This window comes from Plastoroseomonas arctica, assembly GCF_018128965.1.
Lineage (GTDB): Bacteria > Pseudomonadota > Alphaproteobacteria > Acetobacterales > Acetobacteraceae > Plastoroseomonas > Plastoroseomonas arctica.
Genome location: NZ_JAAEDH010000019.1, coordinates 55818 through 98246, shown reverse-complemented (window position 1 = coordinate 98246; position 42429 = coordinate 55818). Strand labels below are relative to the sequence as shown.

At 69.6% G+C, this 42429-nt stretch carries 42 protein-coding genes and 1 pseudogene (1 of these 43 cut by a window edge); 11 read left to right on the top strand and 32 right to left on the bottom strand.

The window, feature by feature from the left end; translation table 11 throughout:
* The 8 genes and pseudogenes from GXW79_RS16015 to GXW79_RS15980 form a co-directional block, all read right to left on the bottom strand.
* Positions 1-299, bottom strand: a pseudogene (locus GXW79_RS16015) (hypothetical protein); the annotation flags it as partial.
* Between the two features lie 12 nt (positions 300-311).
* Positions 312-821, bottom strand: coding sequence for a protein TolR (gene tolR / locus GXW79_RS16010; RefSeq protein ID WP_211875441.1), 510 nt, complete (start codon positions 819-821; stop codon positions 312-314).
* 4 nt (positions 822-825) lie between these two features.
* Complete coding sequence (tolQ, locus tag GXW79_RS16005) at positions 826-1572, bottom strand: protein TolQ (RefSeq protein ID WP_211875440.1); 747 nt, start codon at positions 1570-1572, stop codon at positions 826-828.
* A gap of 22 nt (positions 1573-1594) precedes the next feature.
* Positions 1595-2050, bottom strand: coding sequence for a YbgC/FadM family acyl-CoA thioesterase (locus tag GXW79_RS16000; protein ID WP_246504047.1), 456 nt, complete (start codon positions 2048-2050; stop codon positions 1595-1597).
* A complete protein-coding gene (gene ruvB, locus GXW79_RS15995; protein WP_211875439.1) occupies positions 2047-3078 on the bottom strand; it encodes a Holliday junction branch migration DNA helicase RuvB in 1032 nt (343 codons plus the stop codon). Before ruvB ends, GXW79_RS16000 begins: the two co-directional genes overlap by 4 nt.
* Positions 3075-3683, bottom strand: coding sequence for a Holliday junction branch migration protein RuvA (gene ruvA / locus GXW79_RS15990; RefSeq protein WP_211875438.1), 609 nt, complete (start codon positions 3681-3683; stop codon positions 3075-3077). The genes ruvB and ruvA overlap by 4 nt, the downstream gene beginning before the upstream one ends.
* A gap of 193 nt (positions 3684-3876) precedes the next feature.
* Positions 3877-4383, bottom strand: coding sequence for a crossover junction endodeoxyribonuclease RuvC (gene ruvC, locus GXW79_RS15985; protein ID WP_211875437.1), 507 nt, complete (start codon positions 4381-4383; stop codon positions 3877-3879).
* The gene (locus tag GXW79_RS15980; RefSeq protein WP_211875436.1) at positions 4380-5111 is read right to left on the bottom strand and encodes a YebC/PmpR family DNA-binding transcriptional regulator; all 732 of its coding nucleotides are present in this window, start codon (positions 5109-5111) and stop codon (positions 4380-4382) included. The genes ruvC and GXW79_RS15980 overlap by 4 nt, the downstream gene beginning before the upstream one ends.
* A gap of 113 nt (positions 5112-5224) precedes the next feature.
* Between GXW79_RS15980 and GXW79_RS15975 the strand changes: the two genes are divergently transcribed.
* Positions 5225-5854, top strand: a complete 630-nt coding sequence (locus GXW79_RS15975; protein ID WP_211875435.1) for an MSMEG_1061 family FMN-dependent PPOX-type flavoprotein — start codon at positions 5225-5227, stop codon at positions 5852-5854.
* On the opposite strand, the gene GXW79_RS15970 is transcribed toward GXW79_RS15975, so the two are convergent.
* Complete coding sequence (locus GXW79_RS15970) at positions 5851-6831, bottom strand: Bug family tripartite tricarboxylate transporter substrate binding protein (RefSeq protein ID WP_211875434.1); 981 nt, start codon at positions 6829-6831, stop codon at positions 5851-5853. The two genes, GXW79_RS15975 and GXW79_RS15970, sit on opposite strands and share 4 nt — an antisense overlap.
* A 54-nt stretch (positions 6832-6885) precedes the next feature.
* Positions 6886-8343, bottom strand: a complete 1458-nt coding sequence (gene hydA / locus GXW79_RS15965) for a dihydropyrimidinase (RefSeq protein WP_211875433.1) — start codon at positions 8341-8343, stop codon at positions 6886-6888.
* 51 nt (positions 8344-8394) lie between these two features.
* On the opposite strand from hydA, the gene GXW79_RS15960 reads away from it, so the two are divergent.
* Complete coding sequence (locus tag GXW79_RS15960) at positions 8395-9249, top strand: NHL repeat-containing protein (RefSeq protein WP_211875432.1); 855 nt, start codon at positions 8395-8397, stop codon at positions 9247-9249.
* Between the two features lie 122 nt (positions 9250-9371).
* On the opposite strand, the gene GXW79_RS15955 is transcribed toward GXW79_RS15960, so the two are convergent.
* The 8 genes from GXW79_RS15955 to GXW79_RS15920 all read right to left on the bottom strand — a co-directional run bounded on the left by GXW79_RS15955 (position 9372) and on the right by GXW79_RS15920 (position 20058).
* Positions 9372-10712: an LLM class flavin-dependent oxidoreductase gene (locus GXW79_RS15955; RefSeq protein WP_246504046.1), complete on the bottom strand. Its 1341-nt coding sequence runs from the start codon at positions 10710-10712 to the stop codon at positions 9372-9374.
* Between the two features lie 14 nt (positions 10713-10726).
* Positions 10727-11701, bottom strand: coding sequence for an ABC transporter ATP-binding protein (locus GXW79_RS15950; RefSeq protein WP_211875430.1), 975 nt, complete (start codon positions 11699-11701; stop codon positions 10727-10729).
* Positions 11698-12666, bottom strand: a complete 969-nt coding sequence (locus tag GXW79_RS15945; protein WP_211875429.1) for an ABC transporter ATP-binding protein — start codon at positions 12664-12666, stop codon at positions 11698-11700. The genes GXW79_RS15950 and GXW79_RS15945 overlap by 4 nt, the downstream gene beginning before the upstream one ends.
* A 286-nt stretch (positions 12667-12952) precedes the next feature.
* Positions 12953-13885: an ABC transporter permease gene (locus GXW79_RS15940; protein WP_211875428.1), complete on the bottom strand. Its 933-nt coding sequence runs from the start codon at positions 13883-13885 to the stop codon at positions 12953-12955.
* Positions 13851-14810, bottom strand: coding sequence for an ABC transporter permease (locus tag GXW79_RS15935; RefSeq protein ID WP_211875427.1), 960 nt, complete (start codon positions 14808-14810; stop codon positions 13851-13853). Before GXW79_RS15935 ends, GXW79_RS15940 begins: the two co-directional genes overlap by 35 nt.
* Positions 14811-14817: 7 nt before the next feature.
* Positions 14818-16614: a peptide ABC transporter substrate-binding protein gene (locus GXW79_RS15930; protein ID WP_211875426.1), complete on the bottom strand. Its 1797-nt coding sequence runs from the start codon at positions 16612-16614 to the stop codon at positions 14818-14820.
* A 451-nt stretch (positions 16615-17065) separates the two neighbouring features.
* Positions 17066-18859 (bottom strand): peptide ABC transporter substrate-binding protein, encoded by a 1794-nt coding sequence (locus tag GXW79_RS15925; protein WP_211875425.1) that lies wholly within the window; start codon positions 18857-18859, stop codon positions 17066-17068.
* A complete protein-coding gene (locus GXW79_RS15920) occupies positions 18859-20058 on the bottom strand; it encodes a M20 aminoacylase family protein (protein WP_211875424.1) in 1200 nt (399 codons plus the stop codon). Before GXW79_RS15920 ends, GXW79_RS15925 begins: the two co-directional genes overlap by 1 nt.
* Positions 20059-20297: 239 nt before the next feature.
* On the opposite strand from GXW79_RS15920, the gene GXW79_RS15915 reads away from it, so the two are divergent.
* Positions 20298-21041: an SDR family NAD(P)-dependent oxidoreductase gene (locus GXW79_RS15915; RefSeq protein WP_211875423.1), complete on the top strand. Its 744-nt coding sequence runs from the start codon at positions 20298-20300 to the stop codon at positions 21039-21041.
* A 61-nt stretch (positions 21042-21102) separates the two neighbouring features.
* Here the strand turns inward: GXW79_RS15915 and GXW79_RS15910 are convergent, their stop codons facing one another.
* A complete protein-coding gene (locus GXW79_RS15910; RefSeq protein ID WP_211875422.1) occupies positions 21103-22056 on the bottom strand; it encodes a Gfo/Idh/MocA family protein in 954 nt (317 codons plus the stop codon).
* A 129-nt stretch (positions 22057-22185) separates the two neighbouring features.
* On the opposite strand from GXW79_RS15910, the gene GXW79_RS15905 reads away from it, so the two are divergent.
* The gene (locus GXW79_RS15905) at positions 22186-23061 is read left to right on the top strand and encodes a class I SAM-dependent methyltransferase (RefSeq protein ID WP_211875421.1); all 876 of its coding nucleotides are present in this window, start codon (positions 22186-22188) and stop codon (positions 23059-23061) included.
* On the opposite strand, the gene GXW79_RS15900 is transcribed toward GXW79_RS15905, so the two are convergent.
* Genes GXW79_RS15900 through GXW79_RS15880 form a run of 5 tightly spaced genes read right to left on the bottom strand, consistent with a single transcriptional unit; the run spans position 23058 to position 26104 of the window.
* Entirely contained in the window at positions 23058-23714 is a 657-nt protein-coding gene (locus tag GXW79_RS15900) for an SDR family NAD(P)-dependent oxidoreductase (RefSeq protein ID WP_367614933.1), read from the bottom strand. The two genes, GXW79_RS15905 and GXW79_RS15900, sit on opposite strands and share 4 nt — an antisense overlap.
* A gap of 8 nt (positions 23715-23722) precedes the next feature.
* Positions 23723-24061 carry a thiol-disulfide oxidoreductase DCC family protein gene (locus GXW79_RS15895; protein WP_211875420.1) on the bottom strand — a complete coding sequence of 113 codons (339 nt, stop codon included), beginning with the start codon at positions 24059-24061 and terminating at the stop codon, positions 23723-23725.
* Positions 24058-24621, bottom strand: a complete 564-nt coding sequence (locus GXW79_RS15890) for a demethoxyubiquinone hydroxylase family protein (RefSeq protein ID WP_211875419.1) — start codon at positions 24619-24621, stop codon at positions 24058-24060. The genes GXW79_RS15895 and GXW79_RS15890 overlap by 4 nt, the downstream gene beginning before the upstream one ends.
* A 42-nt stretch (positions 24622-24663) precedes the next feature.
* Entirely contained in the window at positions 24664-24849 is a 186-nt protein-coding gene (locus tag GXW79_RS15885; RefSeq protein ID WP_211875418.1) for a DUF1289 domain-containing protein, read from the bottom strand.
* Positions 24836-26104: a hydantoinase/carbamoylase family amidase gene (locus tag GXW79_RS15880; RefSeq protein WP_211875417.1), complete on the bottom strand. Its 1269-nt coding sequence runs from the start codon at positions 26102-26104 to the stop codon at positions 24836-24838. Before GXW79_RS15880 ends, GXW79_RS15885 begins: the two co-directional genes overlap by 14 nt.
* A gap of 137 nt (positions 26105-26241) precedes the next feature.
* Here GXW79_RS15880 and GXW79_RS15875 point away from each other — a divergent pair, with 137 nt between their 5' ends.
* A complete protein-coding gene (locus tag GXW79_RS15875; RefSeq protein WP_211875416.1) occupies positions 26242-27231 on the top strand; it encodes a Bug family tripartite tricarboxylate transporter substrate binding protein in 990 nt (329 codons plus the stop codon).
* A gap of 80 nt (positions 27232-27311) precedes the next feature.
* On the top strand, positions 27312-27812 hold the full coding sequence (locus tag GXW79_RS15870) for a hypothetical protein (protein WP_211875415.1): 501 nt from the start codon (positions 27312-27314) through the stop codon (positions 27810-27812).
* A gap of 9 nt (positions 27813-27821) precedes the next feature.
* Here GXW79_RS15870 and GXW79_RS15865 read toward each other — a convergent pair whose 3' ends face one another.
* From GXW79_RS15865 to GXW79_RS15850, 4 genes are all read right to left on the bottom strand, one after another.
* Positions 27822-28781 (bottom strand): tripartite tricarboxylate transporter substrate binding protein, encoded by a 960-nt coding sequence (locus tag GXW79_RS15865; protein ID WP_211875414.1) that lies wholly within the window; start codon positions 28779-28781, stop codon positions 27822-27824.
* 30 nt (positions 28782-28811) lie between these two features.
* Positions 28812-29717, bottom strand: a complete 906-nt coding sequence (locus tag GXW79_RS15860; protein ID WP_211875413.1) for a dioxygenase family protein — start codon at positions 29715-29717, stop codon at positions 28812-28814.
* 79 nt (positions 29718-29796) lie between these two features.
* Complete coding sequence (locus GXW79_RS15855; RefSeq protein WP_211875412.1) at positions 29797-30777, bottom strand: Bug family tripartite tricarboxylate transporter substrate binding protein; 981 nt, start codon at positions 30775-30777, stop codon at positions 29797-29799.
* Positions 30762-31451, bottom strand: a complete 690-nt coding sequence (locus GXW79_RS15850) for a polysaccharide deacetylase family protein (protein WP_246504045.1) — start codon at positions 31449-31451, stop codon at positions 30762-30764. The genes GXW79_RS15855 and GXW79_RS15850 overlap by 16 nt, the downstream gene beginning before the upstream one ends.
* Before the next feature lie 115 nt (positions 31452-31566).
* On the opposite strand from GXW79_RS15850, the gene GXW79_RS15845 reads away from it, so the two are divergent.
* From GXW79_RS15845 to GXW79_RS15835, 3 genes are all read left to right on the top strand, one after another.
* Entirely contained in the window at positions 31567-32610 is a 1044-nt protein-coding gene (locus GXW79_RS15845; RefSeq protein WP_211875411.1) for a 5-methyltetrahydropteroyltriglutamate--homocysteine methyltransferase, read from the top strand.
* Between the two features lie 10 nt (positions 32611-32620).
* A complete protein-coding gene (locus GXW79_RS15840) occupies positions 32621-33751 on the top strand; it encodes an iron-containing alcohol dehydrogenase (protein WP_211875410.1) in 1131 nt (376 codons plus the stop codon).
* A gap of 62 nt (positions 33752-33813) precedes the next feature.
* Positions 33814-34785 carry a Bug family tripartite tricarboxylate transporter substrate binding protein gene (locus GXW79_RS15835; protein WP_211875409.1) on the top strand — a complete coding sequence of 324 codons (972 nt, stop codon included), beginning with the start codon at positions 33814-33816 and terminating at the stop codon, positions 34783-34785.
* A 6-nt stretch (positions 34786-34791) separates the two neighbouring features.
* Here GXW79_RS15835 and GXW79_RS15830 read toward each other — a convergent pair whose 3' ends face one another.
* Complete coding sequence (locus GXW79_RS15830; RefSeq protein ID WP_211875408.1) at positions 34792-35613, bottom strand: amidohydrolase family protein; 822 nt, start codon at positions 35611-35613, stop codon at positions 34792-34794.
* A 97-nt stretch (positions 35614-35710) separates the two neighbouring features.
* On the opposite strand from GXW79_RS15830, the gene GXW79_RS15825 reads away from it, so the two are divergent.
* On the top strand, positions 35711-36508 hold the full coding sequence (locus GXW79_RS15825) for an enoyl-CoA hydratase/isomerase family protein (RefSeq protein WP_211875407.1): 798 nt from the start codon (positions 35711-35713) through the stop codon (positions 36506-36508).
* 3 nt (positions 36509-36511) lie between these two features.
* Here the strand turns inward: GXW79_RS15825 and GXW79_RS15820 are convergent, their stop codons facing one another.
* A complete protein-coding gene (locus GXW79_RS15820; protein WP_211875406.1) occupies positions 36512-38083 on the bottom strand; it encodes an ABC transporter substrate-binding protein in 1572 nt (523 codons plus the stop codon).
* Between the two features lie 130 nt (positions 38084-38213).
* Between GXW79_RS15820 and GXW79_RS15815 the strand changes: the two genes are divergently transcribed.
* Positions 38214-39650, top strand: a complete 1437-nt coding sequence (locus GXW79_RS15815) for an amidase (protein ID WP_211875405.1) — start codon at positions 38214-38216, stop codon at positions 39648-39650.
* A gap of 306 nt (positions 39651-39956) precedes the next feature.
* On the opposite strand, the gene GXW79_RS15810 is transcribed toward GXW79_RS15815, so the two are convergent.
* Together GXW79_RS15810 and GXW79_RS15805 are read right to left on the bottom strand one after the other, a co-directional pair.
* Positions 39957-41183: an aminotransferase class III-fold pyridoxal phosphate-dependent enzyme gene (locus GXW79_RS15810; protein WP_211875404.1), complete on the bottom strand. Its 1227-nt coding sequence runs from the start codon at positions 41181-41183 to the stop codon at positions 39957-39959.
* 107 nt (positions 41184-41290) lie between these two features.
* Positions 41291-42429 carry the 3' portion of a hypothetical protein gene (locus GXW79_RS15805; RefSeq protein ID WP_211875403.1) on the bottom strand. The gene runs 370 nt beyond the window's last position, so the window shows 1139 of its 1509 coding nt (coding positions 371-1509); the start codon falls outside the window, past its right edge; its stop codon occupies positions 41291-41293.

Genomic DNA, 42429 nt, shown 5'->3' with positions numbered 1-42429 from the left:
GGCGGCGCGGTCACCTGGTTGGGCCGCTGCTCCGGCGCCTCGGGGCGCGGCGGCGCGGTGACCGGGTTGGGGGCGGGCACCGGGGCCGGGCGCTCGCCCTGGGCTTCCTGCGGCGCCTCTGTGGAAATCACCTCAACCGAAATGCCGGTCTCCTGCGGTTCGGGGATGGGGCGCGCCAGGGCGAAGAGCGCGCCAATCGCCAGCACCAGCATGTGCAGCCCAAGCGAGACGGCACCCCAGCGCGGCAGCCTGTCGCGCTGGTCCGGTCCGGCGCCGAAGCCAAAGGTGCTCGCGGACACGGCGGGGCCCGGTCAGCGCGCCGGGCGCGGCCGCGCCGGGGGGGCGGCGGGAGCTGCGGGTGGCGCGGCGGGACGGCCGGCGGGTTGCTCGGTCAGCAGGGCCACGCGGGTGAAGCCGGCGGTGGCGATGGTGCCCATGACCTCCATCACCCGGCCGTAGTTGATGCCGCGGTCACCGCGCACGAAGATGCGCCGTTCGGGCTGCCCCGCGGCCTGGGCCGGCTGGTTCGCCAGGATGGCACGCAGTTGCTCCACCAGCCCCTCCAGCGGCACCTCGGTTTCCTGCAGGAAGATCTTGCCCTCGGTGTTGACCGAGATGGTCAGCGGCTCGGTCTCCTGGGCCATCGGCTGGGCGGCGGTGCGCGGCAGGTCGATCGGCACGCCCACCGTCATCAGCGGTGCGGCGACCATGAAGATGATCAGCAGCACCAGCATCACGTCGACCAGCGGCGTGACGTTGATCTCCGACATGGGCCGGTAGCGCGAGCGGCCGCCGGGGCGGTTTCCGAGGGAGACGGCCATGGCCCTACTCCGCCGCCTGCGTGGCGCGGGCCGGCGCGGCCGAGGCCTGCTGGTCCGCCTGGCGTGAGACGATGGCGGCGAATTCCGTCGCGAAGCTTTCCAGCCGTGCCGCGAAGCGTGCGAGGTCTGTGTTGATCTTGTTGTAGGCGAGCACCGCCGGGATCGCCGCGACCAGGCCGATGGCAGTCGCGAACAGCGCCTCCGCGATGCCCGGGGCGACGACCGCGAGGTTGGTGTTCTGCATGCCCGCGATGGCCGCGAAGCTGTTCATGATGCCCCACACCGTGCCGAACAGGCCGATGAAGGGCCCTACCGAGCCGACCGACGCCAGGAACACCATCCAGCGCTCCATCCGCTCCAGCTCGCGCCCGATGGTGACGGACATCGCCCGCTCCACCCGCTCCTTGGCACCGGCCACAGCGGCGCCGGTGAGATTGGCGCTGCGCCGCCACTCGCGCATCGCGGCGCCGAACACGGCGGCCATGGGATGCGTCGGCGCCTCGCCCTCCCGCGCGAACAGCTCGTCGAGGCTGCCGCCGGACCAGAACTTGTCCTCGAACGCGTCGGCCGCGCGATTGGCGCGGCGGAGCGAGGTCACCTTCTCGAACACGATCGCCCAGACCCAGACGCTGGCCAGCAGCAGCCCGATCATCACGCCCTTCACCACCCAGTCGGCCTGCAGGAACAGGCCCCAGAGCGAGAGGTCGTGGGCGATCTGCGGCAAGCCGGCGGCATTCACAGTGCGGTCCAAGCGGAACCCTCCTTCAACGACATCAAGATGGAGCGGTCTGTGCCGCTTTGGGTGTTTCGTGCACGCCTTGCCGGAACAGGGTCCGCCAGGGCTCCGGGATGGGTCTCGGGGACAGCTTGTCGCGGTCCACGCAGACCAGTCCGACCACCAGCGCCGCGAGGCGCTCGCCATCGCGCAGAACGCGTTGGTCGAGAACCAGTTGCACGGGGGTCACCCGGCGAATCCTCGTCTCCACCACCAAGCTGTCATCCAGCCGGGCGGGCCGCCAATACTCCACTTCAACGCGTCGCACCACGAGTAACGCGTTGTGACCATCGATCATGCCCTGGTGCGGGTGGCCCGCATCGCGCAATGATTCCGTCCGCGCCCGCTCCGCCCAGCGCAGATGGGACGCGTGATAGGCCATGCCGCCGGCATCGGTGTCCTCGAAATAGACGCGAATGGGAAACTGGTGCGGTGGCGATTCCATGACCGTCATGGGGCATCATCGGGCCCGAGCAGGTCCAGTTGGGCCGCAACCATGACGGGTGGGGCGAGGCCCAAGTGCCGCCAGCCCGGCTCGCCGAGCATGCGCCCACGGGGCGTGCGCAGGACCAGGCCCTCCTGGATGAGGAAGGGCTCGATCACCTCCTCCAGCGTGTCGCGCGATTCGGCCAGAGCCGCGGCCAGCGTCTCCACCCCAACAGGGCCGCCATTGTGATGTTCGGCAATGCGGCGGAGATAGCGCCGGTCCATGGCATCGAGGCCGAGATGGTCCACCTCCAGCCGTAGCAGCGCGGCATCGGCCATGGCGCGGTCGGCGGGGATGCCGGCGACTGCGGCGAAATCGCGCACCCGGCGCAGCAGCCGCCCCGCGACGCGAGGTGTCCCGCGCGATCGCCGCGCGATCTCGAGCGCGCCATCATGCGCGAGGGCGAAGCGCAGTTTTTCCGCACCGCGCTTCACGATGAGCAGCAGGTCATCGATGTCGTAGAATTGCAGGCGCAGCGGAATGCCAAAGCGGTCGCGCAGCGGTTGTGTCAGCAGGCCTGCGCGGGTGGTCGCGCCCACCAACGTGAAGGGCGGGAGGTCGATGCGCACGGTACGCGCGGCGGGGCCTTCGCCGATGATGAGGTCGAGGCAGTAATCCTCCATCGCGGGATACAGCGTCTCCTCGATGGCGGGTTGCAGGCGGTGAATTTCGTCGATGAACAGCACGTCGCGTGGCTGAAGATTCGTCAGGATGGCGGCGAGGTCGCCGGCGCGTTGCAGAATGGGCCCGGAGGTGGCGCGGAAGCCCACGCCCATCTCGCGCGCGACGATCTGCGCGAGCGTGGTCTTGCCCAATCCAGGCGGGCCGAAGAACAGCGCGTGGTCCATCGCCTCGCCGCGCGCGCCGGCGGCGGCGATGAATACCTTGAGATTCTCGCGCAGTGCCTTCTGGCCGATGAACTCGTCGAGCATGCGCGGGCGCAGGCTGCCCTCCGCGCCATCCTCCTCCTGCCGCTCGCCATCGGTGACCCTCATCGCGGCGCGAGCTCCTTGAGCCCTTCGCGAATAAGGACGCCGAGCGCCGCATCATCACCCAACCGCGCCCGCACGCGCGAGACGGCACCCACCGCCTCGATCCGCTTCCACCCCAGATTGATCAGCGCGGAAACCGCATCATCCGGAGGCGCCACAGTGTCAGCGACGCCCGCGCCATCAGCCTCCGGCGTCGCGCGGCCGACGGCCCATTTCTGCATCGCAGGCTCGTCGATGATGCGGTTCGCCGTCGCGGCACCCAAACCCTTCACCTCCGACAGCCGCTTGCGCTCCTTCGCCGCGATCGCCGCCGCCAAGGCATTCGGCGTAAGGCCCGAAAGCACCAGCAGCGCCTTCTGCGGACCGACCGTCTTCACTTCGATCAACGCACGAAACGCCTCGCGCTCGGCGGCATCGCAAAAGCCGTAAAGAGTGATGGCATCCTGGCGCAGATGCGTCTCCACCAGCACACGCTGAGCGCCGTCCGCGCGCGTCATCGCGTCTAGCGTCTTGCGCGAGCAGGAGAGAAGGTAGCCGACGCCCTGGACGTCGAGGACGCAGGTGGTTTCGGCGGTCTCCACGAGGCGTCCCGTGAGCATGCCGATCATGGAGAAAGACCGGGGAAAAGAATTTCCCCAGACCCCATTCTTTTACTTTTATTTACTGGTGCTCGCTGCCAACGCGGATCGCGCTTAAAGGTCCCGGTGCCACCTGCCAGCCCGTGCCAATAATTCAAACAAGAAAGAATGGGGCGCGACGCAGTGCGTCGCGGGGGGAAATTCATTTCCCCCATGCTTACTGTCATGCCGGCACATACCCCCGCGCCAACGCTAGGCGCGTCGCCCGATGATGCGTATGGCAGATCGCAATCGCCAGCGCGTCCGCCGCATCGGCCCGCGCCAGCCGCGCTCCCGGCAGCAGACGCCGCACCATATCCGCCACCTGTTCCTTCGCCGCCGCGCCCGTGCCGACGACGGCGCGTTTCACCTCCATCGCCTGGTACTCCGCGACGGGGATGCCGACCAGCGCGGGTGCGAGCAGCGCGATGCCGCGCGCCTGACCCAGCTTCAGCGCCGCGGCGGGGTTGCGGTTGACGTAGGTGTTTTCGATGGCGGCCTCATCGGGCTGCCATTCCGCGAGCAAGGCGGCGAGGCCGCGGTGCAGCGCCATCAGCCGTTCGGCCATGGGCAGGGTATCGTCCGGCGAGATGATGCCGCAGCCGAGGTGGCGCAGCGTGCTGCCCTCGCTGTGCACCATGCCCCAGCCGGTGTGGCGCAGCCCGGGATCGATGCCTAGGATGCGTGTCACGCGGGATCGCTCACATCGACATTGGCGTAGACGTGCTGGACGTCGTCATTGTCTTCCAGCGCGTCGAGCAGCTTGATGACCCCGGCCGCGCGCTCTTCGTCGAGCTCGACGGTGACGTTGGGCCACCATTCCAGGCGGGCGGATTCCGCCAGGCCGAAGCGTGCTTCCAGCGCATCGCGCACCGGGCCGAGATCTTCTACGGCGCATTCGATCTCGTGGCCGTCTTCGCTGCTGGCGACGTCATCGGCGCCGGCCTCGATTGCGGCTTCCAGCATGGCGTCGGCGGTGGCGGCGGAGGCGGGGTAGCGGATGGCGCCGTGGCGGGAGAACTGGAAGGCCACGGTGTTGCTCTCACCGAGCTGGCCGCCATGCTTGGCAAACGCGCTGCGCAGGTCGCCGGCGGTGCGGTTGCGGTTGTCGGTCAGGCCCTCGACGATGATGGCGACGCCGTGCGGGCCATAGCCTTCGTAGCGGACCTCGACGTAATCCTCGCCCTGGCCAGCGGTCACGGCTCGCTTGATGGCGCGGTCGATGGTGTCGCGCGTCATGTTCGCGACGAGTGCGGCCTTCACCGCGGCGCGCAGGCGCGGATTCATCGCGGGGTCGGGCACGCCCTGCTTGGCCGAGACGCTGATTTCGCGGATCAGCTTGCCGAAGGCGCGGGCTTTCTTGGCGCCCTGGGCCGCCTTGCGGTGCATGATGTTCTTGGCGTGGGAATGCCCGGCCATGGCCGATGTCCATCTTCAGATACAGGATGAGGAAGAGCTTATAGGGCGCCCAAGGCCCTGGCGCCACCGGAACCCATTGCGGGGCGGCTCGCGGCCAGGCACCTTGTCATCCCATGGACACGCACAGCCACCCCGACCCCTTCGCCGTCACCTCGCTCGAGGCGCTGTCCGCGCTGTACGGGGAGGTTGCGGAGCGCAGCAACAAGAAGGTGACGACCGCGCTCGACGACACCGCGCGCCGCTTCATCGCAGGGTCGCCCTTCTGCATCCTGGCGACGACCAGCAGCCGCGGCCTGCGCGCGACGCCACGCGGCGATGCGCCGGGTTTCGTCGCAACGCTCGAAGACGGCACGCTCGCGCTGCCCGATCGGCGCGGCAACAACCGCATCGAAGCGCTGCGCGACATCGTGGAGACCGGCGGCATCGCGTTGCTGTTCCTCGTGCCCGGTTCGAACGAGACGCTGCGCATCAACGGCACCGCGCGGCTGACGACGGACCCGACACTGCGCGCGCAGCTGGCCTACAAGGGCGTGGAGCCGGCGACGGTGATCCTGGTGACGGTGGCAGAGGTCTACATGCAATGCGGCCGCGCCCTGCTGCGATCGGGCATCTGGGCGGGGCGGGAAAAGCCCGCGGGCGTGCCGAGCGCGGGCGAGATGATCGCCGCGCATACCGGTGGCCTGGTAGACCCCGTCGAATATGATGCCGAGCTTTATGCGCGGGCGATGAAGTCCCTCTACTAGCCGAGCGCGGCACCCGAGGCGCGGATCACCGGCGTCCAGCGTGTCTTCTCCGCGGCCACCCAGGCCGCGATGTCTGCCGGTGCCGTGCGCGGCAGGGCCACGATGCCGGCAGCCTCCAGCCGCTCCTTGATGGTGGCGTCGGCGAGGATGGTCTGCACCGCCTCATCCATGCGCGCGATGATCGCGGAGTCCGTGCCCACAGGAGCCGCAAGCAAAAACCAGTTGGTGGAGACCACGCCCGGGAAACCCGCCTCGATGGCAGTCGGCACGTCCGGCAGCGCCGCGGCGCGTGTCGCCGAGGACACTGCGAGCCCACGCATGTTGCCCGCGCGGATAGCCGCGACATTCGCCCCCGCCGTGTCCCACAGCGAGGTGGTGCTGCCGCCGAGCACGGCCTGCTGCGCCTCGGGCGCGCCGCGGAAGGGGGCGTGCAGAAGCCGCGCGCCTGTTTCCATGCCGAACAGCACGCCGGTGAGGTGGCCAACAGAGCCGATGCCGGAGGAGCCGTAGCTCACCGCCTCCTCGCGCGCCTTCGCGGCAGTGGCGTATTCGGCCAGCGTGCGCATCGGGCTGTCGCCCTTCACGGCGCAGACGATCGGCGCGCCGCCGAGCAGGCTGACATAGCTGAAGGCGCGGTCGGGGTTGTAGGTCAGTCCGGTCATGATCTGCGGCAGCAGGATCAGCGGCGCCGGGGTGGAGACCAGGAAGGTGTAGCCGTCCGGTCGGTCCGCAGCGACCGCGCCCGCGCCGATCGCGCCGCCGCCGCCGGCGCGGTTCTCGATGACGAAACTGCGGCCGAGCATCTGTTCCAGCCGCGCCGCCACCGGGCGGATGATGATGTCGCTGGCACCACCGGGGGTAAACGGCACGACGATGCGCACGTTGCGGTTCGGCCAGGCGCCCTGCGCCGAGGCGATGGCGGGGGCGGCAAGGCCCGAGACCCCGAGGCTGGCGGCGAGGAGAGAGCGGCGGCGCATGGCAAGAGCTCCGAATGTGTCCGGATGAAGCCCAAGCAATGCGCGGGCCATCCGCTACCGATCCACGAGCACACCGTCCACTGGGTTGAACGGTGTCGGGAAGACCCCGCGCGGCGCGATCAGCGGATAGGGCGCGCGTGGCAGGAAGGCGCCGTAGCCCTCGGGTGCGACGACCTTGCCGCCCACCACCACGGGCTTGCCGCGCACATAGGTCGCCTCCGGCCAGCCGGTGATGGCCATGCCCTCATAGGGGGAGTGGTCATTGTCGTGCAGCAGCATGTCGTTGGTGATGGTGACCGGCTTGCCCGCATCCCAGATGGCGAAGTCGGCGTCGTACCCGATTGCGATGGTGCCCTTGGTGGTCAGGCCGAACAGCTTCGCCGGATTGGTGGCGGTGATGGCAACAAATGTTTGCAGGTCGATGCGCCCCTTCACCACGCCCTCGCTGAACAGGATGGGCATGCGCGTCGCGAGGCCGGGGATGCCGTTGGGCACCTTGGTGAAGGGCGCGTCGGGGCCGAAGGCGAGCTTGCCGTCCGCACCCTCATAGCGCGTCGGCGCATGGTCCGAACTGACGTTGAAGATGATGCCGCGCCGGATCGCGTCCCAAAGCACGTCCTGGTCCGCGCCCGTGCGGGCGGCGGGGGAGAAGATGAACTTGGCACCCTCGAACCCCGGGCGGTCGAGATCGTCCGTGGTGAGGACCAGGTATTGCGGGCACGTTTCCGCCCAGACTTTCAGACCCTTTTTTTGTGCGCGCTCGATCTCCTCGGCGGCTTCGGCGCCGCTGACGTGGAAGACCTGGATGGGGGTGTCCAGCGCCTCGGCCATCTTGCACACGCGGTGGACGCATTCGCTTTCGACCAGCATGGGCTTCGACCAGGCGTGGTGCTTGGGCAGTGTCAGCCCGGCTTCGACAAGCGCGGTCTTGTAGAAGTCGATGAGCTCGTGGTGCTCGGCGTGGATGCAGACCAGCGCGCCGAGCTTGCGGCCGGCGGCGAGCACCCGCAGCGCCTCGGTGTCGGTGATCCGCGCGCCGTCATAGGTGAGGAAGATCTTCAGGCTGCGATGCCCGGCTTCCACAAGCGCCGGGACTTCCTCCGCCAGCATCTTCGCGGTCGGATCCGTCAGGATCATGTGGAAGCTGTAGTCGATGCGGCTTCGCCGCGCGCGTTCATGGTGCTCCGCCACGCGCTGCGTCAGGCTCTCGCCGCGGCCCTGGCGGGCGAAGCCGATCACGGTGGTGGTGCCGCCGGCTGCCGCCGAGGCGCTGCCGGATGCAAAGCTGTCGGCATTGACCGTTGGGCCCGGGCGCGGCTCGTCGATGTGGGTGTGGCTGTCCACGCCGCCGGGCAGCACGAGGCGCCCCGTCGCGTCGATCTCCTCATCCCCGCCGCCGAGCTTCTCGCCGATCGCGACAATGCGACCGTCCTTCACGCCGATATCGGCCGCAAAGACGGCGCTTGCGGTGCCAATGGTGCCGTTGCGGATGACGAGGTCGAATTCGGCCATGGGCAGGGTCCTCGGGGTTGCGCATGATGGGCGCGGACAGGAGATGATCGGATGCCGCGCCATAGTCTCTTCGTGCGCCTCGGCGCGCAACGGTATCGGGTCGAGCGCCCCTGGGGCGATGTCCCGCAGGGGGTTGGATCGCCCAGCGACGTGGCGTGCGATGCGAAGGGCAACGTCTACTGCCAGCTGCGCCAGGACCCCTATACGGCAAAGGACGGGCCGGCGGTGGTGGTGCTGAACCCCGATGGCAGCCGGCGTGCCGCCTGGGGAGGCGATGACGTTGCCGATGGGCATATGCTCAGCGTGCATCCGGATGGCCGGGTCTTCGTGGTGGACCGCGACGCGCAGGAGATCATCATCTTCTCGCCCGACGGCAGGCGCCTCGGCGGCATCGGTCGCCGCGACCGTCCCGGCGAGCCGTTCAATGCGCCCTGCGACGTGGCCTTCGCGCCCGGTGGGACGATCTACGTGGCCGATGGATATGCGGCGTCGCGGGTGCACCGCTTCAGCGCCGACGGCACGCCGATGGGCGGCTGGGGCACGCCGGGAGAGGGGAAGGGCGAATTCTCCACGCCACATGGGATCTGGGTTTTGCCCGATGGGCGCGTCACCGTCGCGGACCGGGAGAACAACCGCATCTGCGTCTTCACGCCCGAAGGCGAGTGGCTTGCCGATTGGCGCAAGGTGCACAAGCCGATGTCGGTGCATGGCGCGCCCGATGGCGGGCTGTACGTGACCGACCAGGTGCCCAGCCTGTCGCTGTTCGGCGCGGATGGCACGCTGGAGGCGAAGTGCCGCCCAATCCTGAACGGCGCCCATGGCATGTGGCGCGGGCCGGATGGCGCGATCTTCCTGAGCGAGCAGAACCCGCCACGGCTGACGAAGCTGGTACCAGCGGTCGACTAGAATGTCGCGAATTGTGGCCGAGCTACAAAGTCCAAGCCGTTGATTGATCTGTACCCTAGGGTGCGCAAAGGCAAATGTACCAGTGGCGCGGGCCGGATTCCTAAGCTGGCAGGCGATTACGATTAAGCTTGGCGATGCCGGGCTGCGGCGTGCTCCGCTGGCAATCGCGGCCCCGCGCCGAAGAGTTTTTCGCGGTATGTGCCCGGCGCGTAGGCCGTCTTGTACACCCCGCGCCGCTGCAACTCCGGCACCACCAGGTCGATAAAGGCGTCCAGGCACTCGGGCATCACCGTGCGCGACAGGTTGAAACCATCCACATCCGCCGCAGCCATCCAGCCCAGCAATGTATCCGCGACCTGCACCGCATCTCCCACGATCGGCGGCTGCCGGCTGCCCAGCACGGACTGCTCCAGCAACTGCCGCTTGGTCCAGGACGGGCCCGCGACCTTCGCCATCGCCTCCGCATTCGAACGGATCGCGTTCGACGGCGCGGCGGCCACCACCGGCTCATCCATCCCGAACCGCGCGAGGTCGATCCCCAGCGACGCCGAGGCATGCGCCAGCGCTCCCTCCGCATCTGCATGGCGCGCATATTCGGTCAGCAGGTCGCGCGCCTCCGCCTCGGTGCGGCCGACCACCACGGTCGCGCCCGCGAAGACCAGGATGGGACGCGGAGCGGCCTCCGCGCGCAGCTGCGCGACGAGGGCCGCCACCACCGCTGCGTTGGTGCCGTTCACGAAGACGCATTCCGCGTGGCGGCCGGCGAATTGGCGGCCGCGTTCGCTCGCACCCGCCTGGTAGAGAACCGGCGTGCGCTGCGGCGAGGGCTCGCACAGGTGGATGGCGTCGATGCTGTATTGCGGACCGCAGTGGGTGATGCGGCGCACCCGCGCGGGGTTGGTGAAGACTCGGTTCGCGGCGTCGCGCTGGACGGCGTCGTCGGCCCAGCTGCCCTCCCACAGGGCGTAGACGGCGTCCATGTATTCATCGGCCAAGTCGTAGCGGTCGTCATGGCGCATCTGCTCGGCATACCCCAGCGCGCGCGCCGCGCTGTCGAGATAGCCGGTGACGATATTCCACCCGATGCGGCCGCGCGTGAGATGGTCGAGCGTGCTCATCCGCCGCGCCATCAGGTAGGGCGCCTCGTAGGCCAGGTTGCAGGTGACGCCGAAGCCGAGATGCGTGGTCACCGCGGCCATCGCTGGGATGGTCAGAACCGGGTCGATCAACGGCACCTGCACGGCACCGCGGAGAGCGGCATCGGGGCTGGCGCCGTAGACATCGTAGATGCCCAGCACATCGGCAAGGAACAGGCCGTCGAACAGGCCGCGTTCGAGCAGGCGGGCGAGGTCCATCCAGCGGTCGAGGCTGGTGTAGTGCGCGCCGGTGTCGCGCGGATGCGTCCACATCCCCTGCTGGATATGGCCAGGCGAGGCCATGTCGAAGGCGTTCAGCCGCATCATGCGCGGAGCGGGATTCATCCGCGCAGGTGGCACGCCACCCAGTGGCCGGGGCGCGCCTCGCGAAGCGGCGGCACCTCGGTCCTGCACGGGTCGGGCTTCGCGATCGGGCAGCGCGTGTTGAAATGGCACCCCGAGGGCGGGTTGATCGGATTCGGAACATCGCCCTTGAGCATGATGCGCGTGCGCTTCAGCGTCGGGTCCGGGATCGGTACCGCGGAGAGCAGCGCCTCGGTATAGGGGTGCAGCGGCGTGGTGTAGAGCTCGCGCGCGGTCGCGATCTCCACGATGCGGCCGAGATACATGACCGCGACGCGGTCGGAGATGTGTTCCACCACCGAGAGGTCGTGGGCGATGAAGAGGAAGGTGAGGCCGAATTTTTCCTGCAGATCCTCGAGCAGGTTCACCACCTGCGCCTGAATGGAGACATCGAGCGCGCTCACCGGCTCGTCGCACACCACCAACTTTGGTGAGACGGCGAGCGCGCGCGCGATGCCGATGCGCTGGCGCTGGCCGCCGGAAAATTCATGCGGGAAACGGCGCATGTGGTCGGCGTTCAGGCCCACGGTTTCGAGCAGCTCCACGACGCGGTCCTCGCGCGCCTGGCGCGTCTTGGCCAGGCCATGGATGATCAGCGCCTCGGCGATGATCGAGCCCACGGTCATGCGCGGGTTGAGCGAGGCGAAGGGGTCCTGGAAGATGATCTGCATGTCGCGCCGCAGCGTGCCGAGCGCGTTGTGGTCGAGTGCGGTGACGTCCTTGCCCTCGAACCAGACCGTGCCGCCGGAGGGTTCGATCAGCCGCAGGATCAACCGCCCCGTGGTCGATTTGCCACAGCCGGATTCGCCAACCAGGCCGAGGGTTTCGCCGGCGGCGATGTCGAAGCTGACGCCGCTGACGGCATGCACCTCATCCACCTTGCGGCGGAACAAGCCACCGCGGACGGCGAAGCGCTTTTGCAGGTCGCGGACGCTGAGGAGCGGTTCGGTCATAGGATGCAGGCCGCCTTGTGGCCGGGGGCTTTCTCAACGAGCAGGGGCTCGGCCGTGCGGCATTCCGGCATCACGTAGCGGCAGCGCGCGGCGAAGCGGCAACCCACCGGCGGGTTGAGCAGGCTCGGCACCGAGCCGGGAATTGCCTCTAGCCGCACATGCTGCGTGGCCGCGAGATCGATGCGCGGGATCGAGCGGATCAGCCCCTGCGTGTAGGGGTGCCGCGGCGTGGCGAAAAGCGCCTCCACGGTCGCTTCCTCCACCACCTTGCCCGCATACATCACGATCACCCGCTGCGCCGTCTCGGCCACAACGCCCATCGCGTGCGTGATGAGCAGCACGGCCATGCCCAGGCGCTGCTTCATCTCATTCAGCAGCTCCAGGATCTGCGCCTGGATCGTCACGTCGAGCGCCGTCGTCGGCTCATCCGCGATCAGCAGCTTCGGGTTGCACGACAGCGCCATCGCGATCATCACGCGCTGGCGCATGCCGCCCGAAAACTGGTGCGGATAATCCGAGACGCGCTTGTGCGCGTTGGGGATCTGCACGAGTGCGAGCATCTCCGCCGCGCGGGTCATCGCCGCACGCTTGGACATGCCCTCATGCTGCCGGATGGTCTCGGCGATCTGCTCCCCCACGGTGTAGACCGGGTTAAGCGAGGTCATCGGCTCCTGGAACACTATGGCGATCTGCTTGGAGCGGATGGCGCGCATGTCCTCGGCCGGCAGCGGCACCAGGTCGTGGCCCTCGAACAGCACCTGTCCCGCGACGATGCGCCCCGGCGGCATGGCGATGAGCTTGAGCACGGTCATGGCCGTGACCGTCTTGCCGCAGCCGGATTCGCCAACGATGGAGACGGTCTCACCGCGGTTGATGGCGATGTCGACGCCGTCGACGGCGCGGACCATGCCGTCATCGGTCTGGAAGTGGACCTTAAGGCCTTTGATGTCGAGAAGAGGGGTCATTGGCGACAGACCGGGGGAAAAGAAGTTCCCCCACGCAACGCACTGCGTTGCGCCCATTTTTTTATTCTTGGCTTTCTGGTGCTGGGTGTGAGGTCAGCGCTGATCTGCCGGCGGAGTGTTGGTTGGCAGCCCGCGGCAATATACATCCGGGTTCTGGTCGTGAGGCCAGCACGACCTTTTCGACGGGGCATTACCTCGCGACTCGCACCCTTGGATAAATACGAAAGAATGGGCGCAACGCAGTGCGTTGGGTGGGGGAAATCTTCCCCCAAGCTTGCTTGCTCTCTCAAACGACGCGCCTCGGATCCAATGCGTCTCTGAGTCCGTCCCCGACGAAATTGATCGTCAGCACGGTCAGGAAGATCATCAGCCCCGGAAAGATCGCCCAGTGCGGTGCGAAGTCGAGGTTGTCCTTCGCGTCGAACAGCAGCCGCCCCCAGGTGGGCGTGTCCGGTGGAAAGCCCAGGCCGAGGAAGGAGAGGGTCGACTCCGCGATGATGGCGGCGGCCACGTCGATGGTGCCGGCGACGATCACGGGGCCAAGCGAGTTGGGCAGGATGTGTTGCATGACGATGCGCGTGCGCGAGGCGCCCAGAGCGCGCGCAGCCTCGACGAACTCCTTTTCGCGCAGGGAGAAGAATTGCGCGCGGACCAGACGCGCGACGGGCATCCATCGGAAGCCGCCGATGACGGCGACAATAAGGATAAAGACGCCCATCTCCACGCCGACGACTTTCGTGAGCGCGTCGCGGAACAGATAGATGATGAGCAGCAGCAGCGGCAGTTGCGGTAGCGACAGGAACAGGTCGGTGAGCCACATCAGCGCCGTGTCCACGAAGCCGCGAGACATGCCCGCGATGGAGCCGACCGTCACGCCCACCAGCACCGCGACGGCCATGGCCGCGAACCCGACCGCAAGCGAGATGCGCCCGCCGTAGAGCACGCGGGCGAGGATGTCCTGGCCGAGGTCGTCGGTGCCGAAGGGGTGCGCCCAGCTCGGGTGCTGCAGGCGGGCGGAGAAGTCGATGTCGTCGATCGCGAGCGTCCAGAAGAAGTGGCCGAACAGCACGGCGAGGATCATCAGGCTGAGGACCACCGCGCTCGCGACCGCCATGCGGTGCTTGCGGAAGCGCCGCCATGCCTCGCGCCCCGGCGTCACGGGGGCGCGACGGACGGCGGCGATCTCAGCTGTAGGAGATGCGAGGGTCGAGCCAGCCATACAGCACATCCGCGAGCAGGTTGAAGAAGATGACGAGGCAGGCGAAGACGAAGGTGACCGCCATGATCACCGGGGTGTCGTTGGCGAGGATCGCGGAGATCAGCAGTGACCCGATGCCCGGGATGCGGAAGATCTGCTCGGTGACAATCGCGCCGCCGAAAACCGCCGGCATCTGCAGGGCGACGAGAGTGACCACCGGGATCAGCGCGTTGCGAACCACGTGGCGCATCGTGACGCGGCTTTCGGGCAGGCCCTTCGAGCGCGCGGTGGTCACGTGGTCCAGGCGGATCACGTCGAGCACGGCGGAGCGCACGAAGCGCGTCCAGGACGCGCCCTGGAACAGGCCCAGCACGAGGACCGGCATGATGGTCTGGCGCAGATGCTCCCACCACCATCGCCAGCCAGTCGCGTCGATGTCCGTCCGATAGACAAAGGGCAGCCAGCCGAGGGTGACCGAGAACAGCAGGATCATCAGCAGTCCGGTGAAGAAGGTAGGCAGCGAGAAGCCGATGAAGGCCAGCGTGTTCGCCACCTGGTCGAACACCGAATAGGGCCGCGTCGCCGCAAAGACGCCGACCGGAAGCGCGATCGCCAGGGCAAGGATCTGCGAGGTGCCGATCACCAGCAGCGTCGCCGGCAGCCGCTGCAGGATCAGCTGGTCCACGTCCACGCGGCTGACGAAGGAGAATCCCCAGTTGCCCTGCAGCATCGCGGTGAGCCAGCGGAAATAACGGATGTGCACAGGGTCATCGATGCCAAGGCTTGCGCGCAACGCAGCGCGCACATCGGGCGGAATGGCGGGGTTGGTCGCCAGTTCCTCGAACGGGTCGCCGGGTGCGAGGGCCAGCACCGTGAACAGGATGACGCTGATCCCGAGCAAGCTCGGGATCGCGATCAGCAGGCGGCGGAGTATGTATTGCGCCACGCGCGGCTCAGGCCTCGCGATACCAGTCGGAGAGCAGCCAGAAGGTGTTGTCCCAACCGCTCAGCACATGCTTGAGCGTGTTGAGGCTGCCGCTGACCGTCGGCCGCGAGACCAGCGGGATGACGTAGTTGCTGCCCACCACCAGGTCGTTCATCCGGATGAACAGCGCCGCGCGCTTGACCGGGTCCAGCTCGCCCTCCGCCTCGCGGAACGTGGCGTCGTAGGCGTCGGACCGCCAGCGCACGATGTTGCGGCCCTGCCAGCTGTTGGCCCGGGTCGAGACCTCCCACGAGCAGTACTGGTTCATGAACAGCTGCGGGTCTGCCTGGGGCATCGTCGTCGTGTACATCTGCACGTCGGCGTAGAACTTCGTGTAGGTGTCGGGGTTCGCGACGTCGGAGGAGAAGAACACCGAGGGCGTCACCGATTTCAGGTCGAGGTTGATGCCGGCCCGCTGCGCGGCCTGCTTCATCACCGCCTGGGTGCGCTGGCGCGGCGTGTTGACCGAGGTCTGGAACACGAAGTTCAACCGCACGTTGTTCTTCGCGCGAATGCCGTCACGGCCGCGCGCCCAGCCGGCGCCGTCTAGGATCTCGTTCGCGCGGGCGACGTTGAATTCCCAGCGCATATTGGTCGATCGGTAACGCGGCGGATTGTTGAGGAAATTCGCCGTCGCTGGGCCGCCGCGCCCGTAGATGAACTGCTCGAGGGCGTTGCGGTCCACCAGCAGCGCCATCGCCTGGCGCACCACCGGGTCGGAAAAGGCCGGGTGGGTGGTGGAGATGTGGCAGCGCTCGCCCTCGACCTCGCGGTTCGGGTCGGTGACGTTGAGCTGCACGAACTCGATCCCGCCGCCGTCCACGATGTTGACCTTGCCGCGCCCCACCGCCTCCAGCCGCTTCAGGATCTCGTCCTCGACCGCGAGGTTCCACGCGTAGTCGTAGTCACCCGTCTGCAGCACCGCGCGCGCGGCGGAGGTGGCGTCGCCGCCGCCCTTGACCTCAAGCGTGTCGAAATGCGGGCGGTTCGGCAGGTGGTAGTTCGGGTTGAGCTCGGCGCGCAGCGTGTCGCCGGGGGTGAAGCTCACGAACTTGTACGGACCGGTGCCGATGGGGCGGAGGTTGGTCGGCGCGTCGCGCGAATTGGCTCCAGCATAATCCTGGAACAGGTGCTTGGGGATCAGCATGCCGCGCGAGGCGACGAAGGCATCCGCCCAGAACGGCGTCGGCTGGGCGAACTCCACCCGAACGGTCAGGTCGTCAATCTTCACCACGTTGATGTCGCGATAGCTGCCGCTGGTCACCGCCGCAGTCGCCGGGTTCTTCCCGTATTCCCAGTTGAACACAACGTCGTCGGCGGTGAACGGCCGGCCGTCATGCCACTGCACGCCAGGCTTCAACTTCCACGTCACCGACTTCCCGTCGGCACTCAGCCCGCCATTCTCGATCGAGGGGATCTCGGCCGCGAGGATGGGGTGCAACGAGCCATCCTGCGCCCAGCCGGCCAACGGCTCATAAAAGACGCGGCTCGCCTCCTGGTTGGTCGTGCCCACCGCGAAATGCGGGTTCAACAACGTCGCCGCCTGCCAGTACAGGATCTTCAGCGCACCCCCACCGCCGCGCCGCGTCGGCGCATAGCGCGGCACCGACTGCGCCGCCGCCGGCGACACGCCCGCGATCGCCAGCAGCTGCGTCGCCATCGGCGCCGTCAGCCCCACGGCCGCCACACGCCGGATGAAGCCACGCCGCGACAGCCTGCCTTCCTTCACACGCCCGATCATCTTGCGGAGCTGGTCTTCGGTCATCCCGGTTCTCCCATGGCGCGTCGCCCGGCCGTGCTGGCGCTTTTCTGACGCAGAAACCATCCCAACACATAGCAGCCTCGTGGGGCAAATCGCGCCTCCCCACACCAACCCTGCCCGCGGATTGCCCAGCCGCGCGGCCGGTTGCCGCGGGGCTGAGCAAGGCCGGGGGCGTTGCCCCCTGGACCCCCGCCGGGGATCGCGCCGATCCCCGGACCCCTGCATGTCTTGGTCATGGATTTGGGAGGGCTGTGTTTCATCGAAGGCGCCGGGTTGGGGAGAGGGCGCATCGAGGGAGTTCGTGTGATCACGGGAGTTCCATGCGCCCCCCTTCCGAACGCGGCTCGCCTCCGGCGAGCCTCAAACCCATCTCCAAAATCAAGAACCAACAACTGGAGGTCCAGGATCGACACGATCCTGGCGGGGTCCAGGGGCAGCGCCCCTGGCCTTGCTTTCACCCCGCGCGCCACCAATCGCACAGAAGGGACATGTTGCTGTCCCATCCGCTGTGTCGGATGCGCAGGTTGCGGGCGCAGCCTTGCAGTCCGGTCCGGCTGAGCAGCGGGATGACGTGGTGGCTGCCCACCACCAGGTCGTTCATGCGGATGAAGAGTGCCACGCGGCGCACCGGGTCGAGCTCCGCCTCGGCGGCGCGGAAGGCGGCGTCGTATTCGGCGTTGCGCCAGCGGGTGATGTTGCGCCCCTGCCAGGCGTTGGCGCGGGTTGCGACTTCCCAGGAAACGAACTGGTTCATGTGGCGTTGCGGGTCGCCGGTGGGTCCGTTCGCGTACATCTGCATGTCGGCGTAGAATTTGGGGAAGGTGTCAGGGTTCGCGACATCGGCCGAGAAGAACACGGCCGGCGTGATTGCCTTGAGGTCCAGCTCGATCCCGGCGCGCTGGGCGGCCTGTTTGATGACGGCCTGGCTCCGCTGGCGGGGTGCGTTGACCGAGGTCTGGAAGGTGAACTTCATCCGCGCGTTGCCTTTGGCGCGGATTCCGTCGCGGGCGCGCGGCCAGCCGGCGGCGTCGAGCAGTTCGTTGGCGCGGGCGATGTTGAATTCGGCACGCGTGTTGGGCGAGGCGTAGCGCGGGTTGTTGAGGATGTTCGACGTGGCCTGGCCGCCGCGGCCGAAGATGAATCGTTCCAGCGCGGTGCGATCCATCAGCAGCGCCATTGCCTGGCGCACCGCTGGGTCGGAGAAGGCGGGGTGGCTGGTGGCGAGGCTGGAGCGTTCGCCATCGACCTCCTGGTGCGGGTCGGTGGCGTTGAGCTGGACGAATTCGGTGCTGCCGCCGCGGGTGACCTCGATGCGGCCAAGGCCACTGGCTTCGAGGCGCGTGAGCAGGTCGTCCTCGACCAGCAGGTTCCACGCGAAGTCGTAGTCGCCGGTCTGCAGGACGGCGCGCGCGGCGGAGACGGCATCGCCGCCGCCCTTGACCTCCAGCGTGTCGAAATGCGGGCGGTTGTCCTGATGGTAGAGCGGGTTGAGCTCGCCGCGGATGATGTCGCCGGGGGTGAAGCTCACGAACTTGTACGGGCCGGTGCCGACGGGGCGGAAATTGCCCGGGGCGTCGCGCGCATTGGCGCCGTTGTAGTCCGCGAAGATGTGGCGCGGGATGATCATGCCGGCCAGGCCCACGAAGGCGTCGGCCCAGAACGGCGTCGGCTGCGCAAAGTCCACGCGCACCGTCAGCGTGTCGAGCTTGACGACCGTCGCGTCGCGGTAGCTGCCGGAGGTGACCGTCGCGATGGCCGGGTTGCGCGCGTATTCCCAGTTGAAGACCAGGTCGTCGGCGGTGACCGGCGCGCCGTCGTGCCAACGCAGGTTGGGCTTCAGGCGCCAGGTGACCGAGCGCCCATCGGGGCTTAGGCCGCCATTCTCGACGGAGGGGATTTCGGCGGCGAGCACGGGGTAGAGCGTCGCGTCCTGCGTCCAGCCGGCGAGTGGTTCATAGAAGATGCGGCTGGCATCGGTGTTGGTGGTGCCGACGCCGAAATGCGGGTTGAGCAGCGTCGCGGCCTGCCAGTACAGGATCTTCAGCGCGCCACCGCCGCCGCGCCGCGTGGGGCCATAGGGCGGCGGCGCGGCCTGCGCGGCGGCCGGCGCCGCGCCGGCCATGGCAAGGAGCTGCGTCGCCATCGGGGCGGTCAGGCCGACCGCCGCGACGCGATGGATGAAGCCGCGCCGCGTCAGGCCACCGGCCTTCACGCGGCCGATGAGTGTGCGCAGCTCGGCCTCGGTCATCAGCCGCGCGGCCCGCCGAGTTCCTGTTCCACAACACTTGCCCAATAGGCGACGCCGAGCGGGATGATCGCGTCGTTGAAATCGAATTGCGGCGTGTGCAGGTTGGGCGACTTGCCGTCCTCGCCGGTGCCGCCGCCGATGAACATGAACGCGCCCGGTCGGGCTTCGAGCATGAGGGAGAAATCCTCCGCCCCCATTACCGGCAGCGCGTTGGGGTCGACCAGCTTGTCTCCGACAAGCGCCGCAGCGGCGGCGATGGCGACATGGGTCTGCTCGACATGGTTCACGGTGGCGGGGACGCCTCGGTGATAGTCATAGGTGGCCGTGGCGCCATGCAACGCGGCGAGCCCATGCGCGAGCTCTCCGATGCGGCGCTCCAGCAGGTCCCGTACGACGGGCGTATAGCTACGCGAGGTACCGGTGACGGTGAGTTCGGCGGGCATCACGTTGGAGCCTTGCAGCGAGCCGCCGATGATCGCCCCCACGCTGAGGACCGCGCTGTCCACGGCGGGCACATTGCGACCGATGATGGTCTGGAGTGCCAACACGAAATGCGCCTGCACGATGGTGATGTCGCTCGCCAGGTGCGGTGCCGATCCGCCATGGCCACCGGTGCCGTGGAAGGTCACGGTGAAGCGGTCCGCCGCCGCCAGGGCGGGACCGGGACGGGTGGAAAATTGGCCCGCCGGGATGGTGGGCTTGTTATGCAATCCGTAGACGGCGTCGCAGGGGAAGCGATCGAACAAGCCGTCGTCGATCATGGCCTTGGCGCCGCCGCGGCCTTCCTCGGCCGGCTGGAAGATCAGGTGGACCGTGCCGGCGAAGTCGCGGTTCTCCGACAGCCAGCGCGCGGCGCCCAGCAGCATGGTGGTGTGGCCGTCATGGCCGCAGGCATGCATCAGGCCGGGGTTTTGCGAGGCGTAGGGCAGGCCGGTCGCCTCTGGGATCGGCAGCGCGTCCATGTCCGCGCGCAGGCCGATCACGCGCTGGCCAGGCCGCGTGCCGCGGATGGTGCCGACGACGCCCAGCTTGCCCACGCCGGTGGTGGTCTCGATGCCCCAGTCGCGCAGCTGGGTGGCGACAAGGCCGGAGGTGCGCACCTCCTCCATGCCGAGCTCGGGGTGGGCATGAATGTCCTGGCGGATGGCGGCGAGCTCGGGCTGCCAGGCTGCGACGGCGTCAATCACGGAACGGGTCATGGGATGTGCCTTTCTCTTGTCCTGCCGATGCTACGCCCAATGGTCGGCCTTCGGATGCGGCGAAGTGGAGCGGCATGGCGAAGGCGGGTTGGCGCACACAGTCTTCCAGCCGGATGGATCAGGCCCGAAGTTAGCAAGTCCCGCGCCAGTGGCGCCAGGGCGGGCTTTGCACCGCATCCACGGCGGCGGCACACTCGCATCGGGCCGGCGGAAGCGCCGGCGACCAGGGAGAGGATTGCATGACCAGACGAGGCAAGGCCGCGCTCATCACCGGCGCGGGGCGCAACATCGGCCGCGCGGTGGCGCTGCAGCTGGCAGCGGATGGGTTCGACGTGATCATCAACGGTTCCTCCAATCGCGACGCCTGTGAGGCGGTGGCCGCCGAAGCGCGGGCGCTTGGCGTAGAGGCTCTGGTCGCGATGGCCGATGTCGGCGCGCGCGAGGCCTGCCTGGATCTGGCGACGGAAGCCATCACGCGGTTCGGCGCGGTGGATGTACTGGTGAACAACGCGGCGCTCCGGCCCGCGCGGCCCTTCCTGGAGACATCGGAGGCGGATTTCCGCCGGGTGATGAGCGTGGATCTGGAAGCGGCGGTGTGGCTCGCCCAGGCCTGCCTGCCGGGGATGGCGGAGCGCGGCTGGGGGCGGGTGGTGAATTTCACGGGCATGAACGCCATCGCCGGCCATGCCGGACGCGCTGCGGTGTCGGTCGCGAAGCATGGGGTGTGGGGGCTGACCAAGGGGCTGGCGAAGGAGTTCGGTGCGCAGGGGATCACGATCAACGCGATCTCGCCGGGGCCGATCGCCGGGGATGACGAGGCGGGCGGCGCGGTGACCTACCGGATGGCGTCGGTGGCGCACGTGCCGGCGGGGCGGATGGGCTCGCCTGACGAGGTGGCCGCGGTGGTGCGGATGCTGGTTTCGGAGGCCGGCGCCTATGTGAATGGGCAGATGCTGGCGGTGAATGGCGGCGGGACGATGTAGGGGCTTTGCGCGCCCTGACGCGGCGAGCGGTCCGAGCGAAGGCGCGGCCCGGGAGACAGGCTCACCGCGCCAGGATCGCCTCCACGATCTCCTGCACCTCCAGGGCCTCGCGCAGCGTGGCGAGCGGATGCGCCTCGCCGCGAGTCATGGTCGCGACGCCGGCGAGCTGGCCGCGCAGCACCAGCGGGCGCAGGCGTTCGTTCGGCACTGCGTCCTCAGCCTGCCGCCACGCGCCATCCGCGCCGCGCCGTTCGGCGAAGGACCAGTCACGCAGGCGGATCGCGTGGTCGAGCGTCCAGGTATTGTGGTCATCCTTGTCGGTCGTGCCGACGCCGCCGGACAGCGTCACCGGCACCCCGCCCGCGGTCAGGCGCGCGCGGATCAGCGTTTCGCTGCCATCGCCCGGCGGGTATTCGGCCGCGGCGTCGATGAGCGCGAGCGGGCCGAGCTGGCGTCGTGTCAGGAACAGGAAGTGGGAGACGACCTCGCGCGTGAAGCCGCCCTCGGCGCGGTGCGCGAGCCAGCCGGCGGCGTCGCGCTGCCAGCCACGGGGCCAGGTGGCGAAGCCCACCTCGATCTCGAGGGATTGCGCATTCATTCCCGCCCGCCAGGCGGTGAGCTGCGCGACGGCGGGCGAGGAGGCCATGGGGAAGTTCACCGCCACCCGGGCATCGCCAAACCGCGCCACGAAGGCCCTGGCGGCGGCAAGGTCGGTCGCGAGCGGCTTCTCGAGGAACACCGCGCGACCGGCCGCCAGCGCCTGCTCGGCGAGCGGAATATGCGCCGCGGGCGGTGCCGCGACATAGAGGCACTCGCACGCCTCGATCACCGCCGCAGCGCCGTCCAGCATCGGCACCGCGCTGGCGATCGCGGCGAGCCTGGCGCCTGCACTCTGCGCGGGGTCCCACACGCCGGTCACGGTGACATGCTCGGACGCGTGGTCGAGCGCGGCGCGCAGCAGCCGTTCGCCCATGATGCCGAAGCCGATGATGCCAAGGGCGATGGGGGCGGGCATGGGCGACACTCCGGGTTGCGCGCCCAGCCGTGGCTTTTCACAGTTGCGCGGTCAAGCCCGGGTGCGGCGCGCGGCGGGTGTGCAGCGCCCCGCGCATGACCATCTGAGCGGTGTCGGAGGTGGATGCCCATGCAGGAAACATCAGGCGCGCCGCGCCGCTTCTGGCCGAGCCCGCGCGCGCTCTACAGCCGCCTCGCGACCCGCGCATTCACCGAGCGCGGACTGTACCTCAACCTCGGCTACTGGAAGGAGGCGCAAACCATCGACGAGGCCTGCGCCGCGCTCGCGCTGCTGGTGGCCGAGACGGCGCGCATGGGACCGCGCGACGAGGTGGTGGATGTGGGCTTCGGCTTCGCCGATCAGGACATGCTCTGGGTGGAAAAATTCGCCCCGCGCCACATCACCGGCCTCAACGTCACGCCGGTGCACGTGCGCATCGGGCGCGCGCGCGTCGAACGCCGCGGGCTTTCGTCGCGGATCGACCTGCGAGAGGGATCGGCGACCGCGATGCCGCTGCCCGACGCGAGCTGCGACGTGGTCACGGCGGTCGAGAGCGCGTTCCATTTCAACACGCGCGAGGCGTTCCTCGCCGAGGCTTTCCGCGTGCTGCGACCGGGCGGGCGCCTGGTGCTGGCCGACCTGATCCGCGCCGCCCCGGCCGATACCGCAGGCGGGCGGCGCTGGCAGGCCTGCACCTGGCCGGTATTCGCGCGGATCTTCTCCGTGCCCGACGCCAATGCGGATGAGCGTGAGGGCTACGCCGGCAAGCTGGCCGCGGCAGGGTTCGGCGATGTGTCGGTGGTGCCGATCGGGCAGGATGTCTTCCCCGGCTGGCACCGCGCGCTGCGCGAGGACCGAGCCCTGTTCCGCCGCCTGCCGCTGCCCGGCCAGGCCGCCTATGCCGCGCTACTGCCGGTGACGCCCGAGCGGGTCTACGCCGCGCTGGACTACGTTCTGACGAGCGCGCGCAAGCCGGAGGCGACGGTGGCCGACGCGCTGGGCTAGAAGGGGATCGCCTCGCCCTTGTGGTCGAAGAACCCGCCCGTCTGCGACGGCGTCAGTGCCGCGATCACCGCAAGCAGGCGCGCGGCGGATTGCGCCGGCGTCTGCACCTCCAGCCCCGCCTTGGCGAAGGGGCCGGAGAGCGGCGTCGCCACCGTGCCCGGATGCAGCGCCACGCAGATCGCGGCGCGATGGGTGCGGGCCAGTTCGATGGACACGTTGCGCATGATCTGGTTCAGCGCCGCCTTGGCCGCGCGATAGCTGGTCCAGCCACCGATGCGGTTGTCGGCGATGGAACCGACACGGGCGGACAGCGTGGCGAAGACCGCGCGTTCCTCCCGCGCCAGCAGCGGCAGGAAATGCTTCATCAGCAGCGCCGGCCCGGTCGCGTTGATGGCGAAGCTGTGCGCCATGTGGGCGGGGTCGATCTGACGCAGGCTTTTCTCCGGGCTGAATCGCACATCATGCAGGAAGCCGGTGGCGTCGATCACGAGGTGCAGCCCCGGCCCGATGGCGGCCGCGGCAGCGGCGATGCTCGCCTCGTCGAGCAGGTCGAGCGCGGGCGTGGTGCGGCGGCCGAGGCGCGAGACCTCCGCCCCTTCGGCGTCGAGCGCCTCCGCCAGCGCGGCGCCGATCCCGCCGGTCGCGCCGATCACCACGGCCCTCAACGCCAGAGGCGCCGCACCTTGAGGAAGCCGCGATAGGCGAGCTCGGCCAGACCGCGCAGCGGCGGCATCGCTACCATCCACCCGAGCCAGGTGAAGCCCGGCATGCGCTGCCACATCGCGGCGAAGGCGGCGGCCCCGCTGAGCAGCGTGCCATCGGCGCGGCGGACGTGCATGCGCGCGAGGGCCGCTTCGCGCGTCAGGCCGGGGCCAGGGTCATCGCGGCTGACATCGATCCAGGCAAACCCCGCCGCTCCGGGGCGCGCCTTGTAGAAGGCGATCTCGCGCGAACAGACCGGGCAGCCGCCATCGTAGTAGACCTGGAGGGGCGCGCTCATATGCGGCGTGCCGCGTGCACCGCGGCCTTGCTGCCGGCGCCGACCAACCAGGCCCAGCCACGCAGCAGCGGGCCGTGCGGCGCGGCCTGCATCTCGCGCGCCTCGTCGCGGTGGTGCACCTCGTCGGCCTGACATTGGAGGAGGACAGCACGCAGCGCTCCACCGGAGCCGGTGTCCGGCAGCTTGCGGATCTGCTCCTCGTAATGGTGGTCCACGAAGGTCTCGACCGCGTCGATGGTGGCGTAGACGGCGCGAGAGCCGAACAGCGCCGGCAGGAAGCCGGTGAGGAAGCCGGCGACGCGCCAGATGGGAAGCAGCACGCTGCGCTGGCCCGGCGGCAACATGGCGTCGAAGAGATCGAGATGAGTCTGTTCGGTCGCCATGTGCTGGGTGGCGAAGGCGCGCACCGCCGGGTCGCGCGCGGCGGCCAGGATCCCGCGATAGATCAGCACCGCCCCCGTCTCCCCGGCATGGTCGGAGCGGATGTCGCCGAGCAGGCCGTCAATGCCCGGGGCGAGGGCGGCGAGGTCGGCGGCACTGACATTCTGCGTGGTGCTCATGCCGCAAGAGATTGGCCGCGCGCGGGTTCGCGCAAGCCGTGCTCAGCGTGGCAGCTCAGCCAGCCGCCCGGCGGCGGCGGCGCGGATGGCGAGGCGTTGCTCGAGGCTCGCGCTGCCCCAGGCCATGATCTCGCGCCCCAGGCGCCCGCAATCGCGGCACATCTCGCGCACCTCGTCATAACGGCAGGTGCCGCGGCAGGGCGAGGGCGCGGGGTCAGGCGGCATCATGGGCCAGATAATCCGTGAGCACGGCGATGGCGGCCATCAGGTCCGGCGTGTCCATCGCCTCGTGCGGGTTGTGGCTGCCGTTCTGGTTGCGCACCAGCAGCATGCCGGTCGGCACGCCGGCAGCCGCGAAGTTGTTGGCGTCGTGGCTGCCGGGGCTGTTCAGTGCCGGGGCTGCGATGCCCAGCCGCGCCGCGGCGGCGCCGAGCCCGGCGATGATGGCGGGGTCCATCGGCCCGGGCGCGGCTGCACTGCGCTCGCCCAGCGTGATGGTGACGCCGCGCCGTTCCGCGACCTCGGCCACGATGGCGGCGAGGCGGCCTTCCAGCGCCGCCAGATGCTCCGCGTCATAGCCGCGCAGGTCGAGGCTCATCGTGAAATCGCCGGCGACGGCCGTCAGGCTGTGCCGCGCGGCATCGGTGTGGAAGCGCCCGATGGTCACGGCCATGGGCCGACCAGCTTTTTCCTCCGCCAGCCACAGGCGTTCCAGGGCGAGGGAGAGGTCGGCGCCGGCCAGCGCCGCATCGTGGCGGAACCGGTGCGGCAGGCCGGTATGCGCATCCTCGCCTGTGATGCGGATGAAGGGATGGCGCACATTGCCGGGGTTCGCGAGGCACACCGCGACAGGTGCTACCGCCTCGATGAGTTGCGGCGCCTGTTCGATGTGGACCTCCAGATAGGCACCAATGCCGCGCGGGTCGCGCAGCGGCGTGCCCTCGCGCAGCCGCGCCGGATCGCCACCGCAGGCCACGATGGACGCCGCCAGCGTCAGCCCACCGCGCGCATGCGGCAGGTCCAGCGCGCCCTCCGGCAGGCGCGCGAGCAGGCAACGGCTGCCGATCAAGCCGAGCCCGAACCACACCGCCTCCTCACAACGCAGCGCCAGCACCTCGATGTCGCGCTTCGGCTGGATCCCGGCGGCCTGCAGCGCCGCGATGGCGGCGATGCCCGCGATAACCCCCGCCGCGCCGTCGAAATTCCCGCCCTGGACCACGCTGTCGAGGTGCGAGCCGATCAGCACCGGCGCGCGCTGCGCCGAAGGCGAGGCCCAGCGCAGCGTGAGGTTGGCGCCGGCATCGGTGCTGGCGGTGAGGCTCAGAGCGCGCCCGGCCTCCGCGATCAGCGCATGCGCGGCGCTCTCGCCCGGCCCATACGCCACGCGGGTGATGCCCGGCGGATCGGCGCCGAGGGCGGCCACACCGTCGAGCAGGCGTTGCACGAGGGGCGTCTGCGCAGTCACGGCTTCGGTCAGGGTCAAGGCGTGTTCTCCGGCCGGCAGGATCGCAGGATTGCGCGTCGAGGCAAGGCGCCGAATTTCCGCGCGGCGCCCCACGGAACGTGGTGGAATGGCGGCGGGCAAGGCCGCGGCACGTCGGCCACCCGGGAGGATGCAGGATGACCAGGACGCTCAATCGCCGCGCGCTGCTGATGGCGCCGGCACTGTTGCTCCCTCTCCCAGCCACGGCACTCTCACCGATGCCGCGCTGGCGGCCGAACCGCCCGATCCGCGTCATCGTCCCCTTCGCGCCGGGCGGTGCGACAGATGTGGTGGCGCGCGTGGTCGCCGATACCGTCGCCGGCCTGCTCGGCCAGCCGCTGGTGATCGAGAACCGGCCCGGCGGCGCGGCCGGCCTGATCGGGTCCGAGGCGGTGGCCAAGGCGGACCCCGATGGCCACACCATCCTCGTCAACTCCAACGCCCATGTCATCGCGCCCGCCTTGGTCGCGCGCATGCCCTATGACGCGATCGCGGATTTCGCCCCCGTCGCGCATCTGGGCCGGATCCCGCAGGTGCTGGTGGCCACCCCACGGCTGCCGGTGACCGACCTCGCCGGGCTGCTCGCCTGGATGCGGGCCAATCCGGGGCGCACGAGCGCCTCCTCGGCCGGCATCGGCAGCGGCAACCACCTGGCGGTCGAGGTGTTCCGCGCCGCGGCCGGGCTCGAGATGCAGGTGGTGCAGTATCGCGGCGGCGGGCCGGCCATGCAGGCGGTCGTCGCGGGCCAGGTGCAGATCTGCGTGGACCCGGTGGCCTCGGCACTTGGGCACATCCGGGGAGGATCGGTACGCGCCATTGCGGTGGCGGGCGACGCACGCTGCGCGGCGCTGCCGGACGTGCCCTCGGCCAGCGAGGCGGGGCTGCCGGCCTTCGCCGCCGCCTCCTGGATCATGGCCTTCGCGCCGGTGCGCACGCCCGCGCCGGCGGTCGCGGCGATGAACGCCGCCTTCAACGAGGCGATGGTGAGCCTCGACCGCCGGCTGACGGAGCTCGCGATCGAGCGGCGGCCGGAGCTGGCCGAGCGGAGCGCGCTGCTCGACTTCGTGCGGGAGGATGCGGCGCGCAGCCGCGCCGTGCTCGCGCGCGCGGGCGTGAACCCGGAGTGAAGTGGTCACACCGCGCATAAAGGGCTGCGTGCCGCGACGCGAGCGGCGTAGCCTGGGGCAAGCCCTCAAAGGAACACGCCATGATCCTCGGTCTGTCCTTCGCGAATTTTTTGACGCTGCATGTGGTGCTCAGCCTGGTCGGGATCGCGGCCGGGCTCGTCGCGATGGGTGCCATGCTCGCCGGCCGCTGGCTCGGGGGCTGGCAGGCGCTGTTCCTGGCCACAACGGTGGCGACCGTCGCGACCGGCTTCCTGTTTCCGATCGGCGCCGTCCTGCCCTCCCATATCGTGGGTGCGATCTCGGCCGCCGTGCTGGCGGTGGCGGTCTATGCCGCCTATGCGGGCGGGCTCGCCGGCGGCTGGCGCGCGACCTACGTCGTCACCGCGGCGATGGCGCTGTACCTGAACTGCTTCGTGGGCGTGGTGCAGGCCTTCCAGAAGATCGGCGCGCTGCACGCGCTGGCGCCGACCCAGACGGAGCCGCCCTTCCTGGTGGCGCAGGTGGTTCTGCTCATCCTGTTCGTGGTGTTGGGCACGCTCGCGGTGCGGCGGTTCCGCCCCGGCGGCGCGCGGCTGGCCTGACCCGGCGCGTCAGTTGAGCCGGACGCCGCGGAGCACCTCCGCCTTCTGCTCGATATCGGTCTGCAGGCGGCGGGCGAAATCAGCGCGGCCGAGGTAGAAATCCGTGGGCTGGGCGCCGGTGCGGGCGGCGGCGCGGTAGGGCTCGCTCGCAGCGGCGACGGCACAGGCGGCCTCGATCCGCGCGATGCGGTCCTCGGGCGTACCAGCGGGCGCGAACAGGCCACCGAAGCTCGCGGGCGCGACCTCGAATCCCTGTTCGATGGCGGTCGGCGCCTCGGGGAAATCCGGGTGGCGCTGGGCGTCGAACACCGCGAGCACGCGCACGTCGCCGCGCCCGGCCGCCGCGCCGAGAACGATCGACCCGATATCCAGCCGCCCGGCCAGCACCTCCGTCAGCACCGTGCTGTCGGCGCGGAAGGGCACGTGCTCCACCTCCACCCCCGCAGCGCCCAGCCACTGCACCATGGCGAGGTGCGGGATGGAGGTGATGCCGAGCGTGCCGTAGGTCAGCCGCCCGGGATTCGCGCGCGCCGCCGCCTGCAGGCTGCGCAGATCGCGGATCGGGCTGTCGGGGCGCACCGCCAGCGCCATGGTGTTGTTGAATACCTGGCAGATCGGCCGGAAGCTTGTCGCGGTGAGGCCCGCCGTCGGCTGCGTCACCGGCAGGACGGAGGCGACCAGCGCCGGCGCGTAGAGCAGCGTGTAGCCATCGGGCGCCGCCCGCGCGACGGCGACGGAGCCTACCAGCGCCGCCGCGCCGTCCCGGTTCACCACCACGGCGGGCTGCCCGAGCGTGGGCGCCAGCTGCGCGGCCAGTGCGCGCACCAGCAGGTCGATGGAATTGCCCGGCGGGTAGGGCAGCACGATCTGGACCGGCCGCGCGGGAAACACCTCCTGCGCATGCGTCACGGGTGTGGCGGCGAGCGGCAGCGCGGCCGCAAGGGCGGCCAGCAGGCGGCGGGTGATCATTGTTCTTGTTTCCTCCCAGGCGATGTGGCGTCAGCCGGCGGGCACCAGCCGCGAGGGGTCCGACCCCACGCGCCCGCCGCCGCTGCCGGTATCGAGCGACAGGGTGAAGTCGTAGCGGATGGAGGGCACGCCCGCGATCGGCGCATCGGGCAGGCCCAGCTGCTCCTGGATCACCAGCGAGGCGGAGACACCGAACACCGTGTCGGAATCCACATGCGCGTCATCGGCGAAATACAGCGCGGTCACCAGCTCGCGGTAGCCGGGTGCCGAGATCAGCACGTGGATATGCGCGGGGCGGAAGCCGTGCCGGTTCTGCCGGGTGACCAGGTCGCCCACGGGCCCGTCCATCGGGATCGGGTAGCCGAGCGGCTTGACGGAGCGGAAATGGTAGCGCCCCTCCGCATCACAGTTCAGCTGGCCGCGCATGTCCATCACGCTCGGGTCGTGCGCCTGGAGGTCGTAGAGCCCGTCGGCGCCGGTCTGCCAGACATCCATCTGCGCGTGCGGCACCGGCTTGCCCGCGGCGTCCGTGACCTGACCGAACAGCACGATCTCCGGTCCGGTCTTGATGTGCGCTATGGTGCCGCCGAGCGCCACCTTGGGTGCGGATTCACGGAAGAAGGGGCCGAGCAGGCTGGTCTCGGTGCCGACCTCCTCGCGCCCCGTCGCGTCGTGCATGGCGTTGACCAGGCGCGACAAGCCCAGCACGTCCGACAGCAGGATGAATTCCTGGCGGTAGGGCGTGCAGGCCTGGCCCACCGCGGTCATGGTGGCGATGCCCTTGAGCCATTCCTCGGGCGTGAGCTTCACCTCGCGCGCGAAGGCGTGCAGGTGGCGGACCGCCGCCTCCATGATCTCGCGCAGGCGGGCGTCGGGGGTTTGTGCCATCTGCTCGATGACGGCGTCGGTGATGTCGTTGGCGTCGAGGTCCTGCATGGCCTTCTCCTGTCGTCCCTTGGGGGTGAGCCTGCGGGGTGGGGGTGGCCCGGGTCAATCACTGTTGCACGGGCGTCGATCACCCAGGCTCGATGCGCGCCTCGCGGATCACGTCGCGCCATTTCGCGACCTCGGCAGCGGTGCGCGTGGCGAGCTCCTCGGGCGTGCCGCCGAGCGCCGCGACGCCCTGGTTGCGCAGCGTCTCCATGGCCTCGGCGCTGCGCAGCCAGGCATTGGTCGCGGCGTTGACGCGGTCCACCACCTCGCGCGGGGTGCCGGCGGGAAGGTAAATCGCCCACCACCCCTCCACCACGAAGCCGGCCAGGCCGAGCTCGAGCATGGTCGGCACCTGCGGCAAGGTCTCGGTCCGCTGGGGCGATGTGACGCCGAGCACCATCAGCGATCCGGCCTGCACGTGCTGGGACAGCGGCAGGTAGTGGTAGAACATCGCATCCACCTGGCCCGAGAGCAGGTCCGTCACCGCCTGGGCGCCGCTGCGATAGGGCACGTGGGTCGTCTGCACCCCGCCGCGCAGGTCGAGCAGCGCCTGGGACAGATGCCCGGTGGTCCCGTTGCCGGCCGAGGCGAAACTCAACGGCCGCTGGCGGGCCAGCGCCATCAGCCCGGCGAAATCCCGCACCCCGAGCTGCGGGCGCACCGCGAGGGCCACAGGCGCGGTGACGAAGGGCACCACGGGGGCAAAATCGCGCACCGGATCGTAGCCGGGTTCGCGGTAGAGGCTGGCATTGACGCCGTGCGTGCCGCTCGTACCCAGGATGATGGAATACCCATCCGGTCGGTCGCGCGCGACGGCCGCGGTGGCGATGTTGCCCCCGGCGCCGGAGCGGTTCTCCACCACCACGGACTGCCCCAGGGTCTGGCCCAGATGGTTGCCGATGGCGCGGCCGAAGATGTCCGTCGTGGTGCCGGCGGCGAAGGGCACGACCAGACGAATGGGGCGCGCGGCGGGCCAAGCGGGGGTCTGGGCCAGCGCGGGCATGGCCAGCGCGGCGGGGACCGCCGCGAGCAGGGCCCGGCGGCCGGTCAGGATGCGGGGCATCGGGCGTCTCCCTTCGCCCATTCGGGCATGACGTATTGGGCGAGGCCGGCATCGGCGACGCCACGGTTCATCGGCACGCACTCCGCCGGGAAATCCTGGCGGAAGGTCGCGCCGGCATCGGCCAGCCTTCCGAGGAAGGCGTCAAGGTGGCGCATCGCGCCGCCGGGGATGTCGTGCAGCACCAGCAGCGGCCGTGACTGGTCCAGGCATTGTGCGAGTCCGCGCGCCGGCCAGCCATCGGCATCGCGCCAGTCGCCCGGCACCGCGGACCAGAGCACCATCGTGTGGGCCTCGGCCGCCAGGTGGTCGCGCGCCGCCTCGCTCAGCAGATGCGGGCCGAGCCGGCCGCCGCCGCCCACCGGTCGGAACAGCCGGTCGGGATGCGCGAGCCGGCCCAACAGCGCCTGGGTCTGGCCGATCTCGGCCACGGCGTGCCCGGGAACGCGGCGGTCGCCCAGCGGACCCGCATGGCTGTAGGTGTGGTTGCCGATCCAGTGCCCCTCGGCATGGGCGCGCTCGGCGAGCGCGCGCAGTGCCGGGTCGCGCAGCCGCGCGCCGATGACGAAGAACGAGGCGGCGATGGCGCGCCGGCGCAGCACGTCCAGCACCAGCGGCGTCACCGCCGCATCGGGCCCATTGTCGAAGGTGAGGGTGACCATGGGCAGGGTGTGCATCGGCGTCTCTTGGCGTTCGGGGCAATTCTACCGATAAGCAATCATATGCCGCGCCGCCGGATCGGCACCAGGGGCCGGCGCGCGACGCCGGCACGAACAAGGGAAGACCGCCTTCATGGCCAACACCAACACGCTGCTGCCGACCACCGTCGTGGGCAGCTATCCGCAGCCGGGCTGGCTGGTGGACCGCGCGATCCTGACCGCGAACAACGTGGTGCCCCGCGTGCGCCTGAAGGAGATCTGGCGCGTCGCCGAGGATGTGCTGGAGGGTGCGCAGGACGACGCGACGCTGATCGCCATCCGCGACATGGAGCGCGCGGGCATCGACATCATCACCGATGGCGAGATGCGCCGGGAGAGCTATTCCAACCGCTTCGCGCTGGCCCTCGAGAATGTGGACGTGGACAACCCCGCCGTGGTGTCGGGGCGCATGGGCAAGCCCACCCCGGTGCCGCGCGTGGTCGGCGAGATCCGCCGCCGCCATGCTGTGGAGGTGCGCGACATCGCCTTTCTGCGCGCCAACACCGACCGCCAGGTGAAGATCACCCTGCCCGGCCCCTTCACCCTGTCCATGCAGGCGCATGACGAGCATTACGGCGACGACGAGGCCCTCGCCATGGCCTATGCGGCCGTGGTGGCGGAGGAGGCGCGCGATCTGAAGGCCGCGGGTGCCGACATCATCCAGCTCGACGAGCCCTGGTTGCAGGCGCGCCCGGAGCAGGCGGCGCGCTATGGCGTGAAGGCGATCAACCGTGCGCTGGAAGGTGTGAGCGGCACCACGGTGGTGCACCTGTGCTTCGGATATGCCGCCTTGGTGAAGGACAAGCCCTCGGGCTATTCCTTCCTGCCGCAGCTGTCGGATTCCATCGCGACGCAGATCTCGATTGAGGCGGCGCAGCCCAAGCTGGATCTCGGCATCCTCGCGGAGCTCTCGAACAAGATGATCATGCTCGGCGTGCTGGACCTGGGTTCGGCGGAGGTCGAGACGGCGGAGACGGTCGCCGCGCGCCTGCGCGAGGGGCTGAAGCACGTTCCGGCGGAGCGGCTGGTCGCGGCGCCCGATTGCGGCATGAAGTACCTGCCGCGCGAGCGTGCCTTCGCCAAGCTGAAGGCGCTCGCGGATGGGGCGGACATCGTGCGGCGCGAACTCCAGGGCTGATGCCGCCGCCATGGCGCTGATGGTCTTCCTCAACCGCGTTCAGTTCGGCTTCGGCGCGCTGTCGGAGCTGGCGGGCGAACTGGCGCTCGCGGGCATACAGCGCCCGCTGGTGGTGACCGATGCGGGGCTGCGCGCGGCAGGGCTGGTGGACACGCTGCTGACCGCGCTGCCAGCGAGGATGCCCGCGGCGGTGTTCGATGCGACGCCGGCGAACCCCGACGAGGCGGCGGTGCATGCGGCGGTGGCGCTATACCGCGAATGCGGTGCGGATGGCGTGCTGGGGTTCGGCGGCGGCTCCCCGCTGGACCTCGCCAAGGCCGTCGCCCTCGCCGCGACGCACAGCGCCGAAAGCCTCGCATCCTATGCGGTGGTGGAAGGCGGCCTCTCCCGCATCACCGCGGCCGCCGCGCCGGTGGTGGAGGTGGCGACCACGGCGGGCACGGGCAGCGAAGTCTCGCGCGGTGCGCTGATCATCATGGCAGATGGGCGCAAGCTCTCCATCGGCAGTCCGCATCTGATCCCGCGCGCGGCGATCTGCGACCCGGCGCTGACGCTGGGCCTGCCGCCCGGCCTCACCGCTGCGACGGGCATGGACGCAATGGCGCATTGCATCGAGACGCTGTGCTCGCCGCGCGAGAATCCGGTGGCCGATGCCATCGCGCTCGACGGGCTGCGCCGCGCCTGGGCGCAGCTGCCGCGCGCGGTCGCCGACGGCAGCGACCGCGAGGCGCGCCACGCGATGATGCTGGCCTCCATCGAAGGCGCGCTGGCCTTCCAGAAAGGGCTGGGTGCGGTGCATGCGCTGTCACATGCGCTGGGCGCGCTGCCGGCGCGGCCGCATCACGGCACGCTCAACGCGCTGCTGCTGCCGGGCGTGCTACGCTTCAACGCGCCAGCCATCGCGGCGGTGCTCGCGCGCATCGGCGAGGCGATCGGCGTGTCACCGATGGCAGAAGCGATCGCCGGCGCGATCGAGGCGCTGAACCGCCGCATCGGCCTGCCGGCGAACCTGGCCGCGATGGGCGTGCCCGATGCGGCGCTGCCCGCTGTCGCCGAGGCGGCGCTGCACGACCATCACCACCTGACCAATCCACGCCCGGCGACCACCGGCGACTACCTGGCCCTGCTCCGCGCCGCCTGAGAGTTGGCAGCCACGCCGCGCTGAGGCAGCCTTCCCGAAACAGCACCACAGGAGGAACGCGCATGCGCCGGCTCGGGAAGATTGCGTGCCTCCTGATGGCGCTGCTCGCACCCTGCGTGCCGGCCGTCGCACAGAATTGGCCGAGCCAGCCCATCATGCTCGTCAACGGCTTCCCGCCCGGCGGCGGTGCCGACATCCTTGCGCGCCTGGTGGCCGGGCACCTGGCCACCGCGCTCGGCCAGCCGGTGACGGTCGACAACCGCACCGGCGCGAACGGGCTGATCGCCGCGGGCCTCGTCGCCGCGGCGCGGCCGGATGGCAACACGCTGCTGCTGGTGACCGCGAGCATGGTGTCCATGGCGCCGGTGATGCCCGGCGTCACGCTCAACTTCGATCCGGACCGCGACCTCGCTGGCGCGTCGATCATCGCGGGGCTGGACAACCTGCTCTACGTCAATCCGCGGCTGCCGTTCCGCACCTTGGGCGACGTGATCGCGCATGCCCGCGCGCATCCTGACGAACTAACCTATGGCTCCTCGGGCGTGGGCAGTTCCTACCAGCTCTGGGCGGCGCAATTCGCGGCGATGGCGGGCGTGCGCATGGTGCACGTGCCGTTCCGCGGCGGGCCGCCGGCGATCTCCGAGATCATCGCCGGGCGGGTCGACATGATGTTCGGCAACCTGGCCGAGATCCTGCCGCATATCCGTGCGGGCACGGTGCGCGCCATCGCCTTTACCTCCGCCCCGCCCTCGCCGGTTCTGCCCGAGGTGCCGACCATCGCGGAGACGCTGCCGGACTATCGCGCCGACAACTGGTTCGGCATCGCCGCCCCCGGCGCCACGCCGCGCCCGGTGCTGGAGCGGCTGAACGCCGAGGTGAACCGCATCGTCGCCGACCCGGCCGTGCGCGAGCGGCTCGTCTCGCTCGGCTACCAGCCGCGCGGTGGCACCATTGCGGAGATGCAGCGCGCCATCATCGAGGATCGCGCGCGCTGGGGGCGGGTGATCCGGGAGAACAACATCAGCGCCGAGTGAAGGCCTTCAGTCGAAGGCCAAATCCCAGCCCAGCCAGTCGCAGACCGCGCGGCCCATGACCCAATCGAGATCCTCGCCGCGCAGCCAGGGCAGTTCTTCGGTGAAGAAGGTCACGCATTGGCGGTAGCTGCACGGCATGCGTGTGATGTCGGTGCCCCAGAAGAAGCGCTTCGGCCCGAACGCGTCGAAGATGCGGTGCAGCCCGTCCTGGATGTTGGCGAAGGGGTAGCCTTGCGTCGAGTAGTGCGGCGCGCCGGTCGCCTTCACCGCCACGTTCGGCAGCGCGGCCAGCGCGCAGAGCTCGTCGAGATTGGCGAAGGCCGCGTCATCCTGCCCGGTGCGGACCAGGCCGCAATGGTCCAGCACCAGGCGCAGGCCCGGATGCGCCTCCGCGATGCGGCGGAAATCCTGCAGGAAGAGCCCGCCCATCATGGCGATCGGCAGGTCCTCGCGTTCGGCTGCCGGCCAGAGCCAGTCGAGCGAACCGTCGCGCAGCCATTCCTGCTCCGCCGGATGCAGCAGCGCCCAGCGCAGGCCGAGCATGCCGGGCTGGTCGCGCCAGCCCTGGATGCGGTGGCGCTGCGCGGGGTCGCGCGGCGGGAACTGGCCCATCACGGCGAAACGGTCGGGGTAGGTCGCGGCGGACCGGGTGGCGTAGGCGTTGGCATCCGGGTCCCAGCTCAGCGGCGGGTGCAGCACGGCGGCGTCCACGCCGGCCTCCGCCATCTCGGCCAAGGCCTCCTCAGCGGTGAAGCTGCTGACCTTGCGATGCAGGCCGCTCGGGTTGCCCCGCGTCCAGATGTGGATCTGGGCGTCGACGATTTTCATGCGCGCGTCCTCCGGTGCGCAGCATTCCCCAGCCGCGTGGCCTGGACAAGTGCGCCGGCTGCGCCATCCTGGGCGCAACGGCAGAAGGAAGCGCGCCATGGCGGTGGTGGAGACGGAACGGCACGGGCAGGTGCTGGTGGTGCGGATGAACCGTCCCGAGCGGCTCAACGCGCTCAATCACGAACTCCGCGTGGCCCTCGCGCAGACCTGGACGGATTTCCGCCGCGACGACGGGCTGGAGGTCGCGATCCTCACCGGCACGGGGCGCGCCTTCTGCGCCGGCGAGGACATGAAGGAAACGCTGGCCGACGCCACGCCCGGCGGCCGCGCGCTGGACATCGAGGACCCGTTCCGCAGCGGCACGCTGGAGAAGCCGGTGATCGCCGCGGTGAACGGCTTCGCGATGGGCGGCGGCTTCATGCTGGTCGAACGCACCGACCTGCGTGTGGCCGCGAAGGGCGCGGTGTTCGAAGTTTCCGAGGCGAAGCGCTGGCTGCTCGGCGGCTATGACCACGGGCATGTGGCGAACCTGCCCTTCCCCATCGCGATGGAAATGGCGTTGGGTTTCCGCTTCACCGCCGAACGGTTCTACGAGCTCGGCTTCGTGAACCGGCTGGTGGAGGCGGACGCCGTCGTCCCCACCGCGATCGAGATGGCGAACCATCTGCTGACGCTGCCGCCGGCGTCGCGCGTCAACACCGTGCACATGATGCGCCAGATGCGGCCCAAGGCCAGCGAGGCGCAGCGCGAACTCGCCGCCGCGCTGCATGAGCATGGTGCGAAGAGCGACCTGATGGAGAGCCGCGCCGCCTTTGCCGAAAAACGCGCGCCGAACTTCAAGGGCTGGAACGACCCGGCGGATCGCTATCGGATGCCAGGCGCGAAAGCGGAGTGAGACTCAGCCCTTCTCCACCTGCCAGAAAATCGGGAAGCTGCTTTCCAGCAGGTTGCGCAGCACGCCGCGATAGGCGGCCGGGATGGTGAACTGCCCCCACATCACCGAGGGCGTGAGCGTGTAGGCAATGCGCTGCACCTCGTCGGCGATGCGCTGCCGCTCGGCCTGGGTCTCGGCCTCCGCGAAGCTGCGCACAAGCGGCGGGATGGCCGCGTCGCAGGACCAGCCCGGGTAATCCGCGCAGGTGCTGGCGATGTAGAAATGCGTCAGCGGCGTGAGCATGTCGACGCCGTTGGAATAGACGGCGAAGAGGCTCCAGCCCTCATGGCGCGCGCGGCGGGCGAGCACGGTGCCCCAATCCATAACCTGTTCGTCCACGACGAAGCCGGCCTGCTTCATGTTCTGCACCAGCACGGCGGCCGCGGTTTGCGAGATGGACCCTGCCACCTGGAGGAACACCACCGGCTCGCCGCGGTAATTCGTGCGCGCGAGGTCGGCGCGCGCTTCGGCCGGCGAATAGCGCGCGGCCTCGGCGCCGGCGGCCGAGGCATAGGGCGCGTCGCACATCCAGAAGGAAGGGCATTGCGGCGCGCGGAAGCGCTCTGGGATGCCGATCGCCTGGAGGATGGTGTTCTGGTCGACGAGCTTCCACAGCACGCGCCGCACCGCGGGGTCGTTGAAGGGGGGGAAGTCATGGTTGAGGCGGAAATTGCCCTGGAACTGGTGCAGGCCGCCGAGTGCCATCAGCTTCAGATGCCGCGCGCGTTCGAGCCGCGCGATGAAGTCGAAGGGCACGTATTGCTGGTAGTCGATCTCGTTGGCGAGTAGCGCGGTGGAGGCCGTCGCCTGGTCCGGCATCACCCGCAGCGTGAGGCTGTCCACGCGCACCTGCTTGCCGCCGGCGAGGAAATCCGGGGCCTCCGCGCGCGGACGATAGGCGGGGAACTTCTCCAGCACCATGACATTGCCGGGGCGCCACAGATCCGCGCGGAAGCGGAAGGGGCCGGAACCGATGATCTCGGTGATGCGCTGCTCGCCCGGGGTGCGCGCAAGGCGCTCGGGCAGGATGAAGGGCACCGGCGCGTTGGGCTTGCCGAGCACCTCCAGCATCAGCGGGAAGGGGCGCTTGAGGCGGAATTCGAACTGCTTGGCGTCGAGTGCGCTGAGCTCCTCAGTCGCGTCGCGCAAAAGCCGGCCGAGCGCGTCGCGCGGCATCCAGCGCACCAGGGAGGCGACCACATCGGCGGCGCGCACCGGCGCGCCGTCATGGAAGGCGAGACCGTCGCGCAGGGTGAAGCGCCAGCGCAGGCGATCGCGCGCGACGTCATGGCCCTCGACCATCTGCGGGCGCACCTGGCCCTGCCCGTCCATCGCGAAGAGCGTGTCGAAGACGTGGAAGCCGAAGGTGCGCGTGATGGCCGCGGTGGTCATGTAGGGGTCGAGGATCACGACCTCGGACTCCAGCACCAGGTTGAGCGTGGTCTCGGCGCGCGCCTCGGGCGCGCGGATGATGCCGGCCGTAGCCAGCGCGCCGCCTGCGAGGATGTGCCGCCGCCCGATCCCTGATCCGCTCATCGTACGCTCCCGCCCTCTGCCCGGAGGCGAGGCTGCACGGGCGGATGGCAAGGCGGCAAGCCCCAATACCCGTCTCGCCGCGCCCGGCGCAGCGTGCCACGCTTGCGCCAACCACGGGACACACGCCGCCATGGCCGATGAGGATCTCCGCTACCTGTCCGCGACCGAGGCCGCCGCGCTGATCCGCCGCCGCGCGCTCTCGCCGGTGGCGCTCACCCAGGCGATCCTCACCGCCATCGAGGCCAGCCAGCCCAGCCTCAACGCCTTCGCCACCGTCACCGCCGAGGCCGCGATGCGCGACGCCGCCGCCGCCGAGCAGGCCGTGATGAACGGCGACATGCTCGGCCCGCTGCACGGCGTGCCCATCCACATCAAAGACCAGGTGGATACCGCCGGCATCCCCACCCGCCATGGCTCGGCGATCTTCGCCGACAACATCCCCAGCCGCGACGACATCACCGTGCAGCGCCTGCGCGCGGCGGGCGCGATCATCCTGGGCAAGACCACCATGTCGGAGTTCGGCCACAAGGGCCTGACCGACAGCCCCGCCCATGGCGTCACGCGCAACCCGTGGGACCTGGAGCGCACGCCCGGCGGGTCCTCCGGCGGTGCGGCGGCCGCCGTCGCCGCCGGGCTCGGTCCGCTGGGGCTCGGCACCGATGGCGCCGGCTCCGTCCGCATCCCCGCAGCCTGCTGCGGGCTGATCGGCCTGAAGGGCACGCTCGGCGCCGTGCCGTGGGAAGCCGCAGCCGACGGCTTCCTGAACAACGTCTACGCCGGCCCGATCAGCCGCACCGTGGCCGACGCCGCGCTGATGTTCTCCATCATCGCCGGCCCCAGCCCGCGCGACCCGCAAAGCCTGCGCGCGCACCCCTTCACGCCCGTCGCACCCCACCTCGCCGGCACGACCCTGCACGGCCTGCGCATCGGCTTCATCGACAAGGCCTGCAACCCCAAAGTCCAGCGCGAGGTCCTCGCCAACACCCACACCTCACTCGCCGCCCTCGAGGTCCGCGGCGCCCACATCGAACCCGTCACCACCGCCATCGACTGGATCGAATACGAAGGCCGCATCATGTACCAGGCCGGCTTCGCCATCAGCTGCGCCCAATACCTGCCCGAATGGCACAACCGCATGGACCCCGTCCTCATCGCCTTCATGGAACGCGGCCGAGCCTTCACCGCACACCAACTCCGCGACGCCCAATTCGCCCGCACGCGGCTATTCCGCCAGATCCAGACCCTGTTCGAAACCTACGACATCCTCGCCACGCCCACACTGACCCGCACCGCACTCCCAACGTCCTTCGACGCCGCCCACGACCAGATCGACATCGAAGGCACCCCCTGCGGCATCACACGCCAAGGCTGGTCCAGCTACCAATACCCGTTCAACCTGAGCGGACACCCCGCCATCACCATCCCCTCCGGCTTCGCCGATGACGGGTTGCCGACCGGCCTGCAACTCATCGGCCCCTACACCCACGAACCCACCCTCCTCCACCTCGCCAGCGCGCTGGAAAGCGACCGACCCTGGGCTCAACACAGGCCGGGTGGGTGGGGTTAAGAAAGCAAGGCCAGGGGCGCTGCCCCTGGACCCCGCGAGGAGCCTGCAGGCCCCTCGACCCGGATTACTTGGTCCTTGGTTTTGGGAGGGTTGGTTTTGGGGCGTTGGCGTGAATGCCTGTCATCGGGAGAGGGTGGCCGGAGGTGTGCGCCGAGCTGGTGAGCGTGTCTCGGCCACCCTCTCCCGATGACAGGCCCTGCTAAAAGTCCAGAGCCACCCTCCCAGAACCAGCACCAAGTAAAGCGGGTCCAGGGGCCTCTAGGCTCCTGGTGGGGGTCGAGGGGGCAACGCCCCCCGCCTTTCTTCCTACCCCACCCGCGCGACTGCGCTGAACCCGGCGTCGGCGGCTTCCAGGGCGCGGTCGATGTCGGCGGCGGTGTGGGCGCAGGAGAGGAACATGTTGTGTTTGGGGTGGAAGTAGGCGCCGGCGTCGAGGGCGGCGGCGCAGAAGGTGTTGCCGAGGCGGAAGTCGGGGTCGTTGTCGAAGAGCATGAGGGGCATTTGCGGGGGGCCGCTTTGGCGGATGGGGAGGGCGTGGCGTTTTGCGCTGGCGGCGAGGCCGGTGCGGAGGCGCTCGCCCATGGTTTTGAGGTGGGTGGGGGCTTCGAGGGCGTGGAGGGTGGTGATGGTGGCCAGCGCCGCGGCCATGGGGGCGGCGCCGCACCAGAAGGATCCGGTCGTGAAGATTTTCGTGGCGGCGGTGCGCAGGTGTTCGGAGCCGGTGATGGCGGCGAGCGGGTGTCCGTTGGCGATGGCCTTGCTGTAGGCGGCGAGGTCGGGGCGGATGCCGAGGGTTTCCCAGGAGCCGCCGAGGTGCAGGCGGAAGCCGGCGCGGACGTCGTCGAGGATGAGGGCGGCATCGTGGCTGTCGCACAGGGAGCGGAGGGTTTGGGCGAAGGCGGGGTTGGGGAGTTCGAGGTCGCGCGCCATGTCGTGGCGGAAGGCGGTGACGAGGATGCCGGCGAGGTCGTCGCCGGCCTCGGCCACGGCGGCTTTGACGGAGGCGGGGTCGTTGTAGTCGTAGTGGAGGATGTGGGCTCGGTCCTCGGCGGTGACGCCGGCGAGCGAGGGCGAGCACCAGGGGACGGCGCCGTGGTAGGAGCCGCGCGCGACGAGCAGCTTGCGCCGGCCGGTGGCGGCGCGGGCGATGGTGGCGCAGGCGGTGGTGGCGTCGGTGCCGTTTTTCGAGAAGAGGCACCAGGCGGCGTGGGGGATGGTCTCGACGAGTTTTTCGGCGAGTTCGACGAGGACGGGGGCGGGGCCGTTCATGCAGTCGCCGAGGGCTGACTGGGCGCGGGCGGCGTCCTCCACGGCCGGGTGGTGGTGGCCGAGGATCACGGGGCCCCAGGAGCACATGAAGTCGATGACTTCGCGGCCATCGACGTCCCACAGGCGGCAGCCTTCGGCGCGGGCGAAGTATTGCGGGTAGCCGGGGGGCAGGTTGGCGGCGTTCAGGTGGCCCCATAGCCCGCCCGGGATGACGGATTGTGCGCGGGCGCGCAGCATCTGATCCTGGCTGTTCGTCTGGCCCATGGGCGGCTCCGGTGTCTGGCCAGCGTGGCCCGTGAACCGGCAGCATGGCGCAGATCGTGGAGAATGCCGATGCGCCTTGCCCTGGCGTCGGGCCCTTCAATCCAGTGTCAGCTTACCTGCGCCGACGGCAGGAAGGTCGCTGCGGCTCGGGCGCGCCATTCCGCGGCCTTGGCGGGCTCCGCCCGATGCGTGTGGTAATCCGCCATCACCTCGTAGAAGCGGGGCAGTTTGGTGCGGTCGAGGCGGGGGTTCAGCAGCGCTGCCTCCGTGGCACGTCCAAGCGCCAGCAGCACGGCTCGGCGGAGTTCGAGCGAGGGATAGTGGTCCGGCGCCACCGCAGCGCTGCGATCGAGCAGGGCCAGCGCCAACTCATTCTGGCCGGCATGATGGGCCATGGCAGCGCGCCGTTTGAGGAGGTCGGCCTTGTGGAGGGCCAGAGGCGACCAGGCAGGGGGTGTCTCCGGCTCTGGAAAGGCGACATCGAGCAGGCGTCTGAGGGCGCTGTTTTGCTTGATATGCGAAATTTCGGCTGGGGCCTCGCCGCGGGAGTCCCCATTCCAGCGCGGGCCCTGCCCCAGGGACAGGCCGAAGAAATGCGCGACGTAGAGCGCATCCGGTTCGACTTGGCGTTTGCCGTGCCCGATGACGCCGTGGACGTGCAACTGGTCATCCACGCGGATAGCGGCCGGGTTGACGATCCATTTGGGCAGCACCGAGTGCTTGAAACTCATCTGGTCATCATCGCGATGGCGCTTCAGCCGACCTTCGGGCGGCGGGTCGCCGAAGACATTGAAGCGCGGGACCAGATGCGATTCAAAACTCGAGCTGCTGACCAGCGCCTTGAAGGCCGATGGTGTTCGTTCGACGAGCAACTCGTCGATATCGAAGTTCGCGATCACGGCGGCATCAAGGAAAAAGCGCCGCAATGCGATCTCGTACAGTCCGGTCTGGAGGAAATTCGAATCGCGGGACCCGCCCAGGGCACGGCTGCTGGTCGGGCCGTACGGAAACGGAGCATCGACCAGGAGGCATCGGATGGACGGGCAATGCGCGTTGATATCCCGCGCAAGGGCGTCCGACGTCGGGTTGGATGAGCTGTTGTCGAAGAGGAGGAATGCGTCGAAGCCATGCTGTCTGTGGTGGTAGTTGATCCAGTCCACCACCCAGGCGGACGGATTGTTCCTGGTCAGCGTGACGAGGCAGCGCCGATCGAGCGCTAGGTGCGAAAGGTTCGGCTGGACATGCG

Bases quoted from the DNA above. Each gene is read 5' to 3' on its own strand.
- GXW79_RS15980 (WP_211875436.1), bottom strand. From the start codon at position 5,111: ATGGCCGGGCATTCCCACGCCAAGAACATCATGCACCGCAAGGCGGCC.
- GXW79_RS15875 (WP_211875416.1), top strand. From the start codon at position 26,242: ATGACCAGGACGCTCAATCGCCGCGCGCTGCTGATGGCGCCGGCACTG.
- GXW79_RS15930 (WP_211875426.1), bottom strand. From the start codon at position 16,614: ATGACCGAAGACCAGCTCCGCAAGATGATCGGGCGTGTGAAGGAAGGC.
- GXW79_RS15830 (WP_211875408.1), bottom strand. From the start codon at position 35,613: ATGAAAATCGTCGACGCCCAGATCCACATCTGGACGCGGGGCAACCCG.
- GXW79_RS15955 (WP_246504046.1), bottom strand. From the start codon at position 10,712: ATGATGCGGCTGAACGCCTTCGACATGGCCTCGCCTGGCCATATCCAG.
- GXW79_RS15860 (WP_211875413.1), bottom strand. From the start codon at position 29,717: ATGCAGGACCTCGACGCCAACGACATCACCGACGCCGTCATCGAGCAG.
- GXW79_RS15945 (WP_211875429.1), bottom strand. From the start codon at position 12,666: ATGACCCCTCTTCTCGACATCAAAGGCCTTAAGGTCCACTTCCAGACC.
- GXW79_RS15885 (WP_211875418.1), bottom strand. From the start codon at position 24,849: ATGATGCCGCCTGACCCCGCGCCCTCGCCCTGCCGCGGCACCTGCCGT.
- GXW79_RS15890 (WP_211875419.1), bottom strand. From the start codon at position 24,621: ATGAGCACCACGCAGAATGTCAGTGCCGCCGACCTCGCCGCCCTCGCC.
- GXW79_RS16000 (WP_246504047.1), bottom strand. From the start codon at position 2,050: ATGACGGTCATGGAATCGCCACCGCACCAGTTTCCCATTCGCGTCTAT.
- GXW79_RS15850 (WP_246504045.1), bottom strand. From the start codon at position 31,451: ATGCACACCCTGCCCATGGTCACCCTCACCTTCGACAATGGGCCCGAT.
- hydA (WP_211875433.1), bottom strand. From the start codon at position 8,343: ATGGCCGAATTCGACCTCGTCATCCGCAACGGCACCATTGGCACCGCA.
- GXW79_RS15905 (WP_211875421.1), top strand. From the start codon at position 22,186: ATGCAGGAAACATCAGGCGCGCCGCGCCGCTTCTGGCCGAGCCCGCGC.
- GXW79_RS15940 (WP_211875428.1), bottom strand. From the start codon at position 13,885: ATGGCTGGCTCGACCCTCGCATCTCCTACAGCTGAGATCGCCGCCGTC.
- GXW79_RS15845 (WP_211875411.1), top strand. From the start codon at position 31,567: ATGGCCAACACCAACACGCTGCTGCCGACCACCGTCGTGGGCAGCTAT.
- GXW79_RS15910 (WP_211875422.1), bottom strand. From the start codon at position 22,056: ATGCCCGCCCCCATCGCCCTTGGCATCATCGGCTTCGGCATCATGGGC.
- GXW79_RS15810 (WP_211875404.1), bottom strand. From the start codon at position 41,183: ATGGGCCAGACGAACAGCCAGGATCAGATGCTGCGCGCCCGCGCACAA.
- GXW79_RS15825 (WP_211875407.1), top strand. From the start codon at position 35,711: ATGGCGGTGGTGGAGACGGAACGGCACGGGCAGGTGCTGGTGGTGCGG.
- GXW79_RS15915 (WP_211875423.1), top strand. From the start codon at position 20,298: ATGACCAGACGAGGCAAGGCCGCGCTCATCACCGGCGCGGGGCGCAAC.
- GXW79_RS15970 (WP_211875434.1), bottom strand. From the start codon at position 6,831: ATGCGCCGCCGCTCTCTCCTCGCCGCCAGCCTCGGGGTCTCGGGCCTT.
- GXW79_RS15835 (WP_211875409.1), top strand. From the start codon at position 33,814: ATGCGCCGGCTCGGGAAGATTGCGTGCCTCCTGATGGCGCTGCTCGCA.
- tolR (WP_211875441.1), bottom strand. From the start codon at position 821: ATGGCCGTCTCCCTCGGAAACCGCCCCGGCGGCCGCTCGCGCTACCGG.
- ruvA (WP_211875438.1), bottom strand. From the start codon at position 3,683: ATGATCGGCATGCTCACGGGACGCCTCGTGGAGACCGCCGAAACCACC.
- GXW79_RS15840 (WP_211875410.1), top strand. From the start codon at position 32,621: ATGGCGCTGATGGTCTTCCTCAACCGCGTTCAGTTCGGCTTCGGCGCG.
- GXW79_RS15925 (WP_211875425.1), bottom strand. From the start codon at position 18,859: ATGACCGAGGCCGAGCTGCGCACACTCATCGGCCGCGTGAAGGCCGGT.
- GXW79_RS15895 (WP_211875420.1), bottom strand. From the start codon at position 24,061: ATGAGCGCGCCCCTCCAGGTCTACTACGATGGCGGCTGCCCGGTCTGT.
- GXW79_RS15975 (WP_211875435.1), top strand. From the start codon at position 5,225: ATGGACACGCACAGCCACCCCGACCCCTTCGCCGTCACCTCGCTCGAG.
- GXW79_RS15815 (WP_211875405.1), top strand. From the start codon at position 38,214: ATGGCCGATGAGGATCTCCGCTACCTGTCCGCGACCGAGGCCGCCGCG.
- GXW79_RS15865 (WP_211875414.1), bottom strand. From the start codon at position 28,781: ATGATCACCCGCCGCCTGCTGGCCGCCCTTGCGGCCGCGCTGCCGCTC.
- GXW79_RS15950 (WP_211875430.1), bottom strand. From the start codon at position 11,701: ATGACCGAACCGCTCCTCAGCGTCCGCGACCTGCAAAAGCGCTTCGCC.
- GXW79_RS15920 (WP_211875424.1), bottom strand. From the start codon at position 20,058: ATGACCCGTTCCGTGATTGACGCCGTCGCAGCCTGGCAGCCCGAGCTC.
- GXW79_RS15870 (WP_211875415.1), top strand. From the start codon at position 27,312: ATGATCCTCGGTCTGTCCTTCGCGAATTTTTTGACGCTGCATGTGGTG.
- GXW79_RS15960 (WP_211875432.1), top strand. From the start codon at position 8,395: ATGCCGCGCCATAGTCTCTTCGTGCGCCTCGGCGCGCAACGGTATCGG.
- ruvB (WP_211875439.1), bottom strand. From the start codon at position 3,078: ATGAGGGTCACCGATGGCGAGCGGCAGGAGGAGGATGGCGCGGAGGGC.
- GXW79_RS15855 (WP_211875412.1), bottom strand. From the start codon at position 30,777: ATGCCCCGCATCCTGACCGGCCGCCGGGCCCTGCTCGCGGCGGTCCCC.
- GXW79_RS15820 (WP_211875406.1), bottom strand. From the start codon at position 38,083: ATGAGCGGATCAGGGATCGGGCGGCGGCACATCCTCGCAGGCGGCGCG.